General features: G+C 64.8%; 52 protein-coding genes (1 of these 52 running past the window's edge). 31 read left to right on the top strand and 21 right to left on the bottom strand.

Features of this window, described 5'->3' with window-relative positions; all coding sequences use genetic code 11:
- The 3 genes from VFP86_08000 to VFP86_07990 all read left to right on the top strand — a co-directional run.
- Positions 1-240, top strand: the 3' end of a protein-coding gene (locus VFP86_08000; GenBank protein ID HET8999571.1) for an HD domain-containing phosphohydrolase. The gene continues 1320 nt to the left of window position 1, outside the view; the window shows 240 of its 1560 coding nt (coding positions 1321-1560); its start codon lies beyond the left edge, outside the window; its stop codon occupies positions 238-240.
- A gap of 200 nt (positions 241-440) precedes the next feature.
- The gene (locus VFP86_07995; protein ID HET8999570.1) at positions 441-1103 is read left to right on the top strand and encodes a peroxiredoxin; all 663 of its coding nucleotides are present in this window, start codon (positions 441-443) and stop codon (positions 1101-1103) included.
- A 64-nt stretch (positions 1104-1167) separates the two neighbouring features.
- Positions 1168-2157 (top strand): amidohydrolase family protein, encoded by a 990-nt coding sequence (locus VFP86_07990; GenBank protein ID HET8999569.1) that lies wholly within the window; start codon positions 1168-1170, stop codon positions 2155-2157.
- Positions 2158-2182: 25 nt separating this feature from the next.
- Here the strand turns inward: VFP86_07990 and VFP86_07985 are convergent, their stop codons facing one another.
- From VFP86_07985 to VFP86_07960, 6 genes are all read right to left on the bottom strand, one after another.
- On the bottom strand, positions 2183-3103 hold the full coding sequence (locus VFP86_07985) for an LLM class flavin-dependent oxidoreductase (protein HET8999568.1): 921 nt from the start codon (positions 3101-3103) through the stop codon (positions 2183-2185).
- A gap of 25 nt (positions 3104-3128) precedes the next feature.
- Positions 3129-4334: a DUF6596 domain-containing protein gene (locus VFP86_07980; protein ID HET8999567.1), complete on the bottom strand. Its 1206-nt coding sequence runs from the start codon at positions 4332-4334 to the stop codon at positions 3129-3131.
- Between the two features lie 27 nt (positions 4335-4361).
- A complete protein-coding gene (locus VFP86_07975; GenBank protein ID HET8999566.1) occupies positions 4362-4715 on the bottom strand; it encodes a YciI family protein in 354 nt (117 codons plus the stop codon).
- Between the two features lie 76 nt (positions 4716-4791).
- Positions 4792-5685, bottom strand: coding sequence for an ABC transporter permease (locus tag VFP86_07970; GenBank protein HET8999565.1), 894 nt, complete (start codon positions 5683-5685; stop codon positions 4792-4794).
- A complete protein-coding gene (gene nikB / locus VFP86_07965; GenBank protein ID HET8999564.1) occupies positions 5685-6605 on the bottom strand; it encodes a nickel ABC transporter permease in 921 nt (306 codons plus the stop codon). The genes VFP86_07970 and nikB overlap by 1 nt, the downstream gene beginning before the upstream one ends.
- Positions 6606-6613: 8 nt before the next feature.
- Positions 6614-8188, bottom strand: coding sequence for an ABC transporter substrate-binding protein (locus tag VFP86_07960; protein HET8999563.1), 1575 nt, complete (start codon positions 8186-8188; stop codon positions 6614-6616).
- A gap of 336 nt (positions 8189-8524) precedes the next feature.
- Between VFP86_07960 and VFP86_07955 the strand changes: the two genes are divergently transcribed.
- From VFP86_07955 to VFP86_07940, 4 genes are all read left to right on the top strand, one after another.
- The gene (locus VFP86_07955; GenBank protein HET8999562.1) at positions 8525-10222 is read left to right on the top strand and encodes an ABC transporter substrate-binding protein; all 1698 of its coding nucleotides are present in this window, start codon (positions 8525-8527) and stop codon (positions 10220-10222) included.
- Between the two features lie 81 nt (positions 10223-10303).
- Complete coding sequence (locus VFP86_07950) at positions 10304-11227, top strand: ABC transporter permease (GenBank protein HET8999561.1); 924 nt, start codon at positions 10304-10306, stop codon at positions 11225-11227.
- Positions 11224-12105: an ABC transporter permease gene (locus VFP86_07945; protein HET8999560.1), complete on the top strand. Its 882-nt coding sequence runs from the start codon at positions 11224-11226 to the stop codon at positions 12103-12105. The genes VFP86_07950 and VFP86_07945 overlap by 4 nt, the downstream gene beginning before the upstream one ends.
- Positions 12106-12151: 46 nt before the next feature.
- Positions 12152-13192, top strand: a complete 1041-nt coding sequence (locus VFP86_07940) for a M20/M25/M40 family metallo-hydrolase (protein ID HET8999559.1) — start codon at positions 12152-12154, stop codon at positions 13190-13192.
- Positions 13193-13196: 4 nt separating this feature from the next.
- Here VFP86_07940 and VFP86_07935 read toward each other — a convergent pair whose 3' ends face one another.
- The gene (locus VFP86_07935; protein ID HET8999558.1) at positions 13197-14186 is read right to left on the bottom strand and encodes an LLM class flavin-dependent oxidoreductase; all 990 of its coding nucleotides are present in this window, start codon (positions 14184-14186) and stop codon (positions 13197-13199) included.
- Between the two features lie 152 nt (positions 14187-14338).
- Here VFP86_07935 and VFP86_07930 point away from each other — a divergent pair, with 152 nt between their 5' ends.
- The 10 genes from VFP86_07930 to VFP86_07885 all read left to right on the top strand — a co-directional run bounded on the left by VFP86_07930 (position 14339) and on the right by VFP86_07885 (position 25541).
- Positions 14339-15922, top strand: coding sequence for an ABC transporter substrate-binding protein (locus tag VFP86_07930; GenBank protein HET8999557.1), 1584 nt, complete (start codon positions 14339-14341; stop codon positions 15920-15922).
- A 48-nt stretch (positions 15923-15970) separates the two neighbouring features.
- Positions 15971-16984, top strand: a complete 1014-nt coding sequence (locus tag VFP86_07925; protein HET8999556.1) for an ABC transporter permease — start codon at positions 15971-15973, stop codon at positions 16982-16984.
- Positions 16977-17810, top strand: a complete 834-nt coding sequence (locus VFP86_07920) for an ABC transporter permease (GenBank protein ID HET8999555.1) — start codon at positions 16977-16979, stop codon at positions 17808-17810. Before VFP86_07925 ends, VFP86_07920 begins: the two co-directional genes overlap by 8 nt.
- Positions 17811-17861: 51 nt before the next feature.
- Positions 17862-18848 (top strand): zinc-binding dehydrogenase, encoded by a 987-nt coding sequence (locus tag VFP86_07915; GenBank protein ID HET8999554.1) that lies wholly within the window; start codon positions 17862-17864, stop codon positions 18846-18848.
- Between the two features lie 4 nt (positions 18849-18852).
- Positions 18853-20412, top strand: coding sequence for a class I adenylate-forming enzyme family protein (locus tag VFP86_07910; GenBank protein ID HET8999553.1), 1560 nt, complete (start codon positions 18853-18855; stop codon positions 20410-20412).
- Positions 20412-20819 carry a PaaI family thioesterase gene (locus tag VFP86_07905; GenBank protein ID HET8999552.1) on the top strand — a complete coding sequence of 136 codons (408 nt, stop codon included), beginning with the start codon at positions 20412-20414 and terminating at the stop codon, positions 20817-20819. The genes VFP86_07910 and VFP86_07905 overlap by 1 nt, the downstream gene beginning before the upstream one ends.
- A 64-nt stretch (positions 20820-20883) precedes the next feature.
- The gene (locus VFP86_07900; protein ID HET8999551.1) at positions 20884-22482 is read left to right on the top strand and encodes an ABC transporter substrate-binding protein; all 1599 of its coding nucleotides are present in this window, start codon (positions 20884-20886) and stop codon (positions 22480-22482) included.
- A 13-nt stretch (positions 22483-22495) separates the two neighbouring features.
- On the top strand, positions 22496-23449 hold the full coding sequence (locus VFP86_07895) for an ABC transporter permease (protein HET8999550.1): 954 nt from the start codon (positions 22496-22498) through the stop codon (positions 23447-23449).
- On the top strand, positions 23442-24338 hold the full coding sequence (locus tag VFP86_07890; GenBank protein HET8999549.1) for an ABC transporter permease: 897 nt from the start codon (positions 23442-23444) through the stop codon (positions 24336-24338). The genes VFP86_07895 and VFP86_07890 overlap by 8 nt, the downstream gene beginning before the upstream one ends.
- A gap of 15 nt (positions 24339-24353) precedes the next feature.
- The gene (locus tag VFP86_07885) at positions 24354-25541 is read left to right on the top strand and encodes an amidohydrolase family protein (GenBank protein HET8999548.1); all 1188 of its coding nucleotides are present in this window, start codon (positions 24354-24356) and stop codon (positions 25539-25541) included.
- Here the strand turns inward: VFP86_07885 and VFP86_07880 are convergent.
- The 3 genes from VFP86_07880 to VFP86_07870 all read right to left on the bottom strand — a co-directional run bounded on the left by VFP86_07880 (position 25525) and on the right by VFP86_07870 (position 27350).
- Positions 25525-26196 (bottom strand): VOC family protein, encoded by a 672-nt coding sequence (locus VFP86_07880; protein ID HET8999547.1) that lies wholly within the window; start codon positions 26194-26196, stop codon positions 25525-25527. The genes VFP86_07885 and VFP86_07880 overlap by 17 nt on opposite strands.
- A 66-nt stretch (positions 26197-26262) precedes the next feature.
- Positions 26263-26823, bottom strand: a complete 561-nt coding sequence (locus VFP86_07875) for a YdeI/OmpD-associated family protein (GenBank protein ID HET8999546.1) — start codon at positions 26821-26823, stop codon at positions 26263-26265.
- On the bottom strand, positions 26823-27350 hold the full coding sequence (locus tag VFP86_07870) for a DUF1697 domain-containing protein (GenBank protein HET8999545.1): 528 nt from the start codon (positions 27348-27350) through the stop codon (positions 26823-26825). Before VFP86_07870 ends, VFP86_07875 begins: the two co-directional genes overlap by 1 nt.
- A 135-nt stretch (positions 27351-27485) precedes the next feature.
- Between VFP86_07870 and VFP86_07865 the strand changes: the two genes are divergently transcribed.
- The 5 genes from VFP86_07865 to VFP86_07845 are packed head-to-tail and all read left to right on the top strand — an operon-like array spanning position 27486 to position 33733.
- Positions 27486-28196 (top strand): CerR family C-terminal domain-containing protein, encoded by a 711-nt coding sequence (locus tag VFP86_07865; protein ID HET8999544.1) that lies wholly within the window; start codon positions 27486-27488, stop codon positions 28194-28196.
- Positions 28193-29458 (top strand): efflux RND transporter periplasmic adaptor subunit, encoded by a 1266-nt coding sequence (locus VFP86_07860; protein ID HET8999543.1) that lies wholly within the window; start codon positions 28193-28195, stop codon positions 29456-29458. The genes VFP86_07865 and VFP86_07860 overlap by 4 nt, the downstream gene beginning before the upstream one ends.
- On the top strand, positions 29422-31446 hold the full coding sequence (locus VFP86_07855) for an ATP-binding cassette domain-containing protein (GenBank protein HET8999542.1): 2025 nt from the start codon (positions 29422-29424) through the stop codon (positions 31444-31446). Before VFP86_07860 ends, VFP86_07855 begins: the two co-directional genes overlap by 37 nt.
- Before the next feature lie 4 nt (positions 31447-31450).
- On the top strand, positions 31451-32557 hold the full coding sequence (locus VFP86_07850; GenBank protein HET8999541.1) for an ABC transporter permease: 1107 nt from the start codon (positions 31451-31453) through the stop codon (positions 32555-32557).
- Positions 32558-32569: 12 nt separating this feature from the next.
- Entirely contained in the window at positions 32570-33733 is a 1164-nt protein-coding gene (locus VFP86_07845) for an ABC transporter permease (GenBank protein ID HET8999540.1), read from the top strand.
- Positions 33734-34283: 550 nt separating this feature from the next.
- Here VFP86_07845 and VFP86_07840 read toward each other — a convergent pair.
- Positions 34284-34709: a hypothetical protein gene (locus VFP86_07840; GenBank protein HET8999539.1), complete on the bottom strand. Its 426-nt coding sequence runs from the start codon at positions 34707-34709 to the stop codon at positions 34284-34286.
- Positions 34710-35821: 1112 nt separating this feature from the next.
- Here VFP86_07840 and VFP86_07835 point away from each other — a divergent pair.
- Genes VFP86_07835 through VFP86_07820 form a run of 4 tightly spaced genes read left to right on the top strand, consistent with a single transcriptional unit; the run spans position 35822 to position 40824 of the window.
- Positions 35822-36661, top strand: coding sequence for a hypothetical protein (locus VFP86_07835; protein ID HET8999538.1), 840 nt, complete (start codon positions 35822-35824; stop codon positions 36659-36661).
- Between the two features lie 3 nt (positions 36662-36664).
- Positions 36665-37177: a hypothetical protein gene (locus VFP86_07830; GenBank protein HET8999537.1), complete on the top strand. Its 513-nt coding sequence runs from the start codon at positions 36665-36667 to the stop codon at positions 37175-37177.
- A gap of 35 nt (positions 37178-37212) precedes the next feature.
- Complete coding sequence (locus tag VFP86_07825; protein ID HET8999536.1) at positions 37213-39042, top strand: N,N-dimethylformamidase beta subunit family domain-containing protein; 1830 nt, start codon at positions 37213-37215, stop codon at positions 39040-39042.
- 57 nt (positions 39043-39099) lie between these two features.
- Complete coding sequence (locus tag VFP86_07820) at positions 39100-40824, top strand: FAD-dependent oxidoreductase (GenBank protein ID HET8999535.1); 1725 nt, start codon at positions 39100-39102, stop codon at positions 40822-40824.
- 14 nt (positions 40825-40838) lie between these two features.
- Here the strand turns inward: VFP86_07820 and VFP86_07815 are convergent, their stop codons facing one another.
- Positions 40839-42149 carry a tetratricopeptide repeat protein gene (locus VFP86_07815; protein HET8999534.1) on the bottom strand — a complete coding sequence of 437 codons (1311 nt, stop codon included), beginning with the start codon at positions 42147-42149 and terminating at the stop codon, positions 40839-40841.
- A gap of 814 nt (positions 42150-42963) precedes the next feature.
- Positions 42964-43995 (bottom strand): metallophosphoesterase, encoded by a 1032-nt coding sequence (locus VFP86_07810; protein HET8999533.1) that lies wholly within the window; start codon positions 43993-43995, stop codon positions 42964-42966.
- A gap of 399 nt (positions 43996-44394) precedes the next feature.
- On the opposite strand from VFP86_07810, the gene VFP86_07805 reads away from it, so the two are divergent.
- From VFP86_07805 to VFP86_07790, 4 genes are all read left to right on the top strand, one after another.
- The gene (locus VFP86_07805) at positions 44395-46251 is read left to right on the top strand and encodes a patatin-like phospholipase family protein (GenBank protein ID HET8999532.1); all 1857 of its coding nucleotides are present in this window, start codon (positions 44395-44397) and stop codon (positions 46249-46251) included.
- Between the two features lie 68 nt (positions 46252-46319).
- Complete coding sequence (locus tag VFP86_07800) at positions 46320-46733, top strand: hypothetical protein (protein HET8999531.1); 414 nt, start codon at positions 46320-46322, stop codon at positions 46731-46733.
- Positions 46734-46854: 121 nt separating this feature from the next.
- Positions 46855-47943, top strand: a complete 1089-nt coding sequence (locus tag VFP86_07795) for a glycoside hydrolase family 5 protein (protein ID HET8999530.1) — start codon at positions 46855-46857, stop codon at positions 47941-47943.
- Between the two features lie 326 nt (positions 47944-48269).
- On the top strand, positions 48270-48869 hold the full coding sequence (locus VFP86_07790; GenBank protein ID HET8999529.1) for a dihydrofolate reductase family protein: 600 nt from the start codon (positions 48270-48272) through the stop codon (positions 48867-48869).
- A gap of 103 nt (positions 48870-48972) precedes the next feature.
- Here the strand turns inward: VFP86_07790 and VFP86_07785 are convergent, their stop codons facing one another.
- Entirely contained in the window at positions 48973-49200 is a 228-nt protein-coding gene (locus tag VFP86_07785; GenBank protein HET8999528.1) for a hypothetical protein, read from the bottom strand.
- A 276-nt stretch (positions 49201-49476) separates the two neighbouring features.
- Here VFP86_07785 and VFP86_07780 point away from each other — a divergent pair, with 276 nt between their 5' ends.
- Positions 49477-51525 (top strand): molybdopterin-dependent oxidoreductase, encoded by a 2049-nt coding sequence (locus VFP86_07780; protein HET8999527.1) that lies wholly within the window; start codon positions 49477-49479, stop codon positions 51523-51525.
- Here the strand turns inward: VFP86_07780 and VFP86_07775 are convergent.
- The 7 genes from VFP86_07775 to VFP86_07745 all read right to left on the bottom strand — a co-directional run.
- Entirely contained in the window at positions 51509-52336 is an 828-nt protein-coding gene (locus tag VFP86_07775) for an ABC transporter permease (GenBank protein ID HET8999526.1), read from the bottom strand. The two genes, VFP86_07780 and VFP86_07775, sit on opposite strands and share 17 nt — an antisense overlap.
- Before the next feature lie 80 nt (positions 52337-52416).
- On the bottom strand, positions 52417-53337 hold the full coding sequence (locus VFP86_07770; GenBank protein ID HET8999525.1) for an ABC transporter permease: 921 nt from the start codon (positions 53335-53337) through the stop codon (positions 52417-52419).
- A gap of 46 nt (positions 53338-53383) precedes the next feature.
- Positions 53384-55018 carry an ABC transporter substrate-binding protein gene (locus VFP86_07765; GenBank protein HET8999524.1) on the bottom strand — a complete coding sequence of 545 codons (1635 nt, stop codon included), beginning with the start codon at positions 55016-55018 and terminating at the stop codon, positions 53384-53386.
- Between the two features lie 34 nt (positions 55019-55052).
- Positions 55053-56333, bottom strand: a complete 1281-nt coding sequence (locus VFP86_07760; GenBank protein HET8999523.1) for a pyridoxal-phosphate dependent enzyme — start codon at positions 56331-56333, stop codon at positions 55053-55055.
- Positions 56330-56695: a HepT-like ribonuclease domain-containing protein gene (locus VFP86_07755; protein HET8999522.1), complete on the bottom strand. Its 366-nt coding sequence runs from the start codon at positions 56693-56695 to the stop codon at positions 56330-56332. The genes VFP86_07760 and VFP86_07755 overlap by 4 nt, the downstream gene beginning before the upstream one ends.
- Positions 56692-57279 (bottom strand): helix-turn-helix domain-containing protein, encoded by a 588-nt coding sequence (locus VFP86_07750; protein ID HET8999521.1) that lies wholly within the window; start codon positions 57277-57279, stop codon positions 56692-56694. Before VFP86_07750 ends, VFP86_07755 begins: the two co-directional genes overlap by 4 nt.
- An 84-nt stretch (positions 57280-57363) precedes the next feature.
- Positions 57364-57671: isoprenylcysteine carboxylmethyltransferase family protein (locus VFP86_07745; GenBank protein ID HET8999520.1), on the bottom strand; the 308-nt coding region annotated here is incomplete at its 5' end.

Here is a 57671-nt window from a genome sequence, read left to right as displayed (position 1 = left end):
CATCACCAAGAGAAGTGGGACGGCACAGGCTACCCCGACGGATTGACAGGCGACGCGATTCCTCTCGGCTCGCGCATCCTGGCCGTGGTGGATGCGTATGGGGCCATCACGGAAGCTCGCCCCTACAAACCGGCACGGACAGTCGCAGAGGCCGTGGCGGAGATCAAGCGTTGTGCGGGCAACCAGTTTGACCCGCGGGTGACTGAGGTGTTCTGCAAGGTGGTTGAGGAGTTCATCTGACCACGTAATCGCATTGCGAAATCACGACCGCGCACTTGACCTCCCCGCACTGCCTCATAGAGAATGAGGCTATATCCTGTCTTCACGAGCATGTGTTCGAGGATGACAAGGCGCGCAAGAAGAGGAAACCCATCGTCGGGATCGTACGACCCTAGGTGATAGGATGGAAAGGACCTTGAGGCTCAAGAGGAGGTGCGTGAATGGCTCTTCAGATTGGTGATATTGCTCCGGATTTCGAGGCGGAGACGACCGAAGGCCGCGTCCGGTTCCACGACTGGATCGGTGGCTCCTGGGCCGTGCTGTTTTCGCATCCGAAGGACTTCACGCCTGTCTGCACCACCGAGCTCGGGTACATGGCCAAGCTCAAGCCCGAGTTCGATCGGCGGAACACCAAGATCATCGGGCTCAGCGTCGACCCGGTCGACAACCATGCGAAGTGGGCGAACGACATCAAAGAGACCCAGGGCTTCGCGCCCAACTACCCGATGATCGGCGATACGGATCTGAGCATCTCCAAACTCTACGGCATGCTGCCCGCCAGCGCTTCAGGTGACGCGTCCAAGCGTACACCGGCCGACAATCAGACGGTGCGCAACGTCTTCGTCGTCGGGCCGGACAAAAAGATCAAGCTGATCATCGTCTACCCGATGACCACCGGCCGCAACTTCGACGAGGTCATCCGCGTGATCGATTCACTGCAATTGACCGCGAAACACAAGGTGGCGACGCCCGTTAACTGGAAGCAGGGCGAGGACGTGATCATCGCGGGTTCCGTGAGCGAGGACGAAGCCAAGAAGACGTATCCGCAGGGCTGGAAGTCCCCGAGGCCCTACATCCGCATCGTGGCGCAGCCGAAAGGGTGAGCGTAGGCGGAGTCCGGGTCCGCCGGCCACGGGGGCGCCGCGGAATCTCTCTTAGAGCACCCATGTGAGAACAATCGCTATCGAAGAGCACTTCAGGACCCCGGGGATCAAGGCTGCGACGAGCTCAGGCGAGTGGTCCAACACCCTTCGTAGGCTGGGCCCGCAAGCACTCCGGCACGGGTCGGAGGTCTTAAGGAAGCTCGACGACCTGGGAGCCGAGAGGCTTGCCGATATGGACGCCGCCGGAATCGATATGCAAATCCTCTCCCATACATATCCGAGCGTGGAGACACTTGATGCTGCCGCCGCGATTCCCCTGGCCCGGGATGCCAACGATGCGCTGGCCGAGGTCGTCGCCCGCCACCCAGACCGCTTCTGCGGTTTCGCCACGCTACCGACCCCCGACCCCAACGCGGCCGCAGCTGAGCTCGAACGAACCGTTGCCACGCTCGGCTTCAAGGGCGCACTGATCAACGGTCGCACCCACAACCGCTTCATGGACGACCAGTTCTTCTGGCCGATCTTCGAGCGCGCCGAGGACCTCGACGTCCCGATCTATCTCCACCCCGGCCTCCCGCCTGCCGCGGTGAGGGAGGAGTACTACGAAAACTTGTCACCGGCGATTAGCCGCTGGCTTTCGACCGCCGCCTGGGGCTGGCACATCGAGACCGGCTTGCATGCGCTTCGCCTCATTGTCGCCGGCGTCTTCGACCGTTTCCTGCGTTTGCGGTGCATCATCGGCCACATGGGAGAAGCCGTTCCCTTCATGCTCGGCCGGATCGACATGTGCCTCACTCAGGAGGTCACCAAGCTGGAGCACGCCGTCAAGGACTATTTCGTCGAGAACTTCTACATCACCACCAGCGGGTTCTTCGCCCACCCGCCCCTCGTGTGCGCGCTGCAGGTCGTTGGAGCCGACCGGGTCATGTTCTCAGTCGACTACCCGTACAGCACAAACGAGGAGGGCCAAACTTTCATCAACGCCGCACCAGTCACTCCTCTCGACAGAGACAAGATCGCGCACGGCAACGCTGAGCGTCTACTCCGACTTTAACGTCAATCACTGGGGGACATCTCGGCTAGGACAGCTGGGGTACGACCTCAGCGGCCAGGCGCTCCATCTGCTCGGCTTCATCGAAGAGCGGATTGAGCAGGATCATCTCGGCGCCCGCGTCGGCCACCGCGCGCAGGCCCTTCACGCACGCTTCCGGCGGACCGAAGACACCGACGGCCTCGAGGTCTCGTAATCCAAAGTACCCGTAGAGTTTGTTCAACGCGGCACCGATCCGCTGCCGGGCGCGCGCGGCGTCATCGTCCACGGCGAGGTAGACGCGCTTGGCGATTCGGAACCCGGCGGCAGACCGTCCACTCTCCGCGAGCGCGTCTCGCAGAACCCGTACCTGCTCAGCGAACCGGCCGGTTGTCTGCGACCCGGCGCCGAAGAAGCCATCGCCGTGCCGGACGGCACGCCGGACCGCGGCCGGGTGGCTGCCGCCGAACCAGATCGGTGGGTACGGCTTCTGAAACGGCTTGGGCTCCATGGCCGCGCCGTCGAGCTGCCAGAATCGGCCGTTGAACGTGACCCGAGGTTCTGTCCACAGCGCCTTCATCAGCTGCAGTCCCTCGACGAACCGCGTGACCAGTGTATCGGGATCGACCGCGAACGCGGAGAACATTCTACCCCGCCCTCCGGTGCCGACGCCCACCTCGAGACGGCCCCGGCTGATCTGGTCAACTGTGCTGAGGCTCTTGGCCAGATGGACCGGGCTGTGCAGAGGGGTGACGAACACCGCGCAGCCCAGACGCAGCCGTTCCGTGCACGCCGCCGCATACGTCATGGTCTCGATCGGTCCCAGGTTGGGCATCGTGCCCAGCACCTGCTCCTGCGTCCAGGCGCTGTCGAACCCGAGCGTTTCGGCCCGTGCCAGGTAGGCGCGGAGACCGGAAGGATTGAACGTCCCGTCGGCGACGAACTGGGGAATGGCGATCGCAAATCGCATGCGCGTGCCTCCGTCGGTGAGATCGTTAGGGCGATCGTCGCCGCTGCGCCAGGTATTCGCGCGTGGCGGGATCCTCGCACAAGCCAATGGCGCGGTCGTACGCCGCGGCGGCCTCGCCCCGCCGCTCGAGGCGCGTGAGGAGATGCGCCGCAAGCGCCCAGTAGGGCTGGTACCGTTCGACCGCCTCGGCAGGGATCGCGTCCAGTAGAGCCCATGCTTTCACCGCATCGCCGCCCTCGCCAACCGCCGCGGCGCGCCCGACGAGCGCTCCGATCGTAGGCGCTGCGCGCACCACGCCTTCGTACAGCAGGGCAACGGCCTCCCAGTCGGTCACGCCCGTTCCCGCGCGCAGCGCGTGCACCGACTGAATCGCCGCCTCGAGTTGAAAGCGTCCCGGCCGGCCCGCCTGCGCGGCCTCTGCGAGCAGCTGCTCCGCCTCTTCGATCATCGGCCGGGACCAGCGCGTCGTGTCCTGCTCCGACAGTGGGACGTAGGCGCCGGCCTCGGTGCGCCGTGCTTCGCGGCGCGCCTCGCAGTGCAGCATGAGCGCCAGGAGGCCCTGTACTTCCGGTTCACCCGGCATCAGGTGCCGGAGGAGCCGTCCGAGTTCGATCGCCTCCGAGGCGAGCCCCCTTCGGCGCGGATCGGCTCCCGCCAGATCGTCCCAGCCGGCGCCATAGGCGGCGTAGATCGCTTCCAACACGGCGTCGAGGCGCGGCGGCAAGTCCAGAGTATCGGGGAGTTCAAATCGGATGCCCGCGTCGCGGATCTTGGCCTTTGCGCGGCTGAGGCGCTGCCCCATCGTCGCCGGTTTGACGAGAAACGCGGACGCGATACGTGCCGCGTCGAGCCCCAGGACTGTCTGAAGCATGAGCGGCGTGCGCACGGCCGCGTCGATCGCGGGATGGGCGCAGATGAACAGCAATTTGAGCCGCTCGTCCGGGAATACGGTGTCGGCGCCCGCTGCCGCGTGCGCGTCGTCCGCCGCCGCGAGTAGGGCGGGCAGCGCTCCCGCTTCCACGCGCGCATGGCGGGATCCGTCGATCAGCCGCCGGCGGGCCGCCGTGAGCAGCCACGCTTCAGGCTTGTGCGGCACCCCCGTGCGCGGCCACGTCTCCAGCGCGGCCAGGAACGCATCCGCAAGCGCGTCCTCCGCCGCCGCCACATCATGTGACCGCGCCGCGAGAAAGGCGACGAGACGGCGGTACGAATCAGACGCCGCCCGCTCTATGGCGCGATGCGCGTCGCTGATCGGCCTTCACTCGACGGGTGGGAGATTGGGCCGCACCTCGACCACTTTGCCGGGATAGCGTGCCGCCCATTCGAGGGCGGTGTCGAGGTCCGGCACATCGATGACAAAGAATCCGCCCAGTTGCTCCTTGGCCTCAGAGTACGGTCCATCCTGCACCAGGCGCTTGTCGCCCTGCAGCCTCAATGTGGTGGCAGAGTCGGGTGGCTGTAGACCGGCTCCGGCGACTACGACGCCGGCATCCCTGAGCGCCTTCATGTACGGAAGGAATGCGCCCCAGAACGCCTCCCGCTTGCGCGGGTCCGTTCGAGCGGCAAAGTCCTCGGGACTCTGATAGAACAGCAGGCTGTAGTGCATGAACATCCACCTCCCAGTCGGGCCTTGAGTTGTCCATTCAGTGTCATGACGGACCGGCAACCCGGATTTCGACACCGTGAGTTCAATGCAATCTGGGATCTAGGGCGTCCCGCAGCCCATCGCCCAACACGTTGAATCCCATCACGCTGAGGAAGATTGCGGTCCCCGGAATCGTAGACACCCACCACGCCTGCTGTAAGTATGCCCGACCCTCAGCCACCATCGCGCCCCACTCGGCGGTGGGAGGCTGCACGCCTAACCCTAGGAAGCTGAGCCCGACCCCAGTGAGGATCGCCGTTCCCAGACGGAGCGTCAGCAGAACCACGATGGGCGCAAGCACATTGGGGAGGATGTGCATTCGGATGATGTGCGCGTCACGTCCCCCCACGGCGCGGGCGACCTCGACGTAGACCTCCTGCTTGATGGGGAGCACCGATCCGCGGACGAGGCGGCAGACGCCGGGTACGCCGGAGATGCCGATCGCGAGCATGACGTTCGGGAGGCCCGGTCCGAGCACGGCGACGATCCCGATAGCCAGCAGCAGCCCAGGGAAAGCGAGCCACACGTCGATGGCCCGCATGATCGCGGTGTCGATCCGGCCCCCATAGTACCCGGCGATGATGCCGGACGGCACCCCCAGGAGAAACGACAGGATCACCGAGATGACCCCCACCACGAGCGAGGTGCGGCCGCCGAAGAGCAGGCGGCTCAGGATGTCGCGACCGAAAGAATCCGTGCCCAGCGGAAAGGCGGTAGACGGAGGCCGAAGCCGAAGGTCGAAGTGCGGCTCCGCCGGGTCATAGCCGGCAAGATGAGGGGCGAGCAGCGCACCCAGCAGCAACCCGGCGATGAGGGCCGCTCCCGCAATGGCGCCGTGGTGCCGGGTGAGCCGCCGGTAGCCGATGGTCCAGTGCGAGAGCGTCCTGGACCGCCAGGGAGGGGCGCCTGCAGCAGCGGGGTCAGACGTGACGTGCATCACTGGAAGCGGATCCGCGGGTCGACGAGAGCATAGAGGAGGTCTACGCAGAGGTTCACCGCCACGAAGATGGCGGCGGCGACCAGGACAATTCCCTGGATCGTCGGGATATCCCGGTTGAAAATTGCGTCGACGGCCAGCCGGCCGAGCCCGGGCCACCCGAAGACCGATTCGATGATGACGGCCCCGCCCAGGAGCCCGGCGAACTGCAGCCCGACGATCGACAGCACCGGGATGAGCGCGTTCCGGAGCCCGTGTCGGTACAAGATCCGCAATTCCCCCAACCCTTTGGCCCGCGCCGTCCGGATAAACTCGTGCCGGAGCACCTCCAGCAGGCTACTCCGGCTCAGACGAGCGATGATCGAGGCCGCAGACGCGCCGAGCGTGATGGCCGGGAGGATCAGGCTCGCGGCGCTGTCGGCACCCGCTGGGGGAAACCAGCGCAGATGGTACGAGAAGATCAGGATCAGCACCAGCCCGAACCAGAAACTCGGGAGAGAAATCCCCGCCAGCGCGGCGACCATCGCCGCGTAGTCGAGGAGGCCTCGATGCCGCATCGCCGCGACCGTGCCCAGCGCGAGGCCAAGGGCGATCGCGACCGCCATGCTGGCCGCCGTGAGCCTGAGGGTGTAGGGGAGGCGAAGGCCGATCTCGGATGCGACCGGCCGGCCGGTCCGGATCGATCGCCCGAGGTCCGCGTGCAACACGCGCCACACGAATGACCCGTACTGAACCACGAGCGGCCTGTCGAGTCCAAGCGCATGCCGCAGCGTGGCCGCCTGCTCTGAGGAGCCGTAATCCTGAAGCATCACCTGGACCGGATCGCCCGGCACCAGATGGATCATCAGGAAGACGAGGATCGAGACACTCAGCAGGACCGGCGCGAGTTGCAGGAGCCGCTGGGCGATGTAGCGCTGCACGTCGGTCCCTACTTGCGGATGTACAGGTCGTTTGTAAGCAGGTTGCCGTACTTGTCTACGTAGAGATCGTGGACCCACGGGTGCGCGAGCGTGATCGTGTACGGGCTCGCCAGGGGAATCCAGGGCGCTTGCTGGAGCAGTATCTCCTGGAGCTGCCGGTACGTTTGACGGCGCTTCTCGGGATCCACGGTGACGCGGCCCTCGTCGAGAAGGCGGTCGACCTCCGGGTTGGAGAAGTGCACGCGGTTTGTGCTTGCCATCCGGCTGCTGTGGAAGAAATAGTAGAGAATATCGGCGTCCGGCCAGCCGTACCTGATCAGGATTGCGTCGTGCTCGCCCTTCGGCGTGCGCGCGAGGAGCGTGGCGGTCTCGATCTGCTCGATGTTCATCCTGATCCCGACTTTCTTGAGCTGGGTCTGCAGGACGATCGCCACGCGCACGTTGGTCTCGAGCGGGTATGTCCAGACCGTGAACGTAAACGGCCGGCCGTCCTTCTGGAGGATGCCGTCAGAGCCGGGTTTCCATCCCGCCTCCGCCAGCAGCCGCCGCGCCCGCTCGGGATCGTAGTGATAGGCGTTCTTCAGGCCCTGCGCGTACCCCCAGATCGTCGGTGCGAGTGGGCTGTCCATCGGGACCGCGAGCTTCTCCAGTGCGTAGTTGACGACCTCGTCCCGATTGACCGCCCACCCGAGCGCCTGGCGGACGCGCACGTCGCTCAGGATCGGCTTGGTGACATTCAGGCCGAGGTACAGGCCGCCGTCGATCGGCGTCCGGAACACCTGGTACTTGCCGCTCCGCATCAGCCGGCTCGCTTCGCGCGCCGGGGTGGCCGGCAGGACGTCGAGGTCGCCGCGCTCGAAGGCGATCACGCGCGTCGACTCATCGGGGATAATCCGCACCACAGCCCCATCGACGTAGGGCGCGCCGCGATTCTTGTAGAACCCCGGGGGCCACGCGTAGTCGGGGTTACGGTCCAGCACGATCCGGTCCCCCGGAATCCACTGCCGGAACTTGAACGGGCCGGTCCCGACCGGATTCTGCCCGTAGTCCTTCCCCAGCTTCGCCATGGCTGCGGGGGAGAGCATGGCCAGGAACGCGATGCGGAGCGAGGAAAAGATGGGGGCGTAGGGCTGCTTGAACACGAGCCGCGCGGTGAGCTCATCCGGGGTCTCGACCCGTTCGATCGGCCCGATCCAGCTCGCCCCCGGCGCCGCCGTCGCGGGATTTACCAGCCGCTCGATCGTTGCCTGCACCGCCTGGGATGTCAAGGGGGCGCCGTCCTGGAACTTCACCCCGGGATGCAGCTTGAACGTAATCACCCGGCCGTTTTCCCCGAGGGACCACGAGTCGGCCAGGGAGGGGATGAACTCGCCCGTGTTCCTGTCGACCGTGACGAGCGTGCCGTAGATCAGCTGGTGGGTGAGATCCGCCGACGGCGTCTTATGCGGATCGAGGGAGGGCGGATCGGACTCGATCACGAGGTTGAGCGTCCCGCCGCGGACCTGCGCACCGATGCCGGGCACCGCCGCGGTCACCGTCAAGACGGTCGTGAGGAGCAGGCAGACGAGGCGGGCATGGGTCATCGTCATCTTCCTCCGGGTCTGCCGCATCATTGGCCGGCCGGGCACATCCAGCCGGAGAGCGGCGATGGCTTGCGTAGACCGGAGTTCTGTGCCGGTGGCGCAACCCCTCCGGCACCACGTCCGGTAGACTGTCGGCACTCTCAGCGCTATCATTTCGATGACACCTCCAAATCCCGGCGACCGACGATCTACATTCACGAGGGGAGCGGATGCTGACGTTCTTTGCGCAGTCGCTCCGAGATCTGAAGCGGCATGCCTGCCGCCGAATCGATGAGATGGCCCCGGTGAGGGCTCGCGACCGGATTTGACCCGTCATCCCAAGGGAGGAGGAGCGCGATGACATCCCCGATCAGGAAGGTGCCCGAAGGGCGCGACAGTCATGGGGCGGGAGGGTGGCTGAATGGTCGCATGTCGCGCCGTCTGTTCATACGTGCGGCGTTTGGGGCCGGCGCGGCCGCAGCACTCGGTGGAGTTCTTGGCGGCCGCCGTGGTGCCTTCGCGGCTCCCTCGGGTCCGCCGGCGGCCGGGGGTGAGCTGGTGTACGGGCTCACCAACAGATTCGACACGCTGGACCCCAACATCACCACCTTCAGCGATGTGGGACGCATCTCCTACCATTTCTTCGACACGCTGGTCTGGGAATCCAAGCCGGGGGTGTTCGTTCCCGGCCTGGCCGAGAGGTGGGAGGTCAACGCGGCCGCCAACCAGTACACCTTTCACCTTCGCAAGGACGTAAAGTTTCACGACGGCACCCCGTTTACCGCGGAGGCCGTCAAATTCACCTTCGACCGCGTCGTCAACCCCGACCTGAAGTCGCAGTCGGCATTCTCCGCCATCGGCCCCTATGAGGGCAGCACGGTACTCGATCCCTCTACGATCGTCGTGAAGTTCAAAGATCCGTACGCGCCATTCTTGAGCTCGGTCGCACAATCGGTGCTGGCGCCCGTCTCGCCGGAAGCCGTGAAGAAGTACGGGAAGGACTTCGGGACACATCCCGTGGGGACAGGGCCCTTTCAGTTCGATTCCTACAAGACCGATAACGTGGTGCGCATGATCCGGAACCCCGATTATCGTTGGGCCCCGTCGATCTTTAAACACCAGGGGCCGCCGTACCTGGATGCCATCAGCTGGCGGATCATCCCCGAGGCCTCGACGCGGCTCGCTGCGCTCAAGTCCGGAGAGGTCCACGTCATCCAGGACGTGCCCACGCAGGACTATCGCAATCTGCAGAACGACGGGTCCATCCAGTTGATCCAGGGGCCGCTGGCCGGGTCGGGCAACACCATGATGATCAACGTGACCAAGCCGCCCACCGACGACCTCAGGGTGCGTCAGGCGCTGGAGTGGGGTGTCGACAAGGTTGGCATGATCAAGGCGATCTGGCAGGGGTTGTACGCGCCGGCGTGCAGCCCGCTGACGTCTTCGACATTTGGGTACGATCGGGCGACGTGCAACGTCTACAAATACGATCCCAAGAAGGCCGGCGCGTTGTTAGACGAAGCCGGTTGGAAGATGGGGCCCAACGGCATCCGGGAAAAGGACGGACAGGATCTCGTCCTCAGCCTGTATTACCGCTCCGACAGCGGCGACGCCACGGCGATGGCCACGTTCCTGCAGGGTATGTACCAGCTGATTGGGATCAAGATCGACCTCCATGGGTTGGCGCAATCGGGGTACTTCTCGGCCGTCCGCGCAGGACAGCATCACCTTCAATTCTGGTGGGAGACGGACACCGACCCTGACGTCGTTCGGATTCTTTTCTACTCGGCGAATGCCAATGGAGGGACGAACCGGAACCGGTACAAAAACGCCGAGATGGACAAGCTCATCGACGAGGCGGCGGGGACCACCGATCCGGCCAAGCGGAGGCAGATGTACACGCGTATTCAAATGAAGGCGCTCAACGAGGCTATCATGGTGTATTTTGCCGACCCGCTGAACATCTTCGCCTATCAGAAGAGCAAAGTCATGGGCGCGATGCTGGATTGGTCGTCCACGAATATGCTCTTTTACGACACGTGGCTGAGGAAGTAGGCCCGCGGCCAGGCTGATCCTCAGGCGGCTTCGCGCGGCGCCCAGGGGGTCTCGTGGACACGTGCCGGGGGGCCGCCACGTATGTTGAACTATGTCCAAAAGCGAGTGGCGCTCGCGTTTCCGACCGTCTTCCTGACGTCGCTGGTCGTCTTCCTGATGCTCTTCCTTATCCCCGGCGATCCGGCGTCGATCTACGTGGGCGATCGGACAGCCACGCCGGAGCGGCTGGCTCAGATCCGGCACGCCATGGGGCTGGACCGTCCGGCTTATGTCCAGTACACCGATTTCATTTGGAAAGCGCTGCACGGCGACCTGGGCAGGTCGCTGCAGACGGACCGGCCCGTGACCGTGGAGATCTCGAGCCGGTGGGTGAACACCTTGGAACTCGCGATGGTGGCGATGGTGCTGGCAATCTTCCTCGGGTTCGCCCTCGGCCTGATCTCCGGGCTCAGGCGGAACAGTCTCTCCGACACGTTGTCGATGGTGGTCGCGCTCTTCGGCATCTCGGTTCCGGTGTTCTGGCTGGCGCTCCTGCTGATCATGCTGTTTGCCGTCCATTTTCGCTGGGTTCCCGCGACCAGCGAGCCGGGGCTCAGGGGCCTGGTGTTGCCATCGGTGTCGCTGGCGCTCCTCTCGGCGGCGACGCTGGCGCGTCTGGTGCGCTCGAGCATTCTCGAGGTGCTGCGGCTGGACTACCTGACGACCGCTCGCGCCAAAGGCCTCCACGCCGCCGTGGTCATCCTGAGGCACGCGCTGCCCAACGCCATCATCCCTGTGATCACCGCGATGGGGTTGCAGTTTGGCAGTCTGCTGAGCGGTGCCGTCATCACGGAGACCGTGTTCGCACGACCCGGCCTTGGTAAGCTCGTCGTCGACTCGATTCAGAACAAGGACTTTCCAACCGTGCAGGGGGTCATCCTCGTCCTCGCCTTAATCTATGTCGTCATGAACTTCCTGGTCGATCTGTCCTACGCGTTTATCGATCCGAGGATCCGGTTCGAATGAGCGCCGGTGACCACGCCGGCCCGAGCCGGGTGCGTGTTCGCGGGTTGTGGAGCGATGCGCTGCACCGCCTGTTCGGCAACAAGGGGGCCACCGCCGGCGGCGTCATCTTCCTGCTGATTATCGCGACCGCGCTCGCCGCCCAGGGGCTCGCTCACGGCAACCCGGTCCGGCTCAACGTATCGGAATCGCTCGAGCCGCCGAGTGCGCGGCACTGGCTGGGGACCGACCAGTTCGGCCGGGATATCCTCAGCCGGATCATCTACGGCTCGCGCGTCTCGGTGGCGATGGGCCTGGTCGCGGTGACCATCTCGGTTGTGGGAGGCTCGATCCTAGGGCTCCTGTCGGGGTACGCGCGGGGGACGGTCGACATCCTGGTGATGCGCTTGGTCGACGTCATGCTGGCGTTCCCCGGCATCCTGCTGGCCCTCGTCATCATTGCCGTTCTTGGCCCCAATCTCGGCAGCGCCATGATTGCGGTCGGCGTCTCGGGGATGCCCATCTTCATCCGGGTGGTGCGCGCTTCGACCCTCGCGGTCCGTGAGCTCCAATATATTGAAGCCGCCCGAGTGGCCGGCTGTGGGGACGCCCGCATCCTCGCCCGCCACGTGCTGCCGAATGTCGCCGCCCCGGTCATCGTCCTGGTCACGCTCGGGATCCCCGGTGCGATCATCGCCGGCGCCGCGTTGAGCTTCCTCGGCCTGGGCGTCCGGCCGCCCACGCCGGACTGGGGGGAGATGCTCAGCAACGGCCGGTCGTTCATGACCACGGCGTGGTGGCTGTCCACGTTTCCGGGCCTCGCCATCATGATCATGGTGATGGCGATCAACCTGTTCGGGGACGGCCTGCGGGACGCGCTCGATCCCCGGCTCAGGATGTAGCCCGCGCCACCTGAAGGCGAGTCGGGAGAGAAGGGGGACAAGTGGAATGTTTGAGCTCGTGAAAGCCTTGTGCGATTTGGCGGGTCCGGGCGGATACGAGAAGGAGGTTCAGGAGTTCGCGGCCGAGGCGTTGCGGGACGCAGGGTGCGAGGTCGCTGCGACGCCCGTGGGGAACGTGCTGGCAAAGGTGGGCGGTCGGGGCAAACGGGCCGTCCTGCTGGCGCACGCCGATGAGATCGCCGTGATCGTTCGGAGCATCACCGCGGACGGGTTTCTCCGTCTCATGGCGGGCGGAGGGCCGCTCAGCTCTCGGATGCCCCCGTCCTCCACGCTGGCCGGTCAGCACTGCCTCGTCATGACCGCCGCCGGAACCGTGCCGGGCGTGGTTGGAGCCCGCACAGGTCATCTCAGGTCGGCGGCAAAGCGCGAGTCCGAGGTCCTCGGCTGGGACGATCTCTTTGTGGACCTCGGGCTTCGGTCGCGGGGAGAAGCGGAGAAGCTCGGCATTCACCCCGGCGTCTCGGTCATCTGGAACCCGCCGTCAACTCGCCGGCTCGGCGGCAACATCGTGGGAAAGGCGATGGACGACCGGGCGGCCCTGGCCATCGCGATCGAGGTCGCCCGCCGGGCAGTCCGGCCTCGCCTCGGTTACGAAGTGTGGGTGGCCTCCACAATCCAGGAAGAAGGCGGTTTGATCGGGGCCGACGGGCTCGGACGAGAGTACGACCTTGCCATTGCCATCGACATCGGGCTGGTCGGCGACATCCCCGGCGTGTCCGCCGATGAAGTGCCCTGTGCGCTGGGACGAGGTCCTGTGCTCGTACACAAAGATTCCGCGGTGAGGTACCATCGGGGGCTCACCGAGGCGCTGGCCCGGGCGGCCGAGGCGGCGGACATCCCCGTCCAGCACGTCGCCTTCCAATCGTACGCCTCCGATGCTGCGGCGCTGCTCAGGAAAGGTATCCCATCGGCCCTGGTCTGTTACCCGACGCGGTACTCGCACAGCCCCATTGAGACGGTGCGCGAGGAGGATCTCGAAGCGACTGTCCGGTTGCTGGGCGAGTTCTGCGAACGTGCGCTGTTCTAGCGTCCTATCCGGATGCCGGCGCCGAGGCGCCGGCAAAGCTCGGGAGGACGTCTGCGATCACGCGGCGCAGTTGGGCCATCTGGTTCCAGCTCGTGCAGCGGAGCGCCACGCTATCGATTCCCAACCGTTCATAGACGCGGAGATGCTCCACGCACTGCTCGGGAGATCCCGCGGCCGTCCAGCTCTCGACGCGATGCATGGGCATGTCCACCATGTAATATGTGTCAAGGAATCGCTTGGTCTCCGCGAGCGCGGCGGGCCGGTCCTCGTTGACGTTGATGTTGTGATAGAGGCAGGTCTCGAGTTCCGCGGGATTGCGACCGAGTTCGCGAGCCTTCTCACGCACATCGCGCAGGCGCCACCCCACCTCGTTGGGATCGGAGAGGGACGTCATCCAACCATCCGCGTGGCGGGCCACACGCCGGTGCGTGCGTTCAACGACCTCGCGCGACGCCAGCGAGTTGTTGGCAATCCAGATGGGCGGCCACGGCTTTGCCGCGGGCTTGGGCTCGATCGTCATGCCCTGTAGCCGGCAGTGCTTCCCTTCGAAGCTGACATTGTCCTCGGTCCAGAGCCGTTTGAGGACGGTGATCCATTCCACGAGCCGCTCGGCCCGGGCCTTGTTGTTGACCCCGTAGTGGGCATCTTCGGCGGCGCCGCCCGCCTGAGGGACGATGCCGGTACAGGCGACCAGAATGGTGCGCCCCCCGGCGAGCAGATCGAGGCTGGCCCATTGATACGCGAGCAGCACAGGATCGCGGAGCGGGAAGCTCGCCATGCAGGCCGGGCCGATCCGCACCCGCTTCGTGCGCGCCGCGATTCCCGCCATCAAGGCGATGCTTTCCATCCGCGGTTTTCCCAACAGGCTGTCACCCACCCACACAGAATCGAACCGCTCCGACCGATCGGCAACCTCGGCCATCTCGAGCATTTGATTCGGCGTGATGGCGCCAAACAGCACCCCGCGATTCGGAAGCGTCAGGCCGAACTTCATGTGTCTCCCCCTTCGCGTCAGGTCCTTGTAGAACACGGCAACGTTCCGTTCTCTCCCAGGCGGTCGATCTCATCCCGACTGACCGGAAGAGAGGAGTTTCTCCGTAGGACCAGAAGGCACCAGCCGAGCATGTCAGTGGAGGAGGGTACGATATGAACTCGATGGCCCGAGTCATATCGGCCGTCGTCGCCGTGGGGTTGTCCCTGGGCCTTTCCGGGACGTCGACGATCGCCGCCGCTCGCACCGACGTTCTTGTCGTTGCGAAGGACATCTCCGATATCCGTACTCCAGATCCCAGCAAGTCGTACGACGTCGGCGGCGTCTTTCTCCAGTTTCCCATCTACAGCCGCCTCGTCAGGCAACGGGCGCCGAATTTCTGGAAGATCGAAGGCGACCTGGCCGAGTCATGGAGCGTGAGTTCGGACGCTACGACCTACACGTTCACGCTGCGCAAGGATGCGGTGTTTCCCAGCGGGAACCCCGTGACCTCCGAGGACGTCCGCTTCTCCCTGCTGCGGGCAAAGAACATCAAAGGCTACGGCTCGTTCCTCGCCGATCCGCTTAAGACCGTCGAGATTGTCGATCCGCGGACCGTGCGCGTGATCCTGGGCGGGCCCGACGCGACGTTCCTTGCCGCGCTGGCCGCGGGGGTGTTTTCCATCGTCGACAGCAAGACGGTCCGCGCGCAGGGCGGCGTGGAAACCGTTGGGGCGGACTCCCTCGACAAGGCCGAGCAGTGGTTCTACTCGCATTCGGCAGGCGCGGGACCGTATGTCCTCCAGCGGTACACCCGCGAGACCGAGATCGTCCTCGAGCGGAACGAGAAATATTACGGGTCCAAGCCGTTCTTCCGTGAGGTCATCGTCAAGCATATCAAGGATCCGAGCACGCAATCGCTCACCCTCCAGCGGGCCGATGTGGACATGGCTCTCGACCTGAGCGTGGATCAAGCGGAAGGCCTGAAGGGGAAGTCCGGCGTCACGCTGTTTGAAGATCCGTCCGCCTACACGGTGTACATGGGGCTCAACACCAGCGTGGCACCCTGGGACAACATCAAGGTCCGTGAGGCGGTCAAATACGCGATCGACTATGACGGCATCGTCTCGGGCATCATGCGCGGTCACGGGCGCCGCATCGGGAGCATCATGATGCCCGGGATGTTGGGATTCCCCGAGTCGCTTAACACACAACTGCTCTACAAACACGATCCATCCAAAGCGGCCGCGCTCCTGAAAGAGGCCGGCGTCAGCCGGGCCGGTGTGCCCCTCACCTGGGCCTCTGGGACGAACTATGGCGCGCTTCCGCTCGACCGGCTGGCGCAGAAGCTTCGGGGAGACCTCGGCAAGGTGGGGATCGACCTCCGCCTCCAGCCGGTACAGCAGTCGATCTTCCTCACCTTCTACCGCCAGGGCAAACCCCAGACCGCGATCGGGTTCTGGTTCCCCGACTACATGGATCCGGACAACTGGTCGTATTTTGTGACCGGGTTCATCAACAAGCGCCTGCACTGGCAGAACCCCGAGGCGGCCAAGCTTGTCTCGCAGGCGCAGAAGACGGCGGACGTCCCGAGCCGGGAGAAAATGTACGAACAGTACAACACAATGCTGGCCGCCCCCGACTCCCCTTATGTGTTTCTCGCGCAGCCGACCAACCTGGTGGGGGCGCGCGCCGGCATCACCGGGTTCAAGTTCCACCCGCTCTACTTCCTCGAGGTGGACTCCCTCCGGCGTAAGTAAGAGCGGGGAAGGGGACCTGCGCTCGCCGGGTCCCCTCCCGGTATGGTGATGGGCCGCTATCTGATCCGCCGGGTGATCCTTGCGCTGCCGACCCTCGTCGGCATCACGTGCGTGACCTTCCTCGTCTCCCACCTGCTTCCGGCGGATCTCGTCTTGACCAGCCTGGGGGACCGGGCCACCCAGAGTCCCGCGCTCGTCGCCGCCTTCCGCCACCGCTGGGGCCTCGACCGGCCGGTGGCGGTTCAGTACATGATCTATGTCAGGCATCTGCTCCATGGCGATCTCGGCATGTCGATTGCGACGAACCGTCCCGTGCTGTCTGAACTGGCACTCTCGCTCCCGGCGACGGTGGAGCTTGCGACCTTGGCGCTGCTCGCCGCGCTCGGCGCGGGCATCGCGATGGGCGTGCTCGCGGCGGCCACCCGAAACTCTGCGGTCGACGCGGCCACGCGCGGTCTGTCCGCGGTGGGGGTGGCCATTCCCACGTTCTGGTTTGCGATTCTCCTCGTCTCCACGGTGTACTTCCGCCTTGGATGGGCACCCGCGCCGGGGCGCCTCACGGCGGGTCTGATCCCTCCCGAACCGGTGACCGGCATGTATCTCGTGGATACCCTGTTGCGCGGGCGACCCGATCTCTTTGCCGACGCGCTCAGCCACATGGTGTTGCCCGCGACAGTGCTGGCCACCGTCGGCATTGGCTTTGTCACGCGGATCACGCGGGCGAGCATGCTGGAGGTCCTCACACAGGATTACGTTCGGACGGCGCGGGCCAAGGGCCTGGCGCGGTGGAGTGTGGTTCTTCGTCATGCGCTTCGGAACGCCCTCATCCCGGTGATCACCATCGGGGGCACGCTCTACGCCCAGCTCATGTCGGGGACGGTGTTGACCGAAACCATCTTTTCGTGGCCCGGGATGGGACGGTATGCATTTTCCTCGGCGGCCAGCCTCGACTTTCCCGCGGTGATGGGCGTGGCCCTCGTTATCGGCGTCATCTACGTGATGGTCAACCTCTGCGTCGATGTTCTCTACGTCCTGGTGAATCCTCGGGTGCGGTTTGATTGAGCGCCCCCGGCGCCGGCGCCGGCCGGTCGGGTTGATCCTCGGCGGCGTGATCGTCGGCCTCGGAGTAGGGGCGGCAATAGCCGCGCCGATCCTGGCGCCCCACGGACCGGACGAGCAACGCCTCGAGGCGGCGTTTCAGCCGCCCTCGGTGGGCCATCCGTTCGGCACCGATGATCTCGGGCGCGAAGTCTCAGTCCGCGTCCTGTACGGTGGGCGCTATACGCTGACCCTCGCGTTTTCGGTCGTGGCGCTGGCCGGTGTGGCCGGCATGTTCACCGGCGCGCTCTCCGGGTTCTTCGGCGGATGGGTCGACGAGGCGGTGATGCGGGTGACGGAGCTCGTCATGGCGTTTCCGGCAATCATCCTGGCGATGGCGATCGTCGTCGCGCTCGGGCCCGGCCTGGTCAATGCGGGGCTCGCGATGGTCCTGGTGTGGTGGCCCCCCTACGCGCGTCTGGCGCGGGGCGAAGTGCTGGCGGTCCGGACTCTTGAGTACGTGGAGGCGGCCACCGCGATCGGGCACACCCCGTGGGGCATCTTCCGCCGCGCGATCTTGCCGAGCATCCTGCCTGGGATGGTGGTCCTTGCCACAATCGATCTTGGCGCGGCGATCGTCACCGGCGCCGGTTTGAGTTTTCTCGGCCTCGGTGCGACGCCGCCGACGCCGGAGTGGGGGGCGATGGTCAGCGCCGGCCGGGAGCTTCTCGCGCAATGGTGGGTGGCGACGTTCCCGGGACTCGCGATCTTTCTCACCGTCATCGCCCTGAACTTCGCGGGAGACGGCATCCGCGACGCGCTCGATCCGAGGATCCGCGTGCGGGCCTAGCCGCCGCGGCGCGACGAGGAGAACCCGAGGGGATCCAGAAAAGAGGCCGTCATGCGGGCGATCGTGATCCACGAGCACGGCGGACGCGACAAGCTTACGTTGGAGCAGGACTGGCCCACCCCGCGCGCCGAGGCAGGCCAGGCGGTGGTCCGCGTCCACGCCTGCAGCCTCAACCACCTTGACATCTTCGTCCGGCGCGGTATGCCGGGCAAGCGGACGCCGTTGCCGTTTGTCAGCGGGGGCGACATCGCGGGCGTGATCGCGGAGATCGGCCCGGAGGCGCCGGGGCTCGCCGTCGGAACGCGGGTACTGGTCGACCCGGCGATCGAGCACGGCGCCATCGGAGAGGACGCCCCGGGCGGACTGGCTGAATACGCGCTCGTGCCGGCGGCAAACCTTATCCCCCTTCCTGACATCCTGGCGTTTGATCAGGCGGCGGCCCTGCCGATCGCCTACGGGACGGCCTGGCGGATGTTGCGCACGCGGGGCCGGATCGGCCCCGGGGAGCATGTCTTGATCCTGGGAGCCTCTGGTGGCGTGGGCACGGCGTGCGTGCAGATCGCGAAAATGGCCGGCTGTATCGTGTACGCCGCGGCCTCGACGGAGGACAAGCTTGCGAGGCTGCGGGCGCTCGGCGCCGATCACCTGATCAACTCGGGGGACGGGGAGTTCGACCGCGAGGTGTGGCGGCTCACGACCAAGCGTGGAGTGGATGTGGTGGTCGACTACACCGGCGCCGAGACCTGGGCGCGGAGCCTGCGGAGCCTCCGCAAAGGAGGGCGCCTCCTCACCTGCGGAGCGACCACCGGGTTCGACGCCAGGACCGACATCCGGTACATTTGGGTCCGGGAACTCACCATCCTCGGCTCAGACGGCTGGAGCCGGCCGGATCTGCTGGCGTTGCTGGACGCGACGGGCGCCGGGCGGATCCGGCCCGTGATCGATCGGGTGCTGCCGCTGGCACAGACCGCCGAAGGCGAGCGACTCCTCGAGGACCGCGAAGTCTTCGGCAAGGTCATCATCCGTCCCCAGGAGTAGGGTGATGCCGGCGCCTTCGGGCAACTTCGGTGACCTCGCCCACATCCCGATGCGGGCCTTTCCTGAGCGGCCGGCCGTCATCCAGGGCGACGTCACGCTGACCTACGGCGAGCTCGATGCGCGGATGAAGCGCGTCGGCCGCCTGCTCCGGGGCCTGGACGTCCACAAGGGGCAGCGCGTGGCCCTCCTCTTCCCGAACGAGTGGCCGTTCATCGAGCTCTGCTTCGGCAGCATGCGTGCCGGCGCGGTGCCGGTCCCCCTCAACATCCGGCTGGGCTACGACACCCTCCGGTACTGCGTCGAGCACTCGGACGCCGAGGTGCTGTTCGCGTCGCGGACGCTACGGGATCAGGCCGCGCGGCTCAAGGCAGACGTCCCGGCCCTCCGCACGATCGTGGTGACGGGAGCGACGCCTTCGGGAATGTTTTCGTACGAGCGGCTGCTCGAGGCGGCTCCACCGGAATTCGAGACGGTTCCGGTCAGGGGTGACGATCTCTGCATGCAGCCCTATACCTCAGGATCGACGGGGAGACCGAAAGGCGTGCTGCTGACGCACGGAGGGCAGTTCTGGAACGCGGACATGGTGCGGCACGTCATGATGCTCGACGAGACCGACCGGGGCCTCGTCGCCGTGCCCCTGTACCACAAGAATGCCATGGCGGCCGCGGTGAAGCCGCTCCTGATGGCCGGGGGAGCGCTGGTCATCTTGCCCGGGTTCGATGCCGGCGAGGTGATCAAGGCGATCGCCCGCCACCGGTGCACCTACCTCACGGGCGTGCCGGCGATGTTTCGCATGATCCTCAACCAAAAGCAGCTCCTGTTGGAGTACGACGTGAGCTCGGTGCGCTGGGCGGCGTGCGGATCGGCGATGGTGCCGCCGGACTTGCTGCACGAGTTTCAGGCGACGTTTCACGCAGGGATCAGCGAGGGCTACGGGTTGACCGAAGGCGGTCCGGTGGTCTTCGAAAGCCCCCGCTTCGGTCCCCGAAAAACAGGGAGCACGGGGCTGCCGCTCCCGGGCTGTGAGGTGCGGGTGGTGACGCCCGGCGGCCGGGAGGCTCAGACCGGGGAGGCGGGCGAGCTCTGGGTCCGGAACCCCGGACTGGCCAAGGGATACTATAAGGCGCCGGAGATCACCGCGAACAAATTCGACGGCGAGGGATGGCTGCACACCGGGGACCTCGTGCGGTGCGATGAAGACGGCTACTACTACATCCTCGGCCGGACGGACGACATGATCAACGTCGGGGGAGAAAACGTGTACCCCAAGGAGATCGAGGATACGCTCCTCCGGCACCCGGCGGTCCGGGAGGCCATTGTGGTCTCCGTGCCGCACGTCGTAAAGGGCGAGGCCCCCGTGGCGTTCGTGGTGCTCCACGACGGGCAGGCAGCGACGGATGAAGAACTCACGCAGTTTTTTCTGGGGCGCGGCCCGGCCTATGCGCATCCCCGGCGGGTCTTCTTCCTCGAGGCTGTGCCGCTCGGGAGTACAGGCAAGGTCGACCGTCTGGCGCTGCGGAAGCGTGCGAAAGAGATGGTCGGCGTGCTGAGGGGAGGGGGGTAGTGTCACGCCTGCCGCTCGAGACCCTCGCGGACGTCCTTCGCCGGTCGCCCTTCCATCGGTTGCTGGGGCTGGAGATGGTGCGGGCGAGCCCCAGCGAGGTCGTCGTCCGCATGCCGTTCCGAGAGGACCTGTTTGCGGGAGACGACGAGACGGGCCGGTATGTCCACGGGGGGGCAATCGCCACCCTCATCGATACCGCCGGTGACTTCGCGATCATTGCCGCTGTGGGGTACGATGTCCCCACGGTCGACCTGCGCGTGGACTACCTGCGCCCGGCGCCACAAGGCGCCCTCACCGCGACCGCCCGCGCGGTCAAATCCGGGCGGTCTCTTGCGGTTGCCGACATCGAGGTGGTGGGCGAAGACGGCACGCTCGTGGCCATCGGACGCGGGGTCTTCAAAACGTGACGAGGAAGGTACAGGCCCGAGCTGTGAAGGGGCGACACCGGCTCGAGCGAGAAGGGGGACTTCGATGAGCAAACGGATCGGTGTTCTGCTGTTAGCGCTCGTGGTGGCGTGCGGGGCGAGGGTTCCCGCGCTCGGCCAAGGCACCTCGCAGGCCATCGTCTCCATTTGGGGGCTCCCGATCCGCATTTTGGGCAGCACCGAAGCGGTGACGTCCTATGTCAGTCTCTTGCTCAACGACTCGCTGACGGCCGTGGACGGTCAGGGGAATGTCTCCGGGCACCTGGCCGAGAAATACCCGGCCTCCCCCGACGGCAAGACCTACGTGATGACGCTCCGGGCGGCCAAATTCCAGGACGGCACCCCGGTCACGGCCCGGGACGTCAAATTCACCTACGAGCTCTACCTGCACGCCAAGTATCCGACAACGTCACCCGCCCTCCTGGAGATCGCGGGTGCGCAAGAATACAAGGCCGGCAAGGCCGCATCGGTGAGCGGCATCACCGTGCTGACACCACGCGCGATCCGGTTCATCCTCAACCGGCCGTACCCGTACTTCTACGAGCAGATCGGGACGGCGCCGATCATTCCCGAACACGCGCTCCTCAATCTTGACGTCGCCCGTCTGCAAGAGGCGCCGTTCGTGCGAAAGCCGATCGGGGCCGGCCCCTACCGCTTGGTGGAGTGGCGTGAGAAGGAAAGCATGACCTTCGAGGCGTCCCCCGACTACTGGGGAGGCGTTCCGACCCTGAAGCGCGTCGTGCTGAAGCTCATTCCCGAGGATGCGACGGTGATCGCCGAGTTGCGCGCCGGGAACATCGATGCCGGCCGCATCATTCCTGAAGCCTATGACAGCTTCCGGACCGACCCTCGTGTGCGCGTGCTGCGCATGCCGGGGGACACGAACTACTGGTTTACCATGAACGTGAAATTGCCGGTCTTTCAGGACCCGCGGGCGCGGCAGGCCATGGCCTATGCGGTCAATCGCGACGAGATGCTCAGGGCGCTGTATCGGGGGCTGGGGACGACGGTCCAGAGCCCGATTCATCCAAGCCTGTGGCAATACGATAAACAGCTCAAAGGCTACACGTACGACCCGGCGAAGGCGAAACAGCTGCTCGCGGAAGCCGGATGGACGCCGGGACCGGACGGCATCCTCCAGAAGGGGGGGCAGCGCTTCAAAGTCAAGTACGCGTTTCTCGCCGGCAAGGATTTTCAGAATCAGGCGCTGCTGATCCAGCAGTACCTCCGGGCGGTCGGCATTGAGATCGACGTGCAGGCCATCGAGCGGGGCGACTTCTTCGGCCGCTACTTCGTCCCGGGCGCTCCAATCGAGCTCGTGGGCATCGCCTGGTTCAACCTCCTCTTCCCGCCGCAGAGCGAACTGGAGACGGGCTTCAAGAGCACCGGGTCCGTCGCGCAGATCAGCGGGTACAATAATCCGGAGATGGACCGGCTTCTCGATGAGGCCAATGCCACCCGCGACCGGACGCGGCAGAAAGCGCTCTACGATCAGATCCAGGAGCTGGTGCTGCGGGACGTCCCGCGGGTGATGACGGTGCGGCCGGACGTCATCTGGGGAGTGAAAAAGACGCTGACGCTGCCCGGGGGCGTCAACTCGCTGTTCGCGTTTTTCAGTTCCATCCCCACGTGGCGGAGCCGGTGAGATAGTTTCCGGGGTGGGTGCGTATCTCGCCCGGCGCGTGATCGCCCTGGTCCCGCTCGTGCTCGGAGTCACGGGGATCGTGTTTGCGCTGCTGGTGCTGGCGCCGGGGGACCCGGTGACGTTTCTCATCCCGCCTGAGCAGCGGGGGCAGGCCGACCTCGCCGAGATGCGCCACCAGCTCGGACTGGATCGCCCGCTCCCCGTCCAGTACATCTCCATGATGCGGGACCTGCTCACCGGCCGGCTCCGTGCATTCAGCGACCGGCGACCGACAATCCAGCGGGTCACCGAGGCGCTCCCCGCGACGCTGATCTTGACCGCGACGTCGATCGTGATGACGGTCCTCCTGGCGGCGCCGATCGCCTTTCTATCCGCGCGGCGCCCGTACAGCCTCGTGGACCACGGCGCGACACTGTTCTCCTTGCTGGGCATTTCGCTCCCGACGTTCTGGTTCGGGCTGGGGCTGATCTTCGTGTTCACCGAGCGGCTCGGAGTGTTGCCGGCCAGCGGCCTCCGCCCCGCGGGTACCTCGGGGTACGATCTCTTCGTCATCTGGCCGTACCTCGTCATGCCCACCGTCGTGCAGGCGCTCGGCATCCTGCCGGTGCTGGTCCGCTATGCGCGGTCCTCGCTGCTGGAGACGTTGGACCAGGACTACATCCGGGTGGCCCGCAGCAAGGGCCTCCGGGAGCGCGCCGTCATGCTGCGGCACGTCGCGCGGAACTCTCTCGTCCCGGTGGTGACGATCCTGGCGCTGCTCGTCCCCTTTCTGTTGAGCGGCTCGGTCGTGATCGAGACCGTCTTTGCGCTCCCCGGGGTTGGGCAGCTTGCGGTAAACTCCGCGCTGTCCCGCGACTATCCGACCGTACTGACGACGACGACCATCGCCGGGATGCTCGTGGTGCTGAGCAACCTGCTGGCCGACATCGGCTATTTCTACCTGGATCCCCGCATCCGGCATGGCTAGCCGCTCAGCGGGCCTGGACGCTCTCGCGCCGTCCCTTCCGGTGCGGGCCGCGGGCCGGCGCCGGGGGCCCTGGCAGCGGTTCCTCCGCAATCCGCGGGCGATCCTCGGCGCCGGGCTGATGCTCTTCTTTGTCGTCGTCGCGGTTGCCGCGCCGCGCCTGGCGCCGTTTCCCCCAGATCAGCCCCATATCCCGGATGTCCTCCACCCTCCGGGGGCCCCCTACCTCCTCGGGGCGGATCAGCTGGGGCGGGACATCCTGAGCCGGATCATCATCGCCTCGCGCGTCTCGCTGGCGATCGGGGTGCTGTCGATGCTGGTCTCGATCGTGCTTGGGACCTTCATGGGAGCGCTGGCGGGGTTCTTCGGCGGCCACCTCGACGGACTGCTGATGCGGCTGACGGACATGGTCATCGCGATCCCGGTCTTTTTCCTGACCGTGGCGTTTCTCGCGCTGTTTGGGCCGAGCATTCCCGGATTGATCTGGATCATCGGGCTCACGGCGTGGCCTCCGACGGCCCGTCTCGTGCGGGCGGAGTTCCTCACCTTGCGCGCGCGCGATTTCGTGGCGGCGGCCCACGCCACCGGGGCATCCAACGCGCGGATCATTATCAGGCACATCCTGCCGAACGTCGTGCCGGTGATCGTCATCTCGGCGACGCTCCGTATCGGGCTGGCCATCCTGACCGAGGCCGGATTGAGCTTTCTGGGCCTGGGCGTGCAGCCTCCGCGGCCGAGCTGGGGGAACATCATCGCCGACGGCCGGGCGTATCTCGGCATCGCCTGGTGGGTGTCGCTCTTTCCCGGCCTGTGCGTGTTCCTGGCGGTGATGGCGTTCAATCTCCTCGGTGACGGGTTGCGGGATGCCTTCGACCCGAAGCTGCAGATCTAGCGAAGGAGGCGGGTCATGAGTCGGATCATCCTGCGCGGCGCGAAGGTCTTCGACGTTACCGCCAGGCGAGCCCTGGCGGGGGTCGCCGTGGTCGTCGAGGGGGACCGCATCGCCGATGTGGTCCCATCCGCAACGGTCGGCGATCCAGGGTCGGCCCGAGTCGTGGACCTCACCGGGTGCACCCTGCTGCCCGGCCTCGTTGATCTGCACGTCCACCTGGGCTGGGGGTCGCGGGGATTCGAGACCAGTCCCGCCTCCATTGCGCTGCGGGCCGCGCGCAACGCACGCGCTGCGCAGGCGGCAGGCATCACGACGCTGCGCGATGTCGGGACGACGGATGGGGTCGCGATCGCCGTGCGCGACGCGGTGGTCCGGGGGGACATCTCCGGCTCTCGGGTCGTGCCCTGCGGTCGCATTCTCTGCATGACAGGGGGTCACGGGTCCGAGCCCCCGGCCCTCCCGGGGATGGCCCGCGAGGCCGATGGGGCCGACGACTGCCGCAAGGCGGTGCGCGAACAGGTGAAGGCGGGCGCCGACTTCATCAAGGTGACGACCAACGGTCCCCTGAACGTTGTCGAATTCACCCAGGAGGAGTTGAATGCCCTGGTTGACGAGGCGCACCGCCTGGGGAGGCGCGTGGCCTGCCACGCCTCGATCCTAGATTCGACTCGAATGGCTCTGCGGGCCGGTGTCGATACGGTCGAGCATGGATGCGACCTGGATGAGCAGACGGCGCGGGAGATGGCTGGTCAAGGGGTCGTACTTGTGCCCACGCTCCTGGTGTCAAAACTCATCATGGACCGATGGGAGGAATTCAAGGCGGTGCCCATGATGCGGTCGATCCCCGTGCGCGCCAAGCGTCACGTGGAGAGTTTCCAGATCGCGATGGCCGCCGGCGTGACGATCGCGGCCGGGACCGATCTCTTCTTTGGCCTGGGGGATTTTGAATCGCTCCCCCGGGAACTGGAATATATGGTTGCCTGCGGCATGAGTCCTGCAGATGCCTTGGTCGCGGCGACCGCTCACGGAGCCACGGCCATTGGGATGCCGGACCGGTTTGGGGCCGTCGGCAGGGGCACGCTGGCCGACCTTGTCGCGGTAAAAGGCGATCCCACCGAGGACATCGCTGCGCTGCATCGGGTCTCGCTCGTGATGCAGGGAGGGAGAGTGGTCAGAGACGGCATCGCTAGCGGATCACCGTGACACCGCCGGGCGTGTCGATCTCCACGGCCAGGACCCCGCCGGTGCCGGCTCGTTCAACCTCGAAGTGAATGTCGTTCCCCAGCAGTGATCGAATCCGCACGGAGGTGCCGGCCGGGTCGGGATCCCCCAATCGCACTGCGCGGATGCCTCGGGCTTTCGACGGGTGGTCGACCGGGGCTTCGGCAGGATGCATCCCGGGCGGTACCGACCACTCGATGACGAATGGCAGCGCGCTTGGTTCCTCCGCCGCCAGGAACTGTGTGCGCCAGCGAAGGATCACGCCATCCGGACGCTTTCGTGCCCCAGGGGTCGGCTCCGACAGCTTCACTCCCGCCTCCTTGAGGTGCGCGCGCAGCGCGTCGAGGTTGTCGGTGCGGACCGCCCACGTGGCGAACGTCCGGCCCTCGGAGAGCGCCCGGGTGATGCGGCCCCTGGTAGGCGTCCGGCTGGCCTCTTCAGGGTCAACGACCGCGATGAGCTCTAGATAGGACGATCCGAGGGGGACGATCATGTTTGCCGTCCCGATTCCGGGATGTCGCCCTCCCTCCAGAGCGCGAAGCCCGTACCGCTCTTCGAACCGGCGGGCGCCCTCGGCCAGGTCCGGGACCGCGACCAGGACGTGATCGAGCAGCACGCGAGGATGCTGGTGGCTCATTGCACGTGACGCTCCCTCACCGTGTGACATCCGCATGCGCCTCGGCTCGGTGCATGACATCGTGATTCAATGAAACTTCTCTCCCCGGGCCAGCATCTCCACGATCGCTCGCGTTCGCTTCTCTCTGGTTTCAGGCTTCTTTGCCGTCTGGAGCCGGTACGTTATCGAATACACATTCGCCTTGTTGAGCGTTTTAAAGAAGGTGTGCGCCTCCTTGTTTTTCCCGAGCGCCCTGAGAAAGTCATCCGGCACGACGGGGCTGCTGGATGAATCATAGGCAGCCTGCCATCGACCATCCGCCTTGGCGGCGTTCACCTCGTTCAGCCCGGCGGGGGCCATGTCCCCGGATTTCATGAGGCGGTGGGCATGCCGCGTATTGATCTTGGACCATCCGCTTTTGGGGCGCCTCGGCGTGAATTTCTGTAGCCAGGATCGGGAGTTCAAGGGCTGTTTTTGTCCATCAATCCAACCAAAGCACAGGGCTTGATCAAGCGCCTCTGCATACGTCACGGTGGCGACGCCCGAGTCCTTTTTGTAAATGCGCAGCCAGATGCCGTCCGGTTGGCGATGGTGTTTGGCAAGCCAGGTCCGGAACACACGCGAAGATGCGAAGCTCAGGATTTTCATCAGAGTTTCGAGGCCATTTCAAATAATGTGGTGACGGTGTTCCAGTTCCGAGTCGTCGCGCTGACTGACAGCGCTTTTTCAAACGCGGCATTGGAGAGCTTGGTCTTGCCATACCCGCCGGGACAATACAGGTAGATTTCCCGGCCGCGAAGGGAAAACCGATCTGGTGTGGTGGAAAGGCCGTCCAGGTTCCCCAGAGCGCTTTTTGACACGACCGTTGAAAGAAACGTGACGTGCAGCTTCGATCGATCGATGCCGTGTTCTTTCAAGAACGGGTTGCGCTTGATCACGATGCCCATTTCTCGCCGTGTCTTGACGAGGACGGGCACGGAGAAGCCCACGTCACGGAGAATGGCTTCGCTGATGCGCTTCGAGAGCAAGGATGGCGACGTCGAAGGGGCTCGGAAAACGATGTTGCCGCTCTGGACGTACGTCTCGACATTCCGAAATCCCAACGCCGCGCACAATGCACGAAGATGTTCCATGCGGATGGTGTTGTGTCCGCTCACATTCATTCCTCGCAGCATCGCAGTGTACGTCGGCACGATGTAACCCGAACTGGATGACGTTCTACATGGCGCGGGGACGAAGAGTGTCCGCCGTCCATGATAACATCACGGGGCTTGACTTTCTAAAATGCATGATTTAAACTGGTGTTTGAAATGCCGAATCTTCAGGCGAGGCGATCCCCAGAGGGGGAGCCGGCGAAGGCACGCGCCGGCGATCCTACCCACGCGAAGCTGCTCGATGCCGCCGGCGCGGTCTTCGCGGAGCGCGGGTTCCACGACGCAACCGTCCGCGAGATTTGCGCGCGGGCGGGGGCCAACATCGCGGCCGTCAACTATCACTTCGGAGACAAGTTGGGACTGTATACCGAGGTGCTGCGGAACGCGGTGCGTGGGGATCAGCTCGAGCCCATGCGCTCGGTGGCGGGCCAGAACGTCCCGCCCGAGCAGGCCCTCAGGCGCTTGATCAAACTCAGGCTTCGGGGCGTGGGGGAGGGAGATCGGCCGGCGCGGCTCGTGCTGTTGATGGCCCATGAATTCGCGCAGCCTACCCCGGCCATGTCCCGCGTCGTGAATGAGGCCCTGCGGCCGATGTACGATCGCCTCAGGGACATCGTCGGAGCCATCCTGGGGCTGCCGCGCGATCACGACACCACGCGGCTGTGCACGCACAGCGTCATCGGGCAGATCGTCCACTACGTCGTGGCGCGCCCGATTCTGGCGAGGTTGTGGCCGGAATTGAAGATGACGCCTGCGCAGGTGGACCGGATCGCGGATCACATCGCCGACTTTTCGCTGGCATATCTCCAGGCGTTCAAGTCCTGGCGTGGGCGCGCGTCGTCCATACCCGTTCGGAGGCGGACATGACGGCCCAGGACGCTGCTCACGCTCCCGCGCAGGCGCCACCGGTCGCCCCCTCCGCGGCGCGGCCGCACGCGCGTCGGCGGTCGCTCGGGCTCATTGCGCTCGTGGTGCTCGCCGGCCTCGGCGTCTACGTCTGGCGCACGTACTTTGCCGTGCCTCCGGTGCCGGACAGCATCGTCACGCTCAGTGGCCGGATCGAGGGCGACGACTCAGCGATCGCCCCGAAGGTGGCGGGGAAGATCTTAGACGTCCGGGTGCGCGAAGGCGACAGCGTGCGGGCGGGGGACGTCATCGCGATTCTCGATGACGTACAACTCCGGGCCCAAGAGGACCAGGCCCGGGCATCCTTGCGGGATGCGGAGGCGCGGGCGCAGGCCGCCAACGACCAGATCGCGGTACTCCAGCAGCAGCTGCAACAGAATCAGCTCCTCATGGCACAAGCGGTGACCGACGCCGAGGGCCGGGTACGGCAGGGCGAGGCGGACCTGGCCGCGGCCGAAGCCGACGTGGCCCAACAGCGCGCCGCCTACGAAAATGCGGTTTTTAACCGGAACGCGTTCACACGGCTCGCCCAGCAGGGCGCCGTATCGGAACAGCAGCGTGTGCAGGCCGTCACGGCGGCCGAGGCGCAGGGGGCGGCGCTCGCGGCGGCACAGCGGCGCGTGGCGGCCGCGAAGGGTGCCTTGACGGCGTCCCGTGCCAACCTCGCCAATCCTGGGATCCGCGGCGCCCAGATGGCCGCCGTAGAGAAGCAGATCGTCCAGCAGCACGCGACGATCGGGAGCGCCACCGCCCAGGTGGCGCAGGCCCGTGCGGCGTTGGCGCAGGCGGAGGCCAACCGGCAGGATCTCGTGGTTCGCGCCCCCTTCGGCGGAACGGTGATCACGCGCTCCGCCGAGCCGGGCGAGGTCGTGACCGCTGGGACGTCAATCGTCACGCTCCTCGACCTGAGCCAGGTCTATCTGCGTGGGTTTATCCCTGAGGGGCAGATCGGCAAGGTCAAGATCGGGCAGCCGGCGCACGTGTACCTCGATTCGAATCCGAATCGGGCCGTCGACGCCTTGGTCCTCCGCATCGATCCTCAGGCCACGTTCACGCCGGAAAACACCTACTTTCGCCAGGACCGCGTCAAGCAGGTCGTTGGCGTCAAGCTGCAACTCAAGGGCGCGACCGGCCTCGCCAAGCCGGGCATGCCGGCCGACGGCGAGATCCTGGTGAGCGGGGGTGCGTGGCCGCCGGGCTGGAAGGGCTGGCACAGTCAGTGATGGCCGGGGGCGCCGTCTCCACCGTCAACGAACGCGCCGAGGCCACGCCGGCGGGCACGGCGATTCGCGTCAGCGGCCTGTGGAAGCGCTATGGATCGATCGAGGCCGTCCGGGGCATCGCGTTTGACGTCCGCGCAGGGGAGATCTTCGGCGTGATCGGCCCGGACGGCGCAGGCAAGACCTCGACCTTCCAGATTCTGGCCGGCGTCATGGAGGCCACGGCAGGGACCGCGGAGGTATTCGGACGCCCCGCGCGCGAGGCCCGTGCGCAAACGGGGTATCTGACCCAGACGTTTAGCCTCTACCCGGATTTAAGCGTCGCAGAGAACCTCCGGTATGTCGGCGATCTGCGGCAGGTGCCGCTCCGGGATATCACGGAACGGGGCCGCCGGTATCTCCGGTTGTTCGACATGGATCGATTCGCGGACCGGCTGGCCGGACAGCTCAGCGGCGGCATGAAGCAAAAGCTCGCGCTGGCCTGCGCCCTCGTACCCCAGCCCAAGGTGCTGCTGCTGGACGAGCCGACGACCGGTGTGGACCCGGTCTCACGCCGCGAGTTCTGGGATGCGCTCGCGCACCTCGCCGCAGACGGCCTGACGATTCTGATCGCCACTCCCTACCTTGATGAGGCCGAGCGCTGCCACCGGGTGGCGCTCATGCACCTCGGTGTGATTCACCAGTTGGGACCTCCGGCGGAGCTGCGGGCGAGCCTGCACGCCCAACGGATCGAATTCCGCACCACGGCGCTGAGCGATGCCGAGCACGCCCTGATGGAGACCAGCGGCCCCGGCCGCGAGATCATCGATGTCCAGCGATTTGGCGACCGCCTCGACCTCCTCGTCCACAACGCGGATGATGCGCGGCGCCTCGTCGAGGAGACGATGGGCCGCGCAGGCGTGCCCATCGAGGAGATGCGCGTCGATGAGCCCACACTCGAGAACACATTCGTCGCGACGCTGCGCGGCCTAGGCCAGGAACCCGCTGCCGCACCCTTCCCCCAGCGGCACGACCACGCCGGCACGCGCGGCCGGACCGCGATCGGGGCCACGAGGCTGACGAAACGGTTCGGGAGCTTCACGGCCGTCGCGGACGTCGCCATCCAAGTGCGCTACGGCGAGATCTACGGCCTCCTGGGCGCCAACGGCGCAGGCAAGACGACGACGATCAAGATGCTGTGCGGCCTCCTCGACCCCACAAGCGGACAGGTCGAACTGGCGGGTGAACGGGGCACCGTGCGCTCGCCCCAGGTACGCCAGCGGGTCGGCTACATGTCGCAGAAATTCTCGCTGTACAACGACCTCACGATAGCGGAGAACCTCAGGTTCTTCGCGGGCGTCTACGGCGTGCCGGACGACGAGCGCGAGGAGAAGGCGCGCTGGGTGCTCGCATTTTCCGGACTCGAGGGGAAGCAAGACCAGATGACAGCAAGCCTGCCCGGGGGGTGGAAACAGCGCGTCGCCTTCGGTGCGGCGATCATGCACGAGCCGAGCGTCCTCTTCCTCGACGAGCCGACCTCGGGCGTCGATCCCCTAGCGCGTCGCGCCTTCTGGGGCATGATCAACCAGCTCGCCGACGCCGGCACCGCGATTTTGGTCACGACGCACTACCTCGAGGAAGCAGAGCAGTGCAACCGGATCGGGCTGATGGTGGCCGGCGAGCTCGTCGTGGAAGGTCCGCCGAGCGACATCAAGCGGCGGGAGATGGCCCACAGCCACCTGCTGGAATTCCGTGTGGATTCCCCGCAGCGCGCGGCGGACGTGTTGAAGGAAGGCACCGCGCCCTGGCGGGTCTCGCTGTTCGGGGATCGGCTCCACGTCATCACCGAGGAGGACGCGGAGCGGGCCATGCGCGCGACCGCCGGGGTCCTGCAGGCGAACGGGGTCCGCGTCATCAACGCCCGGGAGGGACGGTTCTCCCTTGAGGACGTCTTCATCAGCGTCGTAGAGCAGGCGCGAGAGCAGGGCCGGGTGTCCGAGGAGAGCGCGTGAACCGATGAGACGGACGCTGGCGCAAACCCGCAAGGAGCTGACCCAATTCCTGCGGGACCGGCTGTCGCTCGCGCTGGCCCTCGGGCTGCCAGTGGGGCTCCTCTTGCTGCTGGGCACGGCGTTCTCGCTGTCGGTTACCAATGTCCCTCTTGCGGTGCAGGACCTCGACGATTCCGCTGCATCACACGAGTTCCTCGACGCGTTCCGCGCCTCCCTCACATTCCACCTCGTGCCGTGGCCCGTCGACCGGGCGCCAGAGCAGGCGCTCACGACGAACACGGCGCGCGCGGCGCTGATCATTCCCGCCCGCTTTGGCCGCGACATCGCCCGCGGCGTTCCGGCCGCCGCGCAGCTCCTGGTGGATGGTGCGGACGCGAACACGGCCAAGCTGATCTCGGGCGATGCCGCCAGCATCGTGCGAGCGTACAACGATCGAACGGTGGGCGCAACGCGCCCCGCGCCGGTACAGGCGGCGATCCGGCTGTGGTACAATCCCGGCGAATCGTCCAAGAAGTTCTATGGGCCGGGCATCTTCGTATTGGGGCTCTCGATGTTCCCGGCCCTGCTGGCCACACTCGCGATGGCGAAAGAGGGCGAACAGAAGACGATCCTGCAGGTCTATGTGTCCAGCATCTCCGGCAGTGAGTTCCTGCTCGGGAAGATCTTCGCGTTCATGGCCGTGGCGCTGGCCGAAGCGCTGATCCTGCTCCTCCTGCTCTTCACATACTTCGGGCTCAGCTTCGCCGGGGACCCGACGCCGTTTTTCGTGGCCACGATATTGTATGCCTTCTGCGTGGTGGCCTTCGGCACGATGGTCGGGGCCGCCGTGCCCAACCAGGCCGCCGCACTGCAGGCGGTGTCTCTCGGCGGATTCCTCCTCGTGATGCTCCTGTCGGGACTCTTGTTCCCGATCACGAACATCCCCGCGGGCCTCCGATGGATCAGTAACTTGGTGTGGGGACGGTACTATATCGAGGTCGTGCGCGACGCGCTCCTCCAGGGCGGCGGGTGGCCGGCGGTGTGGTACAAAGTCCTGATCCCCGGCGTGATCGGCGGGATCTTCTACGCGCTGGCCTGGCGGACCATCCACCGCATGCAGCTGTCGGACTAGGTGCCTCCGACGATGTTCCTGCGCGCCTTCCTATCCGACCGGTGGCGGGCCCTCGCCGCGAAGGAGTTTCGGCAGATCCTGCGCGACCGGCGCCTGGTCTTCTCGCTCGCCGTAGCCCCCGTGCTCCAACTCCTGGTGTTTGGCTCCGTGCTGAATTCTACCGTGGCCGACGTGGCCCTAGGCGTGGTGGACGAGAGCCGGACACCGGAGAGCCGCGAGTTGGTGGCCGTGCTCACGCAGAGCCAGAGCTTCCGCTTGGCCGGCTATTACCTCTCGGCCGATCGGCTGGGGGACGCCATCAGCCGTGGGGTGGCCGATGCCGGTATCGTGATTCCGTACGACTACGCCCGCACCCTCGTGCGCGGCCGGCCCACCACCGTGCAGTTCCTGCTCAACGCGATGAACGTGAACACCGCCCAGATCAGCCGGGGGTACGCGGAAGGGGTTATCGCAGCGTACAACGCCGGGCTCGCGGCGCAGGGTCTGCACGTCCGCTTTCAGCAGATCGCCGCGCAGCCGGTGAGCCGTCGAGGATCCGTCGAGCTCGATCCGGCCTTCCTCTTCAACCCCGGTCTCGTGAGCACGTGGTTTATTGCCACCGGAGTGCTGGGCATCCTCCTGATTCTCAACGGCGCCATCGTCGCCTCGACGGTCATGCTCAAGGAGCGGGAGGTCGGGACGATCGAGCAGCTTCTGATGTCCCCGGCCACGACGGCGGAGATCATCCTGGCCAAGGTTGCCCCGCTCGTGGTGCTGCTGTTCGCGATGGCGCTGCTCTCGCTGGGGCTGAGTCGGGTAGTGTTCCAGGTGCCGTTTCGCGGCAGCCTCCTGCTCGTGCTCGGCGGCGCTCTGCTGTGCCTGCTCTCCGGCATCGGGATCGGGACCATGATCGCGACCTTCACGAAGTCCGCGCAACAGGCGCAGTTGACGATTTTCTTTGTGAACCCGCCGCTCGCGTCCCTGTCTGGCGCGCTCACGCCCGTAGAGGCGATGCCGCGTTGGTTGCAGCCGTTCACCGTCCTGAACCCCATCTACCACTTCGGCCGCATTACCCGGGGCGCGATGCTCAGAGGCACCGGGCTCGACGCGCTCTGGCCGAATCTGGTGGCGTTGCTCCTCTTTACGGCCGTACTCGTTTCTTTGAGCGTTTGGCGGTTCCGACGGCAGCTCAGTTGATCGGGACGTCTGGCGTCGCGGTAGCCGCCCCGCGAATGCCGTTGGAGCGTCGAATCAGGATAACAGGAACCTGGATTTACTGGCCAGGTCCGTCCTGGCCGAACGGAATTGGTGGCGGAGCTATGGGGTGGGATGGGAGCGTTCCTACCTTGACCGACTGACCCGGTCCATCCTGGCCTGCATGACCGGGTGCCGACAGAGCGACCAGTGAGAGTAACGCCAGGATGAGGATCGCCAGAACTCTATTCACCTGTCACCTCCGGGGATGCAAATGTGCGGGGCGGCTACGCACCAATCTATACCTGATCTCGATGCTGGTGATCTATCAGGCACCTGACAGGATTGATGTCGGCACGGTTACAGCAGGGCAGCTAATCGGGCCGACGCAAGATGTGATGATGACAATGTGGGCTCGCTCCGGATACTAGAAAAACTGGGGATGCATCGAGCGAGGGTAGAGAGCCGGACGCTCTTCTGGCTATTGCGACGAACGCTCCCGGATTCTTAAGCGCGTACTTTGACCTCAAACGGCTATCACGGCCGTGCTCGGCTATCTTGCTGGGCCCGCCGGATCCCTCCAGGCACCGATGAGTCGTCGTAGCGCCACGATCTGGCCCAAGTGGTACGCATTGTGCTTCGCCACACTGCACGCGAGTTTGTAGCCCACGGTCCATGCAGGTTCGTTGGCCGTCGTCGGGTGCACGATTCGATCCAAATCGTCCGTCTTCGCAATGTGCTTCAGGGCCTCGAGGGTCGCGATAAACTCGTCGCTGAGGACGGGCCACTCATCCGCGGCCACCTCGGGCCAAAGCTCACCGGGTTTCTCGACGCACGCTGGATCCTGAGCATAGATTAACTCCAAGTTGAACCGCATGTTGGCGAGCATGTGGGCCACAATTTGGGCAATCGTGTATGGCACCCCAAGCCGCACGGCGAACGCTTGCGTGGACGTCAGTCCGCCTAAGACGCGAGTCACGCTGGGGAAGTCGTGTTCTTGGCGATCATCCAACAACACTTGGAGTGTTGCCGGTGGCGGTCCGAACAAGGTCGTGGCCCGGGTTCCCGGCACCTCATCGCCCTGAGGGACTTCACCCTCGATCGACGCGGGGGAGAATGTCCAACTGGGACAGGTGCGGCGTAAGATTCCCACGTGCTGGTCCCATGCATTGAGAGCAAGTGCCGACGGTCCTTCGATCGATACCTTACCTTCGCGCAATTGGAAACCCCAACAGAACGCGACGAGGGGGGTAACCATGCGTGGGCCGCGCGGGCTAGGAACGGCACATAGGAAGCTGTGCGCCAACCAGTCAAGCGCAACTGATCGATCCTGTCGGGCCGGCGCATCAAACAGTGTGGGCGTGTACCCGAAGAAGGCAAATGGTACATCGAGGCCGTTCAGTACTGCGAGCGGATCGAGTTCCCAACTCACGCAGCCAGGCGGCCCACTGCGGACGATCTGCGTCCATCCCAAGAGGCTCAGATAGCCCTCGCCGGAATACTCGACGGTCGCTATGCAGACGGGGAACCCAAGCGCGGCATTCAGTTGATCATGCGCAAGATACGTCCCACAGCCCCAGCGGATGGGGTCCGAGTTCGGCTCAACCGTCACCCGTACCAAACCCGAATGGTCTCGAAGCCTAAACGGGAGATCAAGGAGCATGCAGGGCCTTTGTCATGATGCTGCTTTGTGCCGTCCAGATCGAACACCACGAGACCATGAGGTTTCACAAGATAAGACAGTCATCCCTCAGGCCCGATGCCGATTTCACAATTGCGGTCATCATCGGCACATGACACCCGCCGAAGCTGGCCCTCGATCCCTTCGATCTCACTGAAACGGGCCTCTTTTGCGCCAGAGTATCGCACAGAGGGTCGATTTGGTGCAAATTGGCGGCAGATCGGATGCCAAAAGCCCCGCGCCACCTCCCGTAGTCCCGGGCCCGCAACCTACCGCCTGAGAAGGGAAGCGATAGGGTGGGACTGAACCCCCACTCGAAACTTCGTCCAACGGTAGAAAGCGCTCGGAGATCGCGGTGGGCCCGTCCCGGGCCGGCCGAATGGTTCGATCGGGCCGCTAGGGGGAATGGAATGTTCGGCTCGGCGTCCGTCGAGGTCGCGATCGGTCTGATCTTCATCTACTTCGTGCTGAGCGTCATTGTTTCGCACGTCACTGAGCTTCTGGGGGGGATCTTCAGCTGGCGCGCCACGCTGCTCGAGGAGGGGATCAGGAATCTCCTCGCCGATCCGGCCCTCGCCGATCGCGTCCTCGCGCATCCGCTCGTGGCGCGACTCACCGGGAAACCCGGACGCCGCCCTTCGTACATTCCGAGCGATCTCTTCGCGCAGGCGCTCTTCGACGCACTCGTGCCGCCGAAGGGCACGCGAAGCCTCGCCGCAATCGAAGAGAGCGTCACGAAACTCCCCGACGGATCAACGAAAGATGCGCTCAGCAGCGTCCTGTCCAACGCCCAAGGTGGCATCGAGGAGAAGCGCAAGGCGGTTGAGGATTGGTATGACGGCACCATGGATCGCCTAAGCGGCGTGTACAAGCGCCAGATCCAGCTCGTGACGTTTGCCATCGGCGCATTCGTGGTGGCCCTCTTGGGCGTCGACAGCGTGGCCATAGCGTCCACGCTCTGGCAAGAACAGGGCATCCGAGCCGCGCTGACTGGTGCGGCGCAACAGGCAAGCGCCACCCGTCTTGAGGACGCCGTGAACACGCTCTCCGAGTTCGCGCTGCCCATCGGCTGGACGGTTAACCCGGCGACGCTCGCCGATTGGGTGATGAAGATCGCAGGCCTCGCCATCACCGTCTTCGCCGTATCGCTCGGCGCGCCCTTCTGGTTCGATCTCCTCAACCGCTTTTCCAACATTCGCTCGGCGGGCCCCAAGCCCAAGACGCGTCGGCAGCGGGTGCAGGCGACATAGGCCATGGCGCGCGTTTCTCCGCACCACGCGGCGATCGCCGCAGCCGTGCTCACCGCGGCCACGCTCGCCGGCCAATTCAGCGCGGGAAGCGTCCCAGCGCACTGCGTGGTGAGCGGGCCGCTCCCGGACCGCGGCTGCACGCCGGGCGCCCTCAACCCGAGCGTGACCCAAGCAAACATCAAGACGACGATTTGCGTCCAGGGCTACACGAAGACGATCCGGCCTCCCGTGAGTTACACGAACCCACTGAAGACGCGGCTCATGGCCGCGTACGGCGAAAGGGGATCAGCCAGCGCATACGAGCTTGATCACCTCATCTCACTCGAACTTGGCGGCAACCCGACGAGTCCGCGGAATCTCTGGCCCGAACCATACTCGCCGACTCCGGGCGCGCACGAGAAGGACAAAGTCGAGAACTACCTCCACCAGCAGGTGTGCGGCGGTTTGATGACCCTCGCGGAAGCGCAGCGCATCATCTCCACCGACTGGACCAGGGAGCTCGGGCATGTCAAGTGACCTAGATTCGGCTCCCCGCAAAGATGGAGGCAGATATGGCGGCAATCGAAGGGTACGCATCCCTTACCTCTGCGGCACCCGGGGACACTGTCAATTTCTGCGTTCGCGCCGACCAAACGCATAATGGCTTCACGCTGGAGATCTACCGCCGCGGGCTGAGCGATCGGCTCGTCGAGACACGCAACGGAACCGCGTTCACGCCAGGCGCCCAGGATGATGCGCGTCTCGCCGCCACCGGCTGCAGCTGGCCGCCGGCCGCGGGGTGCCAGATCACGATCCCTTCGCCCTGGACCAGCGGATACTACGTCGGGAAGCTCATCTCCGCCGACCAGGTGGCGTGGATTCCGTTCGTGGTACGATCCGCCGCGCCCGGCGCGAGGTCCAAGATCCTCGTCAAGATCAATGACACGACTACGCAGGCATACAATGCGTGGGGCGGTCGGAGCCTGTACAGCAGTCCGTTTGCCCCCAGGATCTCGTTCGATCGCCCGTACGCTGACCTCGACCTCTACGAGAGCTACCAGCTGCCGTTTCTGCGGTGGGCTGAAGCCAACGGATTCGAGCTCGAGTATTGCTCGGCGATGGACCTGCATACGAATCCACGGCTGCTCGAGAACTATCGATTGCTGCTCAGCTTCGGCCATGACGAGTACTGGTCCTGGGAGATGCGTGACCAGGTAGAGGCATTTATCGGGAACGGCGGAAACGTGGGCTTCTTCTGCGGAAACACGTGCTGGTGGCAGATCCGGTTTGACTTCAGCAACGGTGGCCGCATCATGGTGTGCTACAAAGAAACGGATGCCGTCATCAACCCCGGGCACATCCAAGACCCCCAGCGACAACCTCCGGAGCGGATTACCGTCCACTGGCACGAGACGCCGGTGCTGCGTCCGGAGAACTCGATGACAGGGGTGAGTTATCGGACCGGAGCCGGCATGTGGGATCCCCACCCGATCGTCCCAGCGCAGCGCTACCGAGGATACCGCGTAACGAACGCCGCTCACTGGGTGTTCCGGGGCGCAGGGGTGGCGGATGGCGATGAATTCGGCAAAGGCGCGAGTGTCGACGACACCATCATCGGCTATGAAACCGACGCCGCGGTCATCGCGGCGGGGAGCGTTCCCCCCAAAGTGGTCGGCTCTGACGGCACGCCGAAGAACTTCGTCGTCTTGGCGACGGCAGACCTATCCGATTGGGCCCCACCGGACGCACAGCGGGGCCAGGCGACGATGGGAATCTATCAGCGGCACGGCACCGTGTTTACCGCCGCGACGGTGAACTGGGCCGGGGGTCTCAGCCTCAACGCGACGTGGACCCCGGTCGATCAGATCACGAAAAACCTACTGCGCGGGCTCTCCGGCACGTGGCCCCCGGGCCTCGAGATCGCCAACTCGGGCTTCGAGCAATGGATCAACGCCGGTCCCGTCGGCTGGTCGCTCGACGGCGCGGGCCGCGTGTCCGCCGAGCGCGCCGTGCCGGATCCCAACTTCACCAACGTCCGTAATGATGGAGGTGGCCATTTCAGCCTGAAGGTTGACGCGGCCGCGGGCGAGACGTGGATCAGCCAGCCAGGCCTCCTGTGCGCGGCGGAGACCACGTACGGCGTCGGCTGTTGGGCCAAGGCGTACGCGCCGGGTGCGACGATCCGGCTGCAGACCACCGATACGTGGGCTGATTTTGTCACGGCCGCACACACCGGCAGTGGAAACTGGGAATACCTGTTCGCGGTGGGATCGGTGCAAGGCGACAAGTCCGTGTTCCCGGCACGCGTGAAGATCCAGGTCGCGGGCGGTCTTCGGGCCTGGTTTGACAACGTTGCCGTGATGGCAATTCCGGGGCATCCGGATTGGGTCGATCGCCGGTGAGAATCACGGCATCCCTACTGGAGGTCACCCCGCGGCGGGGGCATACCCATAGCTGAGTTGAGCTACGACGTCGTGATTGTCGGTGCCAGTCTCGGTGGCGTTGCGGCCGCCTTGCGAGCTGCGAGCACGGGGGCAAGCGTGTGTTTGCTCGAAGCGACAGATTGGGTCGGTGGCCAGTTCACGGCACAGGGGGTCACGAAGCCAGACGAAAACCGATACGTCGAAACGGTTGGCAGCACCGCATCCTACCGCGAGTTCCGCCACTTGGTTCGGCTCTTCTATCGGAACAACTTTCAATTGTCGGCCCCAGGCCGCAGTCAACCGGCGCTGAACCCCGGGGGAGGGTACCCAGGTTTTTCGATGCATCCCCGCGTCGGACATGACGTGCTGCATCAGCAGCTGACCGCAGCACCGAATCTCCACTTTCGGTCGCAAACGCGGGTAACCGGTGCCGACGTTCAGGACGATACAGTTCGGGGGCTTTCGACGACCGACACCAACGGCGTTTCAACCCGTTATGTTGCGAAATTTTTCCTGGATGCGACCGATCTGGGCGAGCTGCTGCCGCTGGCAAGCGTCGAGCATGTTCTAGGGGCAGAAAGCCGCGCGCAGACCGGAGAACCGGGGGCTCCGGATCAGCCGCGCCCAGACTGGATTCAACCGATCACCATTCCGGTAGCGCTCGAGCGCAGGCCACACGGGGAGAGGTACACCATCGCAAGGCCGGCCAACTACGACGAGCTTAAGGCGAACCAGAACTATACGATCGTTGACGGTTATATTAGCACGATGTTTGTTCCTGGGAAGGATATGTGGAGCTATCGGCGCTTCATCGCTGCGGGGAATTTTGATGATCCTGCGCTGCCGTACGATCTGAGCATGATCAACACAGGCAGCAACGATTATCAGGGAGCCACCATTCCTACCGGCAACGCAACTGCGGATCAAGCCATCATTGAAGCCGCACGGCAGGCCTCGCTCGGCTACCTCTATTGGTTGCAGACGGAATGTCCACGCGACGACATTCCTAACCAAACTGGGTTCCCCGAACTCAAGCCGCGCGGGGACCTCTTCGGTACGCCGGACGGTACCGCGCGGGCTCCGTATGTCCGGGAGTCCCGTCGCATTCAGGCGCTCAAGACGATCGTGCAGCAAGATGTCGACGCGAGTTACAATCCTGGTCCCCGAGGGAAGCTCTTTGCCGACTCGTGCGGCATCGGCCACTACGGGGGTATGGACATCCACGGGCTTCGCGCGGTCGGGATGCCCCAAATGTTTCTGAATGTGAAACCGTTTCAGATCCCGGTAGGGGCGCTCATCCCAGTTCGGGTGACGAACCTGCTTGCTTCGTGCAAGAACATCGGAGTCACGCATGTCACCAACGGTGCCTATCGCTTGCATCCCGTCGAATGGAATATCGGCGAGTCGGCCGGAGCGCTTGCCGCGTTCTGCGTCAAGCGGGGTGTGCAGCCGCGGAGCGTGTGGCAGACGGCCGCGTTGTTGAGGGACTATCAGCACGCATTGCTCGACGTCGGAGTCCCACTTTACTGGTGGGCTGATATCTCGTTCGATAACAGGGACCTCTTTGTCGCCGCAAATATGCTCGGCGTGAGCGGCGTCATGAGCGGGTTCGATGACATGACCCTCCGCCCCAACGACTTACTCACCGATCAAAACCGCCGAGATATCGAGAATGTTGTAGGGAACACCCTCGATTGGCCGAGCAGCGAACTCTCGCGCGGTCAAGCGGCTTTGTGGTTGGTGGGAGCCCTGGGGCTCTAGGGCGGAGAAGCTCGCTACACCATTTCCGTCGAACGGGGTCCGTGAAGAGGCTGCAATGATCGTAGGGCGCGGGCGAGGTACGGGGCCGCTTCTGAACGACGTTTTTGCCTGATGAGGACGTTTCCCAACTCGTTGCAGGCGGTTCCAAGATACGTGCGCATGCTCAGCTTATCGAACGAGGTGACCGCCTCCTTGTAGTGCTTGACCGCCTCGGTCAGCCGCCCCATGGCGCGGAAAAGCCGCGCGCGCACCAGCGTGATCCTGGCCCCCTCAGTCGCATCCCGAATCTTCTTCGTGAGACGTTCAGCCTGCGTGAGGGCGTCTCCCGCCTCCTCGAAGGCACCCTTCGCAATGAGTGCCCGGGCGATCTCGGTGAGCGTTCGCGCCCGTCCGGGGTCGTCCCCCACCATCTCCTTGATATTCAAGCTGCTGCGCAGCTGAATCAGTGCTTCACTCGTCTTCCCTTGCTCCAGGAGCGTAATCCCGATGCTGTTGCGCGCTTGCGCCAGCAGGCGAAGAGAGTTTCGTAACTCGAAAATGTGCTCGGCCCGATTCAGTTGCGCCAACGCGATGTCGTGATGGCCACTCTCGCGGTAGGTCACGCCGAGTCGGACGTGAATCATCCCGATGCGCTCGAGATCCTCCGTAGGCTCAAGCGCGCTCAGGGCTTTTTGATACCAGCGGGTCGCCTCATCATAGTCACCGATCTCTTCGTGAGTGATCCCGATCTTCAACAGGAACTCTCCGGCAAGGGAGAGATCGGGGTCGCCGACCTCACGCAGGAGGCGATGCCCCTCAAGAAAATACTGCCGGGCGCCTGAAAAATTGCGTGCGTAGAACTCTATCAGCCCGAAGACGTGATTGACCCTCACAAGCAGTTGAGAGTTCCCCGTGGCCTCAGCCAACTCTTTGCCACGTTGGACGTTTCGTCGTGCAAGATCAAGCTGCCGGAGGCCCGCAAGCGCCGATCCCAACCCGATACAGCACTCCGCTTCAACCGCCTCGTCGTGTTTCCGGGCGATACCGCGTGCCTGTTCGAAGGACTCCGCCGCCTGTGTAAATTCCGCACGTTTCAGCGCGACCCAGGCGGACGCGATCATGATCCGAAGTGCCTTCCGGCTTAACGGCGTGTCCTCTTCGAGGAAGTATCCGACCGGTTTCTGGAGCCGGCCGGCCAGCAGCATCAAGGTCTCAATCGAGGGTTTAGTCCGCCCTGTCTCAACGAGGCTGATAAAGCCCTTCGTCAGCTCCCCGCCCCCGAGCTTGGATTGCGTGAGGCCCAGTTCCCTGCGTCGGCTTCGTATTCGGTCGCCAAGCAAAGCCATTGGAATCCTCGCTCAGAACGGGTTTACCTTCGTAATTCCGGTGGTTTGGGTTGCTCACTTTCGGGTTTTTCTGACCCAATACCTTTATTCCGCGCATTCTTCAGCCCGGCCGAGGGACCGGCCGAGTCTAGGAACCACAGCAGTGCGATCAAGGCTTGAAAACGGCCGCTCGGCGTTGACGTTACCTCATGTTGTTACCGAGCCGTTGGTGGTCCTCACCTAGTGGCCGCCGGGGTCATCTCCGGCAGGAACCAGAACCACATGGATTCCTCCGAGCCCTGCGGGGTGAGGCTGGGACACCGTACCGGGAACAACCACGATACTCGCGAAGACCACGAAGCAAGCCCCTACGACGAATGACAGAAACCCTCTCATCTGCCACACCTCCAGCAATGTGATGTGTCTGTTAAGTACCGCCGAACGGCCGAGTATTCTGATACTATATAACCCGTGGGTGTCCTTTCCGCGATTCTGTACCCTGCTCGGATGCAGCGCTAACGAGGGGTGGCGCAATGCAGCTGGCAGTGATGGAGCTCTCTGCGTTCCTAGAGCGGGGCGTAACGTGTCCTAACTGTTCTTCACGGCTTTCGTCCAAGGACGGAACGTGGAGCCCATATCCTCTGTCCGCGTACCTTGAAGGAGTCTACGAGCTGGCATGCCCTCGCTGCGGGAAGTCGCACAACGTGCCGATCAAGAAAGTGGGGTAGGGGACCGCACGGCTGGCGCCATCCGGCCTAGAACGTTTCTCGCACCAGCCCCGGATTGTCAACGATAGAGAGGAAATCGACCCCCTGACCGCCTGGGCCGGGATTGTCTACGGCTGGAGCGGAACCAGCTGATTGGCCGTCCAGTCCAACGTGAACTTGTCGGCGAGCGTTGGGGTTCCCCTCCATGGTTCTTGCGGACGCGGCGCGACAAAATATGTTCCAGTGATGATTGTGTTGGTCACTTCCAGTCGCAGGAAGCCGTGCCGGTTGTCTACATAGTGTTCCAGTGTCACTCCCGGCTCGGGACCCTGGGCGGGGGTGGCCATATTCTGGCCGTTCACTTTGGCGACATAATGGAGGTTGTGATAACCTCCCGCGCCCGCCACGATGTACGGAATCTGTCGTTTCCCCGCGACACGTGTGAAACGCTGGTAGTTGTGGACGTGCGCGGTGAGGACGAGGTCGGGGAAGCGCTTCGAAGCGGCCACCGCATCGTTGAGCACCTTTTCCAGATACTGGCTGCCACTGTGGACGGTATCCGCGGAGAAAATAGGGTGGTGCATGGCGACAATCAGCGCCCGCTTCGATGGCGCCGCTTTCAGTTCGCTGGTCAGCCACTGGATCTGCTGATCGTCGAGCTCCCCGTGATCGGGGGTGTTCGTGTACCATCCGATGATCGTGGCGAAGGGGGTGTCGAACGTCCAGTATACGTTCGGCAGGGTCATGGTGGTGCGGGTCGCATCTACCGCATCCGCACTGTGCGTGGGTAGCGGGGAACAGAAATTCCTCATGAATGCCTGCAACGACGGGGTATTCGGATCACTGGGAATGCCGTCGTGGTTTCCGGGGATGGCTACAATCGGCGCCGGGTAATGTTGGTACGGCTCGTAGAACTGTGGATAGTAATTGGCGGCTTCACCCTTGAAGTAGATGACATCCCCCAAATGGTAGAAAAAGACCGGGTTGTCCGAGAGGCTCTTCGGCGGATTCTGAAAGTCATTCTCCATCTCGTTGGCTACGAGAAGCTGCGGGGTCGCATCCATGATCCCGCCGGTATCGCCGACTGTGTGGAAGACCATCTTCCCCTCATTCGTGATCGCCGTCATGACACTTGAGGGGATGATGTCCTGCAGGGCCATGTGGTAGGGCGCGCGGCCGGTCGGGGGCGGAAGCTGCTGAAAGGGCACCCCCGTTGAGGGAGGGTGCGGCGTGTTGAAATTGACCTTGTGCTGCGACGGTCGGGGTGTTCCGAAGACTCGCTGAGGTCCGCGCGACTGACGTGCCGCCGCTTTTCTGGCTGGGTTTCTCCTTGGCATGAGACCCTCTCAACATCCCTCTGTCGTGTATCGCACCGCCTACTGCTTGGGGGACCCTCCATCGCGGAAAGGAGTAATGTGCACGGGAAGAAAAACCTCAAGGTCAAGGAAGCGCGACGTTGGTTAGTATAGCGCAACATTACCGCACCCGCGTCCACGGACGCAAGTAAGAAAGTGTGTTCGGGGGCGACGCGTTCAGCACCATTCGAGGGTGGTGGGGCCATGAAGACACACAGGTTCGCGCTCGTCGTGTCTGGTGCGATCTCGCTCGGCACATATGAGGCCGGCGTGCTCGCGCAGCTCTACCAAGATTTCGAAGCGTGCAATCGCATGACCAGGGGCCGAGCGCGCCTGGTGATCGATGCGATCGCCGGCGCGTCAGCAGGTTCGGTCACTGGGCTGATTCTCGCGCAGGCGCTGGCCCTGGGGAAGTCAGCACAAGACTTACGAGCACAGCTGCGCGCATGTTGGGTTGATGGCCTCGATATCCTAGCGCTCCTGGACCCTGCGGCCGACCCTGCAGCGGCGTTTTTCACCGAGGCGTCGATTGACAGTGTGGCGTCGCGGGTGCTCCCCGAGCCACCGTCCCCGGAGGCGCCCGTGCGCGGGGAGAACGTCATCGCCCTGTGGATCGCCCTCACGAATCTGGACGGCGTCCAGTATGAGATTCGCCTCACGCGATGCTGGGGGGCCGGCGCCGTTTCGTTCTACCCGCAATCCTACCGGGATTACTCGCCGTTCTTCATCTGCGGTCCCAGCATTCGTTTCGTGAGCGTCCCGATCGAAAACATCACGCGCACCACATGGGGGGCCTGCCGGCAATCAACGTGGGACGAGGCGCGTGATAACGCGGTCGCGTCTGCAGCCTTCCCGCTTGCGTTCCGCAGCCAGGTTCTCGAGCGCGATCTGGAGCTCTATCCCGAATACGCTCTGAAGTTCCTCTCCAATCCCCGCATCCAGCAATGGCTCAAGGAGGCGGGCCTGGCACCTACGCAGCTGCAGCAGCCGCGGTCCTTCAACTATGTAGATGGCGGTGTGTTCAACAACGAGCCCATCGGGCGGGCCATCGACGCGGTGTCATACCTATCGTGTCTCGATCCGGGGCGCGTGGGAGACCCCCGGACATACCTTGTTGTCGAGCCTGACCCATCGACCCGCGAGATGGCGACAGGGCAGATCGGGACAGCCGCCGTCGGTAGTCACGGACTGTCGCCGCTCCGCGTCCTGAGCAAGATCGAGCAGGCATACTTCACCGACACCCTGTACCGGGATTTCGAGGAGGCCGCAAAGACCAACGAGCAACTGAGAGCCCTCGAGGCCCTTGTGAAACGGTGGGACCTCAACCCCGCTGAAGTCGAGGAACTCAAGAAGAGCGTTGGCCTGGCCCGCAAGGACGTCATTTGTTTAGAACGGATCCCCATAGACATCCCTACACCCGGGACGCCGCGGCTGGCGGGGGCAGTCTTCGGGCATTTCGGCGGTTTTCTGGACCGAACGTTCCGTGAGCACGATTTCGCCGTAGGGCAGAGCGAGGCGCGGGAGTGGCTGGCGAGTTGGCTTCCCGCCCAATTTGACGCCTTGGGGTTGACGCAGGTCGATCGAGATGCGGTCCAAACGTATCTGGCGGCTGTGGTGCCCCCGCCACAGCGGGTGCCCACTCTTCAGGAGGTCATCGGAAGCCGGGGGAAAGACATCGTAAGGTGCGGCCTCGACCGCGCGGAAGTCCTGGCGGGACGGTGGTTACCAATTCCGAGACCGCTCGTGAGGCCTCTGCGCGTTCTGCTTGAACCGGTCGTTAAGGCGCTCCTGCCCGGTGCCACGTCGGCCCGGCTGAACTGGTCGGGTGCACTGGGTGCCTTTAGTCAGACTGGCTTGGGTCGCTCCATCGCTCGCATCGCATGCCTCGGGCTCATCGTGTTGACGGCAGTCCTCGCCGGATTGACGTGGTTGTCGGGCCAGATAGCCGCGCGCTTCGGTCCGGGGGCCGCCATCGTGCCCGGCGCAGGCCTGGGCGCCCTCATCATCCTCGTAACCTGGGGTGCGTATGCTGCATTGCGAAAACCGGCTGCTGATGGGTGAGTCGGCGGCAAGGCAGCGCGGGCGGTCGACGCTTGTAGAGTCCGCTTGAAACGGTGACCAGTTCAGCAATGCTCAGACGCATTGAATTGATGAGCGGGCTTGCCACCGGCGTGCTCGGCCTCCTCGGTTGGGCCTACGCCGTATTTGGTCCGACATCCCGGTATGTGGGAAGTGCCATCAGGAGCAATGGGAGAACCACCACGGTCAGCGGGTCCACCAGTGTGGTGCAGAGGAGCCTCGAACCTCTCGGGGTGGTCTTTTTCGTCGTCTTGTTCCTGGTCGTGGTCAGTGTCGCCGCTGTCGCCTACCGGCACAGCCGGCGGAGGGGCAAAGCAGCGCTGACGATACTCTGGGCGCTTACCTCATTGTTGTGGATCTCTGTGGTCCTTGGTGCCGCGAGCATCGGGGTGCTGCTACTCCCGGCTGCTCTGTTGGCAACGATCACGTCGGTGGCGGGGAGTCTCGCTCGGACCCAAGAATGACGGTCCATCCCGCTTGCTTGCAGGGTCCGCGGACCGCACTATGGAATCCGGCGAGCATTGCATTCAGCGAGCGTTGCATCTAGCGAGGCCGATCAAGATGTGGTTCGTCCGAGGTCTATGTGTGCCGGCGCTCCTCGCGATGGTCTCGGCCTCCGGATGGCACGCCACGGCGGCCGGCCCGAGTCCGGCGGACAACCCCAGTATCGAAGCCTTTCCCCCCATGCCCAACGACCATCCGCCCGGCGCCTCCGGTGCGGCCCGCGCCATGGCCGCCGCGCTGGGGCGCGGGGTGAACTTCGGCAACATGCTGGACGCGCCCAAAGAAGGCGACTGGGGCCTGACCGCGCGCGACGAGTTTATCGAGGTCACGGCCGAAGCAGGGTTCGCCTCGGTGAGGCTTCCGGTGCGCTGGAGCAACCACGCGGCCGCAACGGTACCGTTCACGATCGACCCGCTGTTCTTCGCGCGCGTCGATTCGGTGGTCGACAAGCTGCTGGCCAAGGGCCTCTACGTCGTACTGAACATGCACCACTACCGGCAGCTCGACGGCGATACGCTCAACTCGGGAGAGTTCGCGGTCGACAGCGCGGTCTTAGACGTGCGATATCTGATTCTGTGGCAGCAGATCGCGGAGCGGTTTCGCGACAAGAACGACCACCTGCTCTTCGAGCTCTATAACGAACCGCATGGCCGGCTCACGCCCTCAACGTGGGACGGCCTCGCGGCGCGGGCGCTCAACGTGGTCCGGAAGAGCAACCCGGGCCGCATCGTCGTCATCGGCCCGACGAGCTGGAACGCCGCGAAGGCGCTGTGGTCCCTGCATCTTCCCGATGACGCGAACCTCATCGTCACGGTCCACAACTACCAGCCGTTCAACTTCACCCATCAAGGCGCGGAGTGGGTGTCACCGACGCGGCCCACGGGCGTGTCCTGCTGCGACGCCAGCCAGCAGGCCGAGGCCACCGCGCCGCTGGTGGCGGCCAAGGCCTGGTCGGACGCCATGCGCTATCCTATCTTCCTTGGTGAATTCGGTGCCTACCGAAAGGCGGACATGCGGTCCCGCGTCACCTTCACGCGCCTCATGCGCGATCAAGCGGAAGCCCGCGGCATCGCATGGAGTTACTGGGAGCTCGCCTCGGGCTTCGGCCTCTACGACCCGATCGCCCACGCTTGGCGCGCGCCGCTCAAAGACGCGTTGCTTGGCCACTGACCCTGTTCGGCCGCCCGTAGCCCACGTGGCACTCGGTTGAGTTGACCGGATGCGAGGTGGCGCCGGGGGAAACCTCCACAATCTCTCCACAGTGCCTCCACGACCTGCCCACAAAACCATCGTACGCTTACTTTGCTTCTGAAGTAACGGCCCGGCGGCGAAAATGTCGATTTCGATGCCGCTCGTTCGACTACCCAGTGAGAGAAGAGCCATCGGTGGTGGAGCGAGGGTGCGCCCGGTCGAGACCGTCCGGCCCCTAGATCCGCCCCGACCGCAAGGGGGACATCATGAGAGAGCTTCTGCAGAGGGAGAGAAAGGAGGTTCTCATGGCGGATGAGCGGAGGCGTAATGGAAGCCCGGCCGGCAAAGTCGTCTGGCACGTGACGATGTCCTTGGACGGGTTCATCGCCGGCCCTGCCGATGCCATGGACTGGATTTCGCGATATTCGGGACCGCGAGAAGCCTCCGGTATTGAGGCGATCATGGACGAGATCATCAACACAACCGGCGCGGTGCTGGCGGGGCGGCGTAGCTACGACGTGGGGAGAGGCAAAGGGCAACGCGCCGAAATCCGCAAGGTCTACGGTGGAGCCTGGGCCGGCCCGCAATTCGTACTCACGCACCGCGCTCCGGACGCCCCCGAAGATCCGACGATCACGTTCCTCTCAGGGGATATCCGGTCCGCGGTCACCACGGCGCTTCACGCTGCCAAGGGCAAGAATGTTGTTGTCATCGGCGCCAACGTCGCGCAACAATGCATCCAGGCAGGACTTCTCGACGAGATCCTTGTGCATCTGACGCCGGTCTTGTTCGGCGACGGCGTTCGGCTGTACGACCGACCGTGGACTCTGCCGATCGATTTAGAGACGACGAGCGTGACCCAGTCAGGGCAACTGGCGAATCTCCGCTTTCGCGTCGTGAGGTAGCCGAATTGTCCCCGCGCACGTGGGCTTGTGGCCATTCGTCTTAGGATTGGGAGCCGTCATCACTGCCCCGAAGTGTGACATTCGACGTTCCGGAGGTCTGCCCTCACTCCCGGAAGGACTGCAAGCCGCGTTCGGCCTGGGCAGTTGACGTTCTGACCCAATTCAACAATTCGTTCCGGGCCAGCGCCATCTCAGCCACGATTTTTTCAATCTCATCCGGCTCCGGATTCCCGTTCCCGTTGACAATCATGAGGTATCGTTCCAGCTCGATCCGGACCCGGTAAGCGGTGTGTTCATCACTCCACCCTAGCTCCTGCTGTCGGCGCCTCACGGGATTGACGAGCCTCCTCATGTGACCCGGGACCTCTTTGGGAGAGCGATTGGAGCGGCACGATAATACCGCACAGATGTTCGATAGTCAATGCCGAACAGGGTCGCACCGAGCCTTTGATGTGCTTCCGGGGGAGTATTTCCTTGACATGCTGGCGAAGCGCACCGGCACGGGAGCACCAACGCTTCTCGTAAAGAGTATGAGTTTCAACTCGGGACTCGTAGCGCCTGCCTTCGCCCGAACGGCGGGTGGGGATGGGAGAGGGGAGGGAGCTCCGTGGTCGCCGCGCGCCGCACGATCCGCACGATGTGCCCCATGAACTGCCACCCCACACTCTGCGGGATGCTGGTGGAAGCGGAGGACGGGCGACTCATCGGTGTGCGGGGCGATCCCGAGAACCCAGACAGCCAGGGATTCCTCTGTATCCGGGGACAGGCCTCGCGGGAGATCATCGGGAACCCGAAGCGGGTGCTCTTTCCGCTGGTTCGCAACCGAAGAATCGACGGCGCCTGGCGGCGGGCGACCTGGGACGAAGCGTTCGAGTTGATCGTGGCGCGGATGCAGGCCGCCGGGCGGGAGGCGGTGGGGCTCTGGCAGGGCCACGGCCACTTTGCCAACAATTACGGGACGCGCATCGCCCCGCAGCTCTTGCGGCGCTTTGCCAACCTCTACGGCTGCCAGTGGTGGCACCCGGCGATAATCTGCTGGGGGCTTGGGGGTCTGGGGATCGGGCTCACGGGTCCGCTCGAGACGAATACTAAGGAGGACATGGGTGCGCACGCCAACTTCATCCTCCTCTGGGGGGCGAACCTGGCGAGCCAGCCGAACACCGCCCGCTACCTCGCGGCTGCGAAGCGGCGCGGGGCGTGGGTCGTCACGATCGACGTACGCCACACCGAGGCGGCGGCGCACTCAAACGAGGTCTTCATCATCCGGCCCGGGACCGACGCCGCGCTCGCCCTCGCGCTGATCCACACGATCGTCGGCGAGGGGCTCTACGACTCCAAGTTCGTCGAAGCGCATACGGTCGGCTTCGACCGGCTGACCGAGCACATCCGGACGTATTCCCCCGAATGGGCGGCGCGGGAGACTGGGCTCACGGCCGATCGGATCGTGGCGCTCGCCCGCCGCTACGCCACAAGCCGGCCCGCGATGATCCTTCTCGGGGGCAGCTCCATGCACAAGGGCGCGAACGGCTGGCAGGGGGGTCGGGCCGTCGCATGTCTCCCAGCGCTCACCGGAAACCTCGGCGTCCCGGGCGGAGGCCTCGGGCCACGGCACGGGGGCGCGAGCCACGGCCAGGCGCTCGGGGACATCACCGCTCTGGAACGCCGGCCGCCGGGGCGCTACGTCCCGAACCAGATGTCCCGGATGACAGAGGCTCTGTGCGACGGCAGCGTCCGCGTCCTCTTCCTGCTGGGAACCGATATGCTCTCTTCGTTCGCCGACGCGGACCGCGTGGCCGGGGGGCTCGCCCGGGCCGACCTCATCGTCTGTCACGACCTTTTCATGAACGACACGGCCCGCCGCTTCGCCGATGTGGTCCTCCCCGCGACGGCGTGGCTTGAGGAGCTGGGCTGCAAGAGCACGAACACCCACCTCTACCTCATGCCGAGGATCCTCGACCCGGCCGGTGAGGCGCGGTCGTTGACGCGGATTCTCCGTGAGCTGGCACGCCGCCTTGATCTCGCGGACTTCTTCCCATGGGAATCGGACGAGGGGCTGATCGACGCCCTGCTCGATCATCCGGCGACAGGCCGCGTGACCGTGGCCGCGCTGCGCGCCGAGGGTGGGATCCGGGCACTGCGCATCTCCCACGTCGCCCACCCCGACCTGGCCTTCCCCACACCCTCCCGCAAGATCGAATTCTACTCGGAGCGTGCGAAATCCATCGGGCTTCCAGCCCTGCCGGTTTACGTCCCGCCGCCCGCGTCCGACGGCTACCCGTTGAGCTTCCGCCAGGGACGGACGCTGACCCAGTTTCACGGCTTCTACGACCACGGCCAGGCGCTGCCCACGCTCGCGCGGCTCGACCCCGGGCCGGAGTTGTGGGTCTCGCCGGCGGATGCGGCGGCACGAGGCCTGGAGAACGGCGCACCGATCCGCATCTTCAACGACCGGGGTGAGTTCGAGGCGCACGCACACGTCACCGACCGGATCCCGCCGGGGACCGTGTGGATGCGTGACGGCTGGCAAGGGTTGAACAACCTCACCTCGGGGGCTCCCTCGATCCCCGACGAAGCGGTCGACACCTTCGGCTTCTCCGCGGGCCAGGCGGCCTTCGACGCGATGGTGGAGGTGGCGCGCTCTAGACGTCCTGCTTGACGTCGCGCGGATCAAGCGCATCGCGTAGGCCGTCACCAAGTAGGTTAAAGCCAAGCACCACAAGCATCAGCGCCAACCCCGGGAAGAGGATTCCAAACGGCGCCTCGCGGATCGCCGACCGCGCCTGACTCATCATCGTCCCCCACTCGGGGAAGGGCGGCTGCACGCCGAGGCCGATGAACGACAACCCCGCCGCTGTCAGTACCATCGTGCTGAGCCGAAGTGTCGACTGGACGATAAGTGGCGTCACGAGGTTGGGGAGGATGTGGGCGCCGATGATGTGCGCATCGGTGGCCCCAACGGCGCGTGCCGCCGTGACGTACTCCTCGTTGCGCAGTGAGAGCGTCGACCCTCTGGCGAGGCGCGCGAAGGTCGGGACCGAGGAGATGCCAACTGCGAGCATGGTGCTGAGGACGCCCGGCCTGATGATCGCGATGATGACGATCGCAAGCAGGATGCTCGGAAACGCGAGCATCACATCCACCAGTCGCATGAGCAGGCGATCGAGCCACCCGCCGTAGAATCCGGCCGGCGGCCCGATCAGCAATGCGAGGGCGAGGGCGATGGTCACGCCGACGACGGCGATTTCCAGAGAAGTACGGCTGCCGTAGATGATCCGACTCAAAATGTCGCGGCCGAGCTCGTCGGCGCCCAGAAGGTGCCGGGCGTCCGGGTGGTCCCAAGCCGCGGACAAGTCTACCCGAAGCGGATCATACGGAGCGACGACCGGGGCCAGAAGGCCCACCAGAGCCGCGGCCAGCACGACCACACCTCCCCCCACGGCCGCCCGGTTCCGGAGCAGCCTAGACATCGGCCCTCGCCGAACCCGCATGGGTGCCGCTGTCCGGGAAACCGGTGTTGGATCTCCTGGCGTCATATGGCGATGGCGTCCTAGTCGTACCGGATGCGCGGATCCAAGACCGCGTACGAGACATCCACCAGGAGATTCGCCAGCATGAAGACCAGAGCAAACAGCAGTATCGTCGCCTGAATGAGCGGATAGTCTCGAAAAGCCACGGAATCGACGAGCAGGCGCCCCGCGCCCGGCCAGGCAAATACCGTCTCGGTGACGACCGACCCGGCGAGCAGCGTGCCGATCTGGACGCCGACGACCGTGGCGGTCGGAATCATGGCGTTACGGAGCGCGTGCTTCATGACCACCGCACGTCGGTGGAGCCCTTTGGCGACCGCCGTCCGGACGAAATCCTGGCCCAGGACCTCGAGCAGGCTGGCGCGCGTCATCCTGGCGACGATCCCGACCGACCCGATCCCCAGCGTGATGGCCGGCATGATGAGGTGCCGTAGGCTCCCCGCGCCGCTCGTCGGGAGCCAGCGTAGGGTGACGGCGAAGAGGAAAATCATCATCAGACCGAGCCAGAAGCTTGGCATGCTCACGCCCAGCAGCGCGAGCACCATGCTGCCGCTGTCAAGCACCGTGCCCCGCTTGACGGCCGCGAGCACGCCGGCGGTGAGCCCCATGCTGAGCGTCACGACGAGGCTTGCGGCGGCCAGCTGCACGGTGTACGGCAGCTGTTGGGCTATGATGGCCAGGACGGGTTGGTGATTCTTTAGGGAGCGGCCAAAGTCTCCCGTCACCACACCGCTCAGGAAGCGCGCGTATTGCTGGGGGAGGGAGTCGGTCAGTCCAAGCTGCCGGCGGATGTTCGTGACGTCCGCCTCACTGGCTTCCACTCCGGCAATCAGGCGCGCGGGATCGCCGGGTACCATCCGAACAATCATGAACACGACGATGGACACGCCGAATAACGTCGGCGCCATTTCCGCGAACCGGCGCACGACGTAGGTTACCACGACAGAGACACCCGGCGGAAGTCGGCGCGCTCGGACTCTGGCCCCGCTATCGAACCCGTTTCGCCTCCCGAAAGTCCACGAAACGATTGGGCAGCAAACGCACGCCCGTGAGCGTCGCCTTATAGCCGAGCACAAAGTTGAGCGAGTAGAGGAAGACCAGCGGCGCATCGCTCATGATGAGACTCTGCCCGTCCTTGAGCGCCGCCTTGCGCCTGTTCTGGTTGGTGGTCGATCCGGCCGCAGCGATCAGCTCATCCACTTTGGGATTCGCGTAGTGCGTCAGGTTCCAGGCCATCGGCGGCCGGCTGGGATCCGGATCGGAGCGCGACAGCTCGTTGAGTTGCTGATAGCCGTCACCGGTCGACGGCGTCAGGGACCACATGAACATGTCGTACGGAGCCTGCCCCGGCGGGACCTTCAGCGTAGTGAACCAGTTCGCCGCCTCGACGACCTTGAGGTCGACATCGGCCCCGACCGCCCGCAATTGCGCCTGGGCGGCTTGGGCGACGGCGACGTCTTTCAGGTACAGGTCCTGCGGCGTCCACAGTACGAACTTGAGCGGCTTGCCGTTCTTCTGCGCGACCCCTCCGGGACCGGACGTCCAGCCCGCCTCCGCCAGCACCGCTTTGGCCTTTGCGGGATCGTATCCATACGTCGGACTTGGCGCGTACCCAAACGTGCCCTTGGCCATGGGCGAGTCGGCCACCGTGGCGAAGCCGTTCAAGATCTTGTCGACGATACCCCTGCGGTCGATCGCCATGCTCAACGCCTGCCGCACCCTCTGGTCATTGAATGGCTCCTTCGACAAATTGAAGCCGATGTACATCATCGTAATGACCGGCTTCGGGGCGATGACCAAGTCCTTCTGTTGTTGCAGGCGAACCACGCTGTTGACAGGCACGGGAACCATCGTGTCCACTTCACCGGTCTCCAGGGCCGCGGCCCGTGCCCCGTCCTCGGGGATCGTCCGAAAGACGATCCTGTCGAAGCACGGCCGTCCGCTCCAGAACGCGTCATTGCGGGCAAGTACCACGCGCTGCCCGGCCACGAATTCCTCGAGCTTGTAGGGACCGGTTCCCACCGGATGGACCGGGTAGTCCTTGCCCCACCTCTCCACGGCGGCTCGACTCACGATGCCCGCACCCCCGTGCGCCATGTAGTTCAAGAACGGACCAAACGGCGTCTTGGTGCGGAAGACGATCGTGGAGTCGTCCGGTGTTCTGATCTCTTCAATGCCGGTGAACAAGCTCTTGATGGAACTCGCTTCCTTGACGTCCAGGATGCGCTCGAAATGGTATTTGGCGGCGGTGGCATCGAACGGCGTGCCGTCATGGAACTTAACACCTTTGCGCAGAAAGAACGTCCACCCCTTGCCGTCGGGAGACACCCTCCATGATTCCGCCAGGTTGGGGTGGGGCTCCAGCTTCTCGTCAAAGATGACGAGCCCATCATAAATATGCCTGAAGATCTCTTGCGCGGTCAGCGTCCCCCCGGGGTTGGCCGAGTCCAAGGACTGCACGGGATCCTTCTGACCGTGCGTCAACGTCCCGCCGCAGTACGTTGTCTTCTGCGCAGGGGCGGGACCCGACGGTCCGGTCGAGGGCGTCGAAGCCGAGGTCGTGGGCTGTCCCGTGAGCAGTAGTAGCGATCCCGCGAGTATCAGCGCGAGCACGCGCTTCATGTCCCCCTCCTTGCTAACCATCATTCCGCAGCGATCAGGCTGTACCGGTCGGTGCGGCCTCCATCAGGAACTCGTGCGCGTGGGCGAAGAGCCCGGGAATCCCGCCGGTGTGGACGAATACGACGACATCGTCCGCCTTCAAGCGTCCATCCTTCGCGTCTGCGAGCAAGCCGGCCATGGCTTTGCCTGTGAACACCGGGTCCAGCAGGATGCCCTCCAGGCGTGCGACGAGCCGGATGGCGGCAATGTCTTCGGGCGTTGAGATGCCAAATGCTGGGCCGGCGAATTCGATTCGATTCTCAACTTCGTTAGGCCCAATGCGTAGATCCAGGCCGAGCGCCTCTGCGGTGGCATTGGCGATGCGGCTCGTCGCCTCCGGACCGGTTGCCTCCGGCTTGGCATGGATGCCGATCACCCGAAATGGGGTGCCCGCCGCCATCTTCTGCACGAGCACCATACCAGACTGGCACTTCCCGCCCGAACTCAAATAGAAATGCGTGGGTCGGAGGCCCAACCCTCCCAGTTGCTCCAGGGTCTCCAGGGTCCATTCCAGACCGGCCAGCGCCGCGCCAATGCCAAAGAAGCGCGCGTGGTTCATGATGTAGGGACGGTGGCCACGCCCCCGTTCCAGCTCGGCCATCTCGCGCAGTGCATGATCGATGTCGGCCTCGGCCGGGAGAAAGTGAATCTCGGCGCCAAGGATCCGATCAAGCAGCAGGTTGCCCTGCCAGGCGGGTGTGCCCAGGCATCGCATCAATAGCACCGTCCGCAGGCCGAGGCGATTCGCCGCCGCCGTCAACTGGCGCGCCGAATTCGATTCCTCTTCAAGTCCGGCGATCACGACATCCGCGCCCTGCTCGAGCGCTTCGGCCAGCCGGAATTCGAGAAGCCGCGTCTTGTTTCCGCCGAGCGCCAGGCCGCTCAAATCTTCGCGCTTCAGAAAGATGCGCGGACCGCCAAGATGCCGGCTCAGTCGGGTGAGCTCGGTGAGCGGGGTGGGAAATTCTCCAATCCGTACGCGGGGAATCTTGGCAATGCGAGGACGCAACTCGCCCGCAAGAGCTTCCGCCGTGGCGACAATCACCGGGGCACCTCCCAAGATGCGGGGCGTCGGGCGCAGCGAGACATCATCAGGCGGGTTCTCGCTGCCCCCAAGCGTTTCCTGTCCGATGCCCCGGGTCGCGCCGGGACGGTGCGCAGCTTCGCGACGTGCGGCTCTAGGTGGGTGCAAGGAGTCAGTGGGCCACTCTGCCTTGCGCCGCGAGGCCACGGGGAGGGGAGGGGGGCTACTTTTTTCCGAAAGACCCCCTCTCATGCATGGGGTGTGTCGCCGATTTCGTTTGCGCCGAGTTCCCGATCAACAACCGACTTGAGCACAGGCACATAGTCTGCAACGATTTCCCATACTCGCGAAAGATTGAACTCTTCGTACGCGTGGGCGGCAACGTTTCGGAAGCCGTACACCTGCCGCCACGGGATCGTGGGATGCCGTGCCTTGAGACTGGCAGACAGCTTACCGATGGCGTCCGTCAGCGTTTCGAGGCGGCGAAGCACGGCATCCTGGACGATCGGCTCGCTGAGAAACGCCTCGCGACCCCCGCGCGTGTACTGCTCGATGCGCGCGATGCTCTGGCGAATGTACCGCAGCCGCGCCCGCTCTCGCGGGTCGCGGCTCACAGGGGGGCGGCCTCATGCAGGATTCGTTCGGCAGCCTCCGATGGGCGCTGCACTTCGAGCACATCGACTTGGCGCCCCAGCGCTTCCTCCAAATCGAGGATGAGCCCGCTGAGGTCGAGGACGGTCCGGCCCGGCGCGAACTCGACGAGGAAGTCGACATCGCTGTCGCGCCTCGCGTCCCCTCGGGCCACGGAACCGACCACGCGAACATGACGTGCTCCGTGCCGCCCCGCAATGGCGAGGATCTCGTTTCGGCGGTGGCGGAGATCGGCGAGCGTCAACCCACGCGACGTCTCGCGAACGACGAGCCGGGACCGGGGGAGCACCTCGAAGTGGACACCCAGCGCGTCCGCGAGCCGAGACAAGGTGGTGACCGTTGGGGCGACCTCGCCGTGCTCGAGCCGAGCAATCGCGGACTGGGTGGTGCCGACCCTAGCTCCAAGCCCGGCCTGCGTCAGTCCGGCGGCGCGGCGGGCCCTGGCGAGCGCGCGACGGAAGGGTTCTAGGGAGCCTGGACCCCTTCGGACCCGGGGAGCTGATTCTGCAGTTGCCTGGGTGGGCTTTCGGCCCCGATGACGCGCCATGGCTGTTCTTTTCTGAGTATAGCACAAATGCTATATCCTGGCCTGAGCAGAACACCATCGGCACCCGGCGGGCGGGGTCCTGCCTCACGGTGCGCTCCCAGTCCACGGGCGGAGGCGAGGAAGCCATCGGGGCACATAAGCGCAGAAGGCATCGTACTCGGCCCCGAAGGTTGCTCGCAGCTTCGGTTCCTCGTACGTCAAGACAAACACGTGAAAGCCCAACCAGACGAGTGTCCCGTACCCAAGAAGGCGGAGGTCGCCAAAGAACAAGCCCTGTCCAGCGATCACCGATACGATCGCAACGTACATCGGGTTTCGGACATTACGGTAGAGCCCACTAACCACAAGGTGACGCGGCGGGAAAATGGGTGCCGGCGTACCCAGCCCATGGA

The sequence above is a fragment of the bacterium genome (assembly GCA_035703895.1).
In the GTDB taxonomy this organism is placed as follows: Bacteria; Sysuimicrobiota; Sysuimicrobiia; order Sysuimicrobiales; family Segetimicrobiaceae; genus Segetimicrobium.
This window is presented reverse-complemented; position numbering and strand designations above follow the sequence as displayed.

What these genes read in the sequence shown, in the direction of transcription:
- VFP86_07995 (HET8999570.1), top strand. Translation starts at nt 441, where the DNA reads ATGGCTCTTCAGATTGGTGATATTGCTCCGGATTTCGAGGCGGAGACG.
- VFP86_07985 (HET8999568.1), bottom strand. Translation starts at nt 3,103, where the DNA reads ATGCGATTTGCGATCGCCATTCCCCAGTTCGTCGCCGACGGGACGTTC.
- VFP86_07975 (HET8999566.1), bottom strand. Translation starts at nt 4,715, where the DNA reads ATGTTCATGCACTACAGCCTGCTGTTCTATCAGAGTCCCGAGGACTTT.
- VFP86_07970 (HET8999565.1), bottom strand. Translation starts at nt 5,685, where the DNA reads ATGCACGTCACGTCTGACCCCGCTGCTGCAGGCGCCCCTCCCTGGCGG.
- VFP86_07960 (HET8999563.1), bottom strand. Translation starts at nt 8,188, where the DNA reads ATGACCCATGCCCGCCTCGTCTGCCTGCTCCTCACGACCGTCTTGACG.
- VFP86_07955 (HET8999562.1), top strand. Translation starts at nt 8,525, where the DNA reads ATGACATCCCCGATCAGGAAGGTGCCCGAAGGGCGCGACAGTCATGGG.
- VFP86_07950 (HET8999561.1), top strand. Translation starts at nt 10,304, where the DNA reads ATGTTGAACTATGTCCAAAAGCGAGTGGCGCTCGCGTTTCCGACCGTC.
- VFP86_07945 (HET8999560.1), top strand. Translation starts at nt 11,224, where the DNA reads ATGAGCGCCGGTGACCACGCCGGCCCGAGCCGGGTGCGTGTTCGCGGG.
- VFP86_07940 (HET8999559.1), top strand. Translation starts at nt 12,152, where the DNA reads ATGTTTGAGCTCGTGAAAGCCTTGTGCGATTTGGCGGGTCCGGGCGGA.
- VFP86_07935 (HET8999558.1), bottom strand. Translation starts at nt 14,186, where the DNA reads ATGAAGTTCGGCCTGACGCTTCCGAATCGCGGGGTGCTGTTTGGCGCC.
- VFP86_07930 (HET8999557.1), top strand. Translation starts at nt 14,339, where the DNA reads ATGAACTCGATGGCCCGAGTCATATCGGCCGTCGTCGCCGTGGGGTTG.
- VFP86_07925 (HET8999556.1), top strand. Translation starts at nt 15,971, where the DNA reads ATGGGCCGCTATCTGATCCGCCGGGTGATCCTTGCGCTGCCGACCCTC.
- VFP86_07915 (HET8999554.1), top strand. Translation starts at nt 17,862, where the DNA reads ATGCGGGCGATCGTGATCCACGAGCACGGCGGACGCGACAAGCTTACG.
- VFP86_07910 (HET8999553.1), top strand. Translation starts at nt 18,853, where the DNA reads ATGCCGGCGCCTTCGGGCAACTTCGGTGACCTCGCCCACATCCCGATG.
- VFP86_07900 (HET8999551.1), top strand. Translation starts at nt 20,884, where the DNA reads ATGAGCAAACGGATCGGTGTTCTGCTGTTAGCGCTCGTGGTGGCGTGC.
- VFP86_07890 (HET8999549.1), top strand. Translation starts at nt 23,442, where the DNA reads ATGGCTAGCCGCTCAGCGGGCCTGGACGCTCTCGCGCCGTCCCTTCCG.
- VFP86_07885 (HET8999548.1), top strand. Translation starts at nt 24,354, where the DNA reads ATGAGTCGGATCATCCTGCGCGGCGCGAAGGTCTTCGACGTTACCGCC.
- VFP86_07880 (HET8999547.1), bottom strand. Translation starts at nt 26,196, where the DNA reads ATGAGCCACCAGCATCCTCGCGTGCTGCTCGATCACGTCCTGGTCGCG.
- VFP86_07875 (HET8999546.1), bottom strand. Translation starts at nt 26,823, where the DNA reads ATGAAAATCCTGAGCTTCGCATCTTCGCGTGTGTTCCGGACCTGGCTT.
- VFP86_07870 (HET8999545.1), bottom strand. Translation starts at nt 27,350, where the DNA reads ATGCTGCGAGGAATGAATGTGAGCGGACACAACACCATCCGCATGGAA.
- VFP86_07865 (HET8999544.1), top strand. Translation starts at nt 27,486, where the DNA reads ATGCCGAATCTTCAGGCGAGGCGATCCCCAGAGGGGGAGCCGGCGAAG.
- VFP86_07860 (HET8999543.1), top strand. Translation starts at nt 28,193, where the DNA reads ATGACGGCCCAGGACGCTGCTCACGCTCCCGCGCAGGCGCCACCGGTC.
- VFP86_07850 (HET8999541.1), top strand. Translation starts at nt 31,451, where the DNA reads ATGAGACGGACGCTGGCGCAAACCCGCAAGGAGCTGACCCAATTCCTG.
- VFP86_07845 (HET8999540.1), top strand. Translation starts at nt 32,570, where the DNA reads ATGTTCCTGCGCGCCTTCCTATCCGACCGGTGGCGGGCCCTCGCCGCG.
- VFP86_07835 (HET8999538.1), top strand. Translation starts at nt 35,822, where the DNA reads ATGTTCGGCTCGGCGTCCGTCGAGGTCGCGATCGGTCTGATCTTCATC.
- VFP86_07830 (HET8999537.1), top strand. Translation starts at nt 36,665, where the DNA reads ATGGCGCGCGTTTCTCCGCACCACGCGGCGATCGCCGCAGCCGTGCTC.
- VFP86_07825 (HET8999536.1), top strand. Translation starts at nt 37,213, where the DNA reads ATGGCGGCAATCGAAGGGTACGCATCCCTTACCTCTGCGGCACCCGGG.
- VFP86_07815 (HET8999534.1), bottom strand. Translation starts at nt 42,149, where the DNA reads ATGGCTTTGCTTGGCGACCGAATACGAAGCCGACGCAGGGAACTGGGC.
- VFP86_07810 (HET8999533.1), bottom strand. Translation starts at nt 43,995, where the DNA reads ATGGCCCTGCAGGACATCATCCCCTCAAGTGTCATGACGGCGATCACG.
- VFP86_07805 (HET8999532.1), top strand. Translation starts at nt 44,395, where the DNA reads ATGAAGACACACAGGTTCGCGCTCGTCGTGTCTGGTGCGATCTCGCTC.
- VFP86_07800 (HET8999531.1), top strand. Translation starts at nt 46,320, where the DNA reads ATGCTCAGACGCATTGAATTGATGAGCGGGCTTGCCACCGGCGTGCTC.
- VFP86_07790 (HET8999529.1), top strand. Translation starts at nt 48,270, where the DNA reads ATGGCGGATGAGCGGAGGCGTAATGGAAGCCCGGCCGGCAAAGTCGTC.
- VFP86_07775 (HET8999526.1), bottom strand. Translation starts at nt 52,336, where the DNA reads ATGTCTAGGCTGCTCCGGAACCGGGCGGCCGTGGGGGGAGGTGTGGTC.
- VFP86_07765 (HET8999524.1), bottom strand. Translation starts at nt 55,018, where the DNA reads ATGAAGCGCGTGCTCGCGCTGATACTCGCGGGATCGCTACTACTGCTC.
- VFP86_07760 (HET8999523.1), bottom strand. Translation starts at nt 56,333, where the DNA reads ATGAGAGGGGGTCTTTCGGAAAAAAGTAGCCCCCCTCCCCTCCCCGTG.
- VFP86_07750 (HET8999521.1), bottom strand. Translation starts at nt 57,279, where the DNA reads ATGGCGCGTCATCGGGGCCGAAAGCCCACCCAGGCAACTGCAGAATCA.